This window comes from Sporosarcina sp. P13, assembly GCF_002743055.1.
Classification (GTDB): Bacteria; Bacillota; Bacilli; order Bacillales_A; family Planococcaceae; genus Sporosarcina.
Genome location: NZ_PDYM01000015.1, coordinates 1 through 57,671 on the forward strand (window position 1 = coordinate 1; position 57,671 = coordinate 57,671).

The following is a 57,671-nucleotide window of genomic DNA, read 5'->3' on the forward strand; positions in this document are numbered from 1 at the left end:
GACCAAGAGATCATTGACCACATCGAACAGGAGAAAGAAAACTTTCCTATTCAAGTAATGTGCGAAGTGCTTAATGTGCCAAGAAGTACGTATTACCAGTCATTCCGTAAAGTAAAATCTTCGTATGCCATCGAAAACGAAGCGATTTTAGCACGCATAAAAATCATTCATGTGGAAAGTAAAGGTCGCTATGGCGCACCGAAGATCCATCATCTCTTAACGCAAGAAGGTTTTACTGCAAGCTTAAATCGTGTTCAGCGAATCATGAAAGAGGCAGAAATTCGTTCGACGATTGTAAAAAAGTACCGCCCTACTTCCACCACTGGACAAGTTGAAGAACGTGAAAATCTGTTAGAACAGGATTTCGAAACAACGACAATCAATGAAAAATGGGTTGCAGATATTACGTATATTAACACGCTACGAGACGGCTGGTGTTACCTAGCTTCCGTTCTTGATTTACACACGAAGAAAATTATAGGCTATTCATTTTCAACATCAATGACAACAGAACTCGTTCTACAAGCTTTATCGAACGCGGTCGATGTTCAACAACCAGATGATGAGTTGATTTTGCATACCGATTTAGGCAGCCAATACACAAGTGAAGATTTTGAAAAAGCATTGGCAGACGCAAAAATCAAACAGTCTTTCAGCCGTAAAGGATGCCCGTATGACAATGCCTGCATCGAGTCTTTTCACGCGACTTTGAAGAAAGAAGAAGTGTATCAAACTACTTATATTGACTTTGAAACTGCGCGATTAGCCCTCTTTAGCTACATTGAATCGTGGTACAACCGGAGACGGATTCACGGGGCTATTGACTATTTAACGCCCCAACAACTAGAAGATTCGTGCCGTAAAGAAGCAGCTTGAATGGAAGAGTAAATTTGGATTCCCAATTTACTCTTCAAACACATTTTTTAGGACGACATCCATGGGTTGTATTTCCTGTATCCAGCGAAAGCTGTCAAGTGCGGTCTTTCACTTGACTGGCTTCGCTGGATACAGGACGCTCCGTGAATGGATGCCGTTCTGAAACGGACTTAACTTTTTTGTGTCCAGGTTATTGACGTAGATCCACCTTTACTATATATTTCTTCACAAAAGTATGTAAGAGACAAAATCACTTGAAGGTTATATTAGTGTATTTTAGTAATTTCATCAAGACTTTTTCTAGGTGAAGCAGCTACTTTTAAGGTTTCAGGTAAGTAACCAACCGCAATCATCATAATCGGAATTTCTTTTTGTTCAATTCCCATATTCTTTTTGAGTCGATCAGCAACTCTATAATCTAAAGCTAAATTAAGCGCACAGCTTCCTATTCCAAGTGAATGAAGAGCGTAGATTATAGACATTGCAAACATACCTCCATCGATAAAAGCTTGATTTCTCTCACCAGCTCCAAAGAAATCTTCAGCATCGGTTGTGATTAACAATATTTTACTCGCTTTATCACCAAATCCCGCATTCCCATTTTGAAATGATAATGCCTGTTTTTGCTTATCCTTATTATCAAAAATATGCACAATTGATGATTGACGATTGCATACTGAAGGTGTTTTTTGTGCAATTTTTATAGCTTCCTTAATTAACTTAACAGGCACTTCCTCAGATGAAAAGTCCCTAATACTATGCCTACTATTCGCAAAATTATTAAAGTCAATCGAGCTATTTTTTAGAATTTCAGACTTCTTTACATCTAAAACTCCACCTTCATTCGAGATAGATTTAGGGCCTAAAGAAATTCTTAATTTTTCCAATCTCTCATTCAAATCATTTAAACTATTATTATTTCTTAAATTAAATTCGTAATACAGATTTAAAGTATTTAATGTAATTTGCGATGTTTTATCCCATTTATATTTTTCTACATACTGCTCTAGGGAATCAATTAAATATAAAATTGCTTGTTCACCAAAACCAACTCTTGGATTTGGTAACGCTAATCCTTTTTCGATTTTATGATAGTAGAAAATTAATTCTGATCTATGTGTAGCCTTATTTCTTTTATTATCTTTTGTTGCAGAAAACTCGTTGAAAAACTTGTAATCATATAGGTAATTCCTCAGTAGTCGAATATTCGTTTTAAATATTTGAATTCTCATGTGCAAAGATTTAGGTGTAATCCATTTAGCTATTCTTTTCATATTCTCCTCCACAATACATCACTTAGTTAATTTTGTTTTAATAGTTATTAGCAACTGTTTTTCAAAGGGATTCATAGAAATAAACCACATTAAGAGTAAAGTAATTATAGAATATATTAATCCGCTCGTAATTATCATTAATAAGCTTGCATTAATATTTATAATATTAATCAATACAAAGGGAATACACACTGAAAAGATGATTTTAAATATTCCTATCCATAATACTTTGACGTTAATATTCAGTTTCAAATAGTAATACGCATTCATTATAATTATATTTCCTATTACTAGAGATCCCGCTGTAACTAATGCTACTCCAACTCCCCCATACTTATCCGCTATGAATATACTAGTTACTATGTTAATAAGAGAAATAACTAAATATAAAACCGATCTAAAAGCATGCATGTTTTTCGCCTGTAAAATTGATATACCCACATTCTGAGACAGTATAACGGCTAATGGTGTCATTATAATTAGGACAATATAATATCCATCTAAATAATCAATTCCAACCCATAATGTAAGAAATTGTTTTCCAATCAAAAGAAATCCACCTAATATAAAAAACAATATATGCGCCTGAATCCTGCCAACCTTTATAAATAAATCAGAAAACTCTTTAGAGGTAGCACCTTTCATTTCCATAATTGATACCTTAGGTAAAAATAACCCACTAATTGCCGTTGAAATAGACATATATATCATAATGAATTGCATAGCAATAGCATATATTGCAACTTGATTTGCGCCCGTGACTGATCCTAAGATGATTTGATCTGTACTCCAATAAATCTTATCTATAATTGCATTTAAAAAAATAAAACTCGAGTAAATTAAAACTTCTTTTAATAATCGTTTGTTAAAGTATCTGAATTGCACTCTTACTTTCAATCTTCTAAAACAATAAACTACATTAATTAAAAGAAATATGATGTTAATTAATGAACTTATTATTACCATCATTACAGAGCCATACCCCATAAATAACAGTGGAATGGTAATTAGCGGAATAATTACCGTTCTAACAATTCCAGCCACTTTCATAAAAACAAACTTTTCATGTGCTTGGATTAATGCTCCAAACACGCTCAATGGAAAAGAAATGGAGAAATTAGCAATAAGTATAATAGATATCTGTTTAGCCAGTAATAGTTCATTAGCCTTTAAACTGTCACTAAATAATAAGTCTATTTGAAAGTACATTACAACGCCAATAATTCCAACAACTGCTCCTAAAATAGTAAATAAGATTAAAAACATACCAGTTAATCTAGACTCTTCCTGTTGATCATTACCAGCTCTAGTTCGAGCCACATAGCGAACAATTGCATTTCCTAATCCCATATCTAAAATCGTTAAATACCCTACAAATGCTGCCATTAAAGAGTACACGCCATACTCTGCCTGACCAAGTGTTCTAATCATTATGGGAGTATAAACTAACGAAATTACAACAGAAAGTATCAAAGCAAGGTAAGATAGAAGTGCACCCATCTTAATTTGACTCATTAACAACACAACCTTAGTATTATATACACTACTTAACACTGATACTTTGTCAACTATTCAAAAATCTGGATATTCCATTATTATATTATAGTGTTGACTAATTCTCATGGAACTAATCTATAATTTGAATTAAGTTAGGATTCATTTGCTTTTATTATTTCATTTAAAAAGGTTGAGTTTTATGTATTAATTATCTTTTTAAATTACTTTTTCTAACTAATATCTTATTAATTATGTTAGTAACTTTTCAAATGAAAGACTGTTTAAGTAACAATAATGATTTATTTCTTTCTTCCACCAATATCTCTCTTATCTCACTAAAATCTAAACTCATTATCTCTGATGGCTTTTCCCTTATTAATTCGAGTTGTCTACTTTCCAAGTTAAACGTTCGCAAAAGCGTTTCAATTCTTGAATACATTGATGGACCAATTTCTTTTCTCTTAAATACAATAAAAGGGGTTTCTAATACAATCGAAAAGACAACACCATGGAAGGAATCGGTAAGAAAAATTGAAGCAGAATTAATATAATCAATGAAATTACTAGGGTTGGCTTTATACTGATCAATATCTTTATAATTTTCAAGATGAATAATCTCGAAATTATATTTTTTGGATATACTATTTATTAAATCAGTGGTTTTAGATGACATTTCACCTAAAAAATAAGTCAGTATAAATTCCTTGGCTGGTTTATTTTTATTGGGTTCTGCAATAGAAAGCCATCTTTCTCTTGTCAATAGCATTGTAGGATCTAGTACTAAATGTGCTTTTCTCCCTGTCAATTCTTGTACGATTTCAGCTCCAACCTGTTCTCTAACAAGAATACTTTTCATTCCATTTAAGCCGTTTTTAACTCTTGGTATATAGTTACTTGGTATTTTATTTATTCCAAAACTGGCAGCATAAGAAAGCCGTTTTTCTTTTGGAGCAAATGTTAAATATTCGATTGCCGGAAGAATTTTCTCATGGGATTGATAATTTGGATTCCAAACCTGATCACTACCAACAACAAAATAGTCATATTTACTTTCTAAACCTTCAGGAATATCATCACTTGATATTATTTCTGTTGTTTCTTTAATGTATTTTTGTGTAAAATCTTTAAACTCAGGAATACGACTTTGTACGGCAAAGTTTCTTTTCTTTGCAGAAACTTTATTTGAAACCTTCATCTTTAATTCCTTTAGATTTATATTTTTCAAACGACAAATCCTCTTAATATTTCTAATCATCTTATTCTCATTCGTAATAAGAGGTGCTTCATGATGAAGAATTGTTTCTACGTCGTAGCCTTGCTGTTTTATTATTTCTTGTAACGCAAAATTTTGTAATCTATTACCGTAATTAAAATATCCATTCAGAGTTATTATAGCTACCTTCTTCAATATTAAAAGCCCCTAACTGATATAATTTCATAAAGCCTATCTTTTAAATACGAAATTCTCATTAAATTATCGCTCGTTCCTTATAGACTTTATTCCCCCATCTTGAGTTGAATAAAAAATAACCACATCGATTACACACAAGCCAACCTCAATCAACTATTAATTAGCGTTCCAAATGAACTAAACAATATTTTCCAAACATGAATATGTTTTAATTGCGTGATAAACAAGGACCTTAAATTCTTTAAATACTACCATCTATTGAATTCTTCTATCCTTGTCAAATGGTTTAGCAAAGAAAGATGTATTTTTCAAAATCATTATACACAAGATTGCAATCACAATTACAAAATGTTGCAACTTAATATGGAGCATCTGCGGGCATAATACTACGCCAGAAGGTTGCTCACTACACCTATTCTGTTGTTTTCACATTTTCATTTTTTCTATTCAAAGCAAAAACAGGAAATTAAAACAATCAGAAATCATTATGTAACACTAGTGAATTGAAATAGATAAATTAATTTTATATCAGTGCGATAATTAGACTAAAACGCATTTGACTATAAGTTAATCTTGATAGATTTAAATTTGGTAAAAACAAGAATAAAATATAAAATATAAAAGAAATTTGCATTATAAATAAAAGCATCTACAGAACTAATTAGTATAAAGATTAATATAAAAAAAATCCCTCTTTTTTACTTTTTAAAAATGACCACATGATAAATAAAACATACGTCAGAAAGCCAATAATACCAAAATTAATTAACATTAAAACAAATGCATTGCTATAGTTCGCTAAGTTATAAGCTTTGAAGTAATTTGAAAGTTGGCCAAAACCCACCCCTATAATTTGATTAAAGGTTGGAATTAGTTCGAAGTATTCTAAATACCCTGCGACTCTAATCTGGCTTCGATCCTGTATATTCACTGTTTTATCTATATTAAATTGCATAAGCCATTCTAAATCAAAATATTTAATAGCTATAACGTAAAACAAAAATAATATAATAATAGTTAATATTAATAACTTTACCTTTCTATTTAAAACCGTATAAAGTATTAGTATTATTCCTCCACCTACTATACCAAGGGTAGATGTTGATAATATTAAAACACTATAAAAAAATAATACCAAAAGATATTTTTGATAATTTAATAATAATCCTATAACCGGAAGTAAGTATATTGCTAAATATGAAGGCTCAGAAAAGAATGAATTAGGTCTCATATAAGATTTTGACCAACTATTTTCTTCAATTAAACTTTTAAATAATACACCATTATGCGGTATTCCACCTACTGCGACAATTGACAACTGATAAAAAAGAAAGGCAGATATTATTAGCGAAATAAATGTAATAACTTTCAAAAATGTTTTCAATTCAAAGAAATGAATATGTTGCATAATAAGAAAGCAAACCAACATGGCAATTGTAATACTCCAAATAATTGATTCTGTACCTAATCGTTCTGATAATGAAAAAAATGCTATTATAGACAAAGCTGAATGTATAGACAACATAATTAATAGTGGTACAAAAAAAACTATTTTTTTACTAACAATTATGCATAAAACTGCTCCAAGAAACAAAATCATTATACCTAAAGATATAGGTCCGATGAATTTATACGGTGATAGTATTGGGAAAAGACATACAGTAATAGCTGAAATATAGCTGGTAATTTTATTTATATTACTCAATTTATTATTTATTTGAAATCATTCCTTTTATACGTGTAGAGAGAATATAAGATCCATATGAGGTAAACATTAGAGTATCTAATTAAAATAACTTTTAATTTATTTTTCTTCGTGCCAAAAACTTTATTATTGTATTTAAATACCTTTTGGGAATGCTTATTTTCTTTTATTTCTTGTAATCTCTTTACTTTTATAGAAGTTTTTTCATTTGAACGCACTATATTAGTAACAGCACTAAAAATATTGGACTCAAAGTATCGATATAATAAATCTTCTAGTTCATTATCGTAATATATTTCTTTAAATGAATCTTCAATTTTAGTAGATAGTAAGGATATTTGTTTGAAACGGTTTATGTCAAATTTTCTTGTCGCAGAACCTAATCTCTCTTCCACTTTATATAAATACTCAGGAATTATACCCACGTTTTTCTTGGTTTTAATAAGGGAGTATATTGTAAATAAAAAATCTTCTCCATAATGCAAATCCGTCTCAAATTTTATATTGTACCTTTTTAGTAAGCTTAATTTAAAAAGTATTCCCGATGCGGTTCTAGCCCTTTTTCCTTCAATCATATGTTTTAAGCATATTTCAGATCGTTCAATGTGTGTTTTTTTAGACATATCTTTTTGTCTATCGTTACTTAAAAAACAGAAAACCAAATCATTTTTTTCACTTTCTGCTATGGAATACATTTCCTCTAGCGTTGTATTATTTATATAATCGTCACCATCTACAAAAGTAATATACTCACCAGTTGCTATTTCAATACCTCTATTCCTTGCTGAACTAACACCAGAATTTTCTTGATTAATAGCAATAATTCTATAATCCTCTTTTTGATATTTATTTATTATCTTCGCTGAATTATCAGAGGAACCATCATTGACAATAATAATTTCGATTTCTTTAAGGTTTTGATTTATTACTGATTTGATGCAACGTTCAATATATTGTTCTAGATTGTAAACTGGTATCACTACACTTACTTTGATATTATCATTCATTAAATTTATCCCCCCCCACTTTCCTTAGTAAATCATTTGCTATGGAAACTGGCGAAAGTTCGTCTAATACTTCATTCTTAACCTCTGAAAATTTTCTGCTTTTAATTTCATTAATTGCTTTGATAATATCTTCTCTATTGTTTTCACAGAAAACAAACCGTTTATACTTTTCAAAAAAACTTTTAATTTTTTTTGATTCTCCATCTAATATAAATAATATAGGCTTTTTTGTACCTGAGTAATAATAAACTTTAGCAGGTATTTGAGTTCCATTTGTATTACATAAGTGGATGAATACATCTGTTTTCTTTTCAAGTTCATTGAGTTCCTTAATTGAAATCCTACCACTAATATCTATATCTGTTTTTTTAGTGAGTGGTTTATCTGAATTACCACGTATCGTCAATTTTGTTTTTGATTTAATTGCAGCATTATACAATGGTTTTAAATTTCTTACTTTAGAGTTATAGTCTCCAAAATAGCCAAAAATCATATCATTTCCATTCACGTTACGTGGTAAAGTATCATCTAAGGTGAAATATGGTATAAGGATATAGTCAATTTTATCTTGATACTTTGGAAAGAGTTCTTTTTGTTTGTCAGCAGTAAAAGGGGATACATAAATAACTTTATCTGCTGCGCTTATTAATCTTTCCTCTTCATTGTAAAATCTTTTGTTAAACAACTTGCTGTTTCTAGTTATATCAATGTACATGGGATCTCCCCATATTTGAATCCATTTTCCGTACAAAACTTTTTTCTTTTCGATAAGTAATTTAGCAAAAAGATGTGAATGTTTAGGGTCAGAGGAAGAAATTATTAAATCATAATATTCATCACTAGAAAAACTATCCACATTTTTAATCCATGATTTCTGAGGTCCATATAAAGAAAAGCTATTATATGCCTTCCTTAAAACTTTTTTCAAATTATTAAACACTACTCTTTTTGAACCTATTCTCTTACTACTTAATGCATTAAATGATGAGCTAATATTTAATTCCTCAACTTCTAGTGTATTAGGTAATTCAAATCCGTTATCTGATGCAATATGCCCATCGGGTAATTTTGATGTAATAACTTTCACACTGTTTCCAGCCTCTATTAAACCTTTAATATATGCAATATTCATCATAGTTACTGAAGTATTTGACTTAATTGCTTGCCCAGCTATAAATAGAATTTTCATTTTCCATCCCTACTTGTAGATTAATATTTTATGTAAATATATTTTGATGTGCATAACCTTTATTTCACTACTTGATTAGAATATTTAATTTTCTTCTTTTCAAACAACCCATATATCGTAGGAATCAATAAAAATTTACTTAAAACAAACTTTTTAATGTCGAAAGATAATATGCAAATTATAAAACAAACTAATTGTAAGAAGATAAAACCTGATAGGAATTTTATATTTATAAAAGATAAAATTAAAAATAAATATGAAAATGAGTCCATCAAAAGTGGAACAAATAATTGCGCTACAGGCTTATGGTTAAATAAATAAAACATATTCTTTTCAAAAAAACTAGATCTAATTACTTGCCCTAAACCAAATCCTCGTTTGGTAAATATCAAAGATTTTAGTTTTTCTATTTTCTTACTTGGTTTATCATAGTGATCAATCATCTTTTTAGGAGTCTCATAAATCTTATAACCTTTGCTTTTTAATCTGATATATAATTCAGGCTCTTCGAACGAATATATATATTCTTTATATCCTCCCATTTCTCTGAAAACTTTACTTTTAATCAGTAAAGAACCACCAAAATGAGAAGTGATTTTTAAATCTGTTATATTATATTTATTCTCTATAGATTTTATTATATTATTATTTGAATCTAATATTATATCATCTCGTATTCCTATTATACCGGCACACTCTTCTTCTCTGAGTAACTTGAATTCCTCTAAAATAAAATCTTTGTAAAGCTTCATATCACCATCTAAGAACAATAAATATTTCCCCATGGCGATATTACTTCCAACATTTCTTCCAAGTGCTGCGCTGTATATAGTCGATTGTGTTATATTTACTACTCTTAGTTCCTTTATATCTAAATCTATTGCTCTTTGGATAGTTAAGTCCGTTGAATTTGAGTCTACTAATATAATCTCAAATGAAAAATCCAGTTCTTTAAAAACATTTTTAATTGATTTTAAACAACGTTCTATATTTTTTTCTTCATTCTTTGTAATAACAATTACAGAAAATAACAACTCTTCCGAAGGTGAGTTTTTAACCATCAAACATATCTCCTAAATCATAATTTTTATCACAGTTTAAAACAAGTATTACCTTAATGATGTCGGAATGTTTTTTCATACTACACTTCCCAAAAATGAAATATCAAAACAGGTAATAAATATTTATTATTTATATAACGTACAATATTAACTATCCAAGCTCCTCATATATTACAGATTTTATTAGTCAAATTAAGAGCATCTAATCTCCTTAGAGCAATACTAATCTGTAATCATGTAAAAATACTACTTAATGGTATTTATATATGAAGTTTTAAATAAATACTTATCTTGAAGTAATTAACAGTTTTCTTGGCTCTAATGTTTTTATTTCAAAAAAGCTACTTGATTTATAATATTTAAAATAAAATTTATTAATAATACTATAAATGACATCTTTCTAGTGTCTATATATGAATTTTCTTTATTAAGCAACAACCAAGGTGTTTTGTTATTTTAAATTTTCCCTATACCATTCAAGTGCTTCAAAAATACCCTGTTCAAAATTCCATTTTGGATTATAGTGCAGCATTTCTCTTGCTTTAGTAATATCTGCATTGCTATGTTTAATATCACCTAATCTATCCGGGCCAAAAATAGGTTGTATCTCTTTACCCAACGCCTTGCATAATTGTCCATATATATCAATTAAAAACTCTCTTCCACCGAATGCTATATTATAAGCTTTTCCAGCTGCCTCCGTTGAAGCTTTGCATGCCTTTAAGTTAGCCTCAATCACATTTTCGATATATGTAAAATCACGACTTTGCTTTCCATCTCCATTGATTGTTGGTTGTTCATTATCAAGTAATTGTTTAATAAACTTTGGAATAACTGCAGCATAAGCACCATCAGGATTCTGCCTTCTTCCGAATACATTAAAATAACGTAATCCATATGTATCTAAACCATATAGCTCACTATATAGTCTTCCATACTCTTCGTTAACTTTCTTAGTCAAAGAATAAGGTGATAATACGTTGCCCTCTCTACCTTCTTTCTTAGGAAGATTAGGCTCATCACCATAGACGGAGGAACTCGAAGCATAAACAAATTTCTGAACATTATTTTGTCTAGCAGCTTCCATCATATTAAGGGTACCCTTAATATTTACTTCTTCATAGAATAAAGGCATTTCAATACTTCTTGGGACACTTCCCCATGCCGCTTGATTTAGAACATAATCAATACCCTTACAAGCTTTCATACAAGTTTCAATATCACGGATATCACCTTCAATAAATTCGTAACTAGGATTATCTAAAAACTCTTCTACATTTTCCTTCTTGCCAGTGGAGAAGTTATCTAATCCTCTAACTTGATAGCCTAATTTAAGTATCGCTTCCACTAAGTTCGAACCGATGAATCCCGCTGATCCTGTCACCAGGAATTTACTTCCTTCTGGGAACTTTATATTTTCGTAGCGCATTCTTATAGCCTCCAGTAATTAAATCCGATTTTTTCCGCTTCTTCTCTGTTATATAAACCTTTTAAGTCAGCTAGCACGAATTCTTCAGTAATATTAGTTAAACTTGAATCAATTAAATTATTTAAATCACTTTCTTCATTTGTAATTCCAGAGTTTTTATACATCTTTTTTACATCTTCTAATTCGAAAGCTTTAAATTCATCATGCGTGACTGCGAAAATCACTGCATCCATATTTTTAATCTCTTCAGGTTTGCAAAGCTGAATATTATACATTGCAATTAAATCCTCTTCATCGGCTACCGGATCTATAACTTTCACTTCGATACCATACTCTTCAAGTTCTCTTATTACATCAATCACTTTTGTATTTCTAACATCCGGACAGTTCTCTTTAAAGGTAATACCAAAAACAGCTACTTTTGCACCGTTAACTTGCTTATTAGCTTTAATCATCTTTTTAACTATATTCTCAGCAACATATTTTCCCATATTGTCATTAATCTTTCTTCCTGAAAGAATGATTTGAGAATGATAACCCATTTGCTCAGCTTTGTATGTTAAGTAATAAGGATCTACACCTATACAATGTCCTCCCACTAATCCTGGAGAGAAGTTAAGGAAATTCCATTTTGTACCTGCAGCCTCGAGCACAGCTTGTGTATCTATTTCTAGTTTATTAAAAATAATAGAAAGTTCATTCATAAATGCAATGTTAATATCTCTTTGAGAGTTTTCAATGACTTTTGCAGCCTCAGCCACTTTGATACTTGCAGCTTTATATACCCCTGCATCCACTACAAGTTCATATACTTTTGCAATGATATCTAAAACTTCTTCATCTTGGCCTGCTACTACTTTAATAATATTTTCTAGCGTATGTACCTTGTCACCTGGATTTATTCTTTCAGGTGAATAACCTACCTTGAAATCAAGCCCACACTTTAAACCAGACTCTTTTTCCAAGATTGGAATACATACTTCTTCTGTTACACCAGGATATACAGTAGATTCAAAAACTACTATTGAGCCTTTTGTTAAGTTTCTTCCTAGTGTAGTACTTGCAGATTTCAATGGCGTTAGATCTGGTGTGCGATCTTCTTTGACGGGTGTTGGTACAGCGACGATATGAAACTTTGCATTTTTAAGGCTTGTCTCTTCAGAAGTAAAATCTACAGTAGTGTTTTGGATCACGATATCGCCGACTTCTTTTGTTGGATCTATACCATTTTTATAAAGTTCAATTTTGTCTTTACTAATATCAAATCCAATCACATGTACTTTCTTTGCAAAAGCAACTGCAATTGGCATTCCTACATATCCCAAACCTACTAATGAAATCTTTTCTTCTTTATTCTTAATCTTCTCATATAGGTTCATTGATAACTCTCCTCATTCGCTCTGGTTACTCTACTGATTTCATTAAGGTATGTATTTATAACTAACTCCCTATCGAATTCTTTCTCCACTTTCAATCTACCTTTGTAACCCATTTCTTTCTTTTGGGGATAAGACAAAATTAAAAACTTGTCAATTGCATCTACTAAGCTGGCAACATTACTAACTTCAAACCCAAAACCAGTTATCCCATCCTCGAAGGTCTCGACACATCCTGGTATATTAGATGCCAAAATAGGTCTTCCTGATGATGCAGACTCCAATAGCACATTAGCCAACCCTTCATGATGCGATGGAAGAATTGTAGCATGAGAATTCTTAATAAATGAATGTACATCACTCTGTTGTCCATAATATTTAACAATATTTTCTCTTTCAAGTTCCTGGATTTCTTGACTATAATCTTCTTCCATGGAGCCAATCAAATCGAATTGAACATTTGGGTGTTTACTTTTCACTATTACCGCTGCTTTGAATAACTCTTCTATACCTTTTGCTTTCATAATGCGCCCAATAAAAAGAAGTCGTATCTTCTGTTCTTTTTCTGGATATTCCTCAAACTTATGTAGGTTCAGATTAACTCCTGATCCCGGAATCAATCTAGTTTCACCCTTAATAATACTTTTTTTTCGAAAGAATATTTGATTAGTATCATTTTGAAACATAATACAAGATGACTTTTTCAGTCCTATTCTATAGAGTTGCAATGTTATCTTTTGCATTAGCCCCTTATTTTCAACTGATGTGCCTAGTCCTGTTATATTTGTAATGTAAGGTGTTTTTGTTATTGTACATGCCATACCTCCATATACATTAGGTTTAATTGTATAGGTTAGAACAACATCTGGTTTAATTTTTTTGATTATTTTTCTATAAAATAAAAATAATTTAAAATCGGATATTGGATTTGTTCCTCTTCTATTTAGCTGAGTATCTATAAACCTGCACCCTATGTCTTCCAATTTAGACACGTATTCATCATTAGGTAATGATATATATACTTCATTATTTTGTTGAATTAACTTTTCTAACAATTCTTTTCTAAAATTATATAAACCCATTCCAAAATTAGCTAATACCAATATCTTCATGACTTATAATCTCCTAACTGGAGTACCAACATATCTGCCTGGTTCATTTATATTTTTAATTACAACAGAACCTGCTCCAACTATACTTCTACTTGAAATGTTAATGTTATTACTAACCACACTTCCAATCCCTAACCAAGACTCCTGTCCAACCTTCACCGTTCCCGCAAGACGTGCACCTGGTGACATATGAACATAATCCCCAATAGAATTATCATGATCTACCGTAGAACCGGTATTGATAATGCATGCCTGACCTATCTGAGTACAACAGTTTATAACGACTCCGGCCATAACTACAGTACCGCTCTCTATACTCACTTCTGACCCTATAACAGCATTCGGATGAATCAATATTGGTATTGTAGCTCCAGCAGATTTGAGCTTTTCATAAATCCTTTTTCTAATTGCATTATCACCAATACCAACAAATATTTCGTATTCATCTATATAGTTCAACATGTCTTTTGAACTTCCAATGACGTCTAATCCCATGACATTTTTAATCGTTTTATTATCATCTAAGAATTCAATGCTACTCCACTTATTCATTTCTAGAGCAATGTCAGCAACTACTTTTCCATGTCCACTAGCTCCGATAATAAGAAGTTTATTTTTCATAATTTATTTCTTCCTTTTCAGCACCTGTGAATGGCTCCATCGTTGCAGCCGTTTCCGAACTAATATCTTCTCTAACAATTACTTTCTTAATTGTCATGAAGATGATTTTCCAATCCCCAATGAAACTTATATTATCTACATATGTAACGTCTAGATTAAATTTATCTTCCCAACTAATCGCATTTCTACCACTTACCTGTGCTAAGCCAGATAAGCCTGGTCTTACTTCATGACGTCGTTTTTGATGATCGTTGTATAATGGAAGGTATTGGACTAATAACGGCCTTGGCCCAATAACAGACATATCACCTTTTAATATATTAAATAGCTCGGGTAGTTCATCTAAAGATGTAGAACGTAACAGCCTACCGAACTTCGTTAACCTCACACTATCAGGAAGCAGATTACCTGAATCATCTTTTTCATCTGTCATCGTTCTGAATTTATACATCATAAATACTTCTTCATTTAGACCTGGTCTTTCTTGTTTAAATAACACAGGGCTACCTAATTTTGTTCTGACTAGGATTGCAACCACAAGAAGTATTGGACTTAGTAGTACGATTGCGATTAGTGAAAGTATAAAATCCATCGGTCGCTTTACAAACCTGCTATACATATTCCCTTTGCTGCTCATACCCACAGTCCTTTAATGGTTTTTACAACTCTCTGCAATTCTTCTTCAGTCATCTTCGTATCCGACGGCAAACAAACCCCATCCTCAAACAACCTCTCAGATACCCCTTCACCAACAAAATCATACTTCTCAAAGAAAGGCTGTAAATGCATTGGCTTCCACACAGGTCTAGATTCAATATTTTCAGCTTCTAAAGCTTCAAATATATCAATAGGTCGTATCTTACCAGTTAAGGTCATTGAACTTAACCAACAGTTAGGTTCATCCCACTCATTAATCGGCATGAATTGAATACCTTCTAACTCGCCTAGTTCTTTTTTATAAAAGTCGTAAATCTCTCTTTTCTTTTCAACTCGCTGATCTAGTACTTTAAGCTGTCCTCTACCAATCCCGGCAGAAACATTACTCATTCGATAATTGAAACCTAGCTCACTATGCTGATAATGTCTTGCTTGATCCCTAGACTGGGTTGCCCAAAATCTAGACTTCTCTATTTTCTCTGTATTGTTAGAAACAAGCATCCCGCCACCTGAAGTAGTGATAATCTTATTTCCGTTAAAAGAAAAGATACCATAGTCGCCAAATGTACCCGTATGTTTGCCTTTATAATATGTACCAAGCGATTCTGCAGCATCTTCTATAACTGCTACACCATGTTTATTACAGATTTCCATAATCTTATCCATATCAGCAGAAAGGCCATATAAATGCACGACAATAACAGCTTTCACTTCTGGATACTTCTCAAAAGCTACTTCCAATGCTTTCGGACACATATTCCACGTTTCATAATCACTATCTATAAAAACAGGTGTAGCATTTTGATAGATGATTGGATTTGCAGTAGCTGAGAATGTTAGCGTTGGACAGAAGACGATATCCCCTTCTCCTACTTCTGCAGCTTTAAGAGCTAAATGGATTGCTGCAGTTCCTGAAGATAAAGCTGCGGCATCTGTAGAACCCACTTTTCGAGCTAATTCTTCTTCAAACTTATTGACGTTCTCACCGAGTGGAGCAATCCAATTCGTATCAAACGCTTCTTTTACGTATTGCATTTCATAGCCTTCATCACTCATATGTGGTGATGATAAAAATATCTTGTCATATGTAATTGTTGATTTCATCTTTCAGACTTCCTCTCGTTGCTACATTGTTATTTAGTGACTAGTACTTAATTAGAGTTAGATTTTCTAATTAACTACTAACTCCCTAAATAAGAGTTAGGGTGTTTATTGATATAGCAACTATAAATAGGAAAGAGGCATGTTGCCTCTTCCTTACATAGCGTCCGCTTCTAACTTCGGCGCCTCCACAAACTTCCGATTCGCCAACCCAACAAGCGTCGCCTTCAGCTCATCATCAGCCATAGCCGGCAGTTTCTCCAACACATAACTTTGCTCCGTCTCTGAAATCGGAGTAGCTTTCCCAATATAAATCTTCGGAAACACATGTTCACTTTGTCGTTCATTTTCATTTAGTAATTCTTCATATAACTTCTCCCCTGGACGAATGCCAGAGTAATGGATTCCAATATCCTCTTCTTCATAGCCTGATAGCTTGATCAAGTTTTTCGCTAAGTCTACTATTTTAACAGGTTCACCCATATCAAGGACGAATACTTCGCCACCTTGCGCGAGTGTTCCTGCTTGAATGACTAATCGTGACGCTTCTGGAATGGTCATGAAGTATCTTGTCATTTTTGGATCCGTGATCGTAATCGGACCGCCTTTTGCGATTTGCTTTTTGAATAAAGGTACGACACTACCTCGTGAGCCTAGAACATTACCAAATCGAACGGCAGCGAATTTTGTTTCGCTGTCTTTTGCTAAATTTTGCACAATCATCTCAGCGAAGCGCTTTGTTGCACCCATGACGTTCGGCGGATTGACTGCTTTGTCCGTTGATACGAGAACGAAGTGCGAGACGCCAAAGAATCTAGCGGCTTCTGCTACATTTTTTGTACCGAATATATTATTTTTTACGGCTTCCATCGGGTTGCCTTCCATAAGGGGTACATGTTTATGTGCCGCTGCATGATAGATCACATCAGGTTTTAATTCACCAATCAAATCAAAAATTCGATTGCGATCTTGAACGTCTGCGATAATTGGACATATTTCTGTGTCAGTTGAAACCTTTTGACGCAGTTCCATGTCTATAGTATAGATAGAATTTTCTCCATGTCCGAGTAAGATGAGTTTTTTCGGACGGAAATCAAACACTTGTCGACAAATTTCGGAACCAATGGAACCGCCAGCTCCCGTAATGAGGATCGTTTTACCTGTCAGCTTATCTGCAATGGCCTGTAGATCGAGCTGTACTTCATCACGTCCGAGCAAATCTTCAATTTTGACATCACGCATATCTTGAACGGATACTTTTCCTGTCATCAAGTCTTCGATGCGTGGAATGGTTTGTGTTTTGATACCTGTTTCGATACAACGTTTCATCAAACCTGCCATCGGTTGCTTACCCATCGAAGGCATCGCGATGACTATTTTATCAATGGCGTGATCTTCCACCAATTGCGGAATGTTTTCTGTCCCTCTATACACACGCATACCGAACATTTCAAGACCTTCTTTCATCTTGTCGTCGTCTACGAATAGGACAGGTTGCATGCCGTACTCAGGATTATTTTGGACTTGTCTTGCGATCATAGTACCTGCTTGTCCAGCCCCTATAATCATCGTCCGAACGGTTTTCATGTTTTTATCTTTTACTACAACATCTCTTACTAATCGCCACGATAAGCGCGATCCGCCGATAAGCATAACATGTAACATCCACGTCAATACAAGCGCTCGTATATGGACGTCTTGAGAAATAGCAAACTGTACGCCTGCTACGATAAGAATGGTGAAGGTTACAGCTTTCACGATAGATTTCAACTCACCGATAGAGGCATACGACCAAGCTTTTCGATAGAGTCCGTAGTACCATGCGAAGAAATGGTGTGCGATCTGGATAGTCACCGCACTGAGCAGTACCACTTCATCGGAAATGGTACTCGTCTTTGGATGAAGTATAAAGTAGCCGATATAAATAGACAATAAAACGATAATTGAATCAGTAGCAATCAGCATAGTCATTCGCTTACGTATTGTCAAAAAGACTCCTCCTTTCATACTGTAGTTCTATAATCATGTAAGTTATTACTAGCTAGTAACTAATTAGAATTATAACTGCTTAGCCAATCAATTTCCACCATTTTCTAGAAACAGGAACTTCCGGCTCATAGATTGCAAGCAATTGATTCATGATAATTCTCTCATTATTGGATAGCAACATATCTACCGTTTCCATATCCACTTTTCTCCCTAGAACGTCTAAACCTTTCGTGAATAAAAATGGACGGTTCTCTGTATTATGTGCATCTGAACCATAGGCGTGAATTAAGTTTGCTTCTATAAGTTGAATAGATAATTTTTGTACACTTTTGCCGAAATGCCCCGCAAGACTTCCTGCTGTCACTTGTGCGAGTGCCCCATGGCGAACAAGTCGTTCAAGACGTTCCGGTTTTTCCGCTATCCCTTTATTGCGTTCAGGATGTGCAATGATTGGCACAATGCCCTCTTCCAGCAAAGAATTTATCATTTTAATCGTGTAGGCCGGGACGTGTTGGGAAGGCAACTCTAGCAGTAAATAGCGCGTGTCTGCAATTGTAAGAATATTTTTATGTAGTAAGTTGCTAACCAAGTGTTCATGAATTCGTACTTCTTGGCCAGTGGATAATGTTAGCCCAATTTGTGCGGCTTCCATAACATCGCTGATCATACGAACTTGACTCTCAACTTCACTTACAGGAACGTGATAGTGGGGACTATATGCATGAGGGGTGACAACAAGATGAGTAATTCCTTCCGCGGTTGCCTGTTCCACCATTCGCATAGTACCTTCCATCGTTTCGGGTCCATCGTCGACTCCAAACAATAGATGGCTATGTATATCGATCATGTGATTCCTCCTAAAGCTGTTAATGATTTAAGAAAAGTGAAAAGGCATTTCGCCTTTTCACTCTTCGTTTCCATAATACTGATAGTAGTAATGATCTTTGTGTAGTACGAAGTTATTAAAGACCGTTCCTAAAATATTTGCTTGTGAAGAGACTAGTGCTTCTTTAGCCTTTAACACACTATCTTTCTCTGTCTTTCCAGCATTCAGTACTAAAATCGTTCCTTCAGCTTTATTGGACAGAATTTGTGCATCTGTCACAGATAAAACGGGAGGTGCATCGAATATGAGTAGGTCATACTTTGCTTTAAGTTTTTCAAGTAATGTATCCATCGTTTTGGAACTTAGTAATTCTACAGGGTTCGGTGGGATCGGTCCACTGGTAATGAGATCCAACCCCTCAATGTCCGTCTGCTGGATGACATCGTCTAGTTCCCATTGACGAGTTAGTAGATTGGATAACCCCGTTGCATTCATTCTTGAAAATGTATAATGCGTAGTTGGCTTCCGCATATCCGCGTCAATCAACAAGACTTTCTTTCCTTGTTGGGCAAAGACGACTGCTGTATTGGCAGATGCTGTGGACTTCCCTTCCCCTGGTACTGCAGAAGTGAAAAGTATCGACTTGAGATCATGATCTGGCATAGAGAAATTTATATTCGTCCGGAGTGTGCGAAATTGCTCCGATACGACTGATTTCGGATTCGTATACGTAACTACTTTACGCGCAACGGATTGTTTTGGCTGCTTTTTTTTAGTAAACATGCGCTTTTTAAACATTTGCGTTTGCCCCTTTCTGTAGACTATTGATTGGAGCGTGCATTTCTTTATCAGAGATTGGACTGACGAGACCTAATACAGGCAAACCGAGTAGATCTTCAATATCCTGTTCTGTTTTAACGGTCGTATCTAAGTATTCAAGTAAAAATGCGATACCAACGCCAATCATTAAACCGACGACAGCTGCGATAGCTACGTTCAGTTCCTTATTCGGCTTCACCGGTTTCGGATTTTCTGCATAGACTGCGGGAGATAAAATATTCACGTTATCCACATTCATCAGCTTAACAATTTCTTTTTGGAACACCTCAGCTGTTGTGTTTGCAATATCTACTGCTTTATGAGGTTCTGCGTCTTGTACGGTGATGCTGACGACTTGCGAGTTCTGCTGACTACTCACTGTAATCTGGGAGTTTAACGCAGCCGGACTACTATCTAAATCTAAATTTTGAATAACAGGTTCTAAAATAGCAGGAGTTTTAATAATGACATTGTATGTATTGATGAGTTGCAAATTCGTTTGAATATCTTGCGCATTGAATGGTTGTTGCTCTACTTTTTCTTGATTGACTAGAATTTGCGTGGACGCTTGGTAGATAGGTGTTAAGAAGAAATAGCTGATCACTGCCGCAATGACGGCCGCCGCTACCGTAGTTCCTATGATTAATCCTAGACGTTTTTTCAATGTAGTAAATAATTCCTGTAAACTAATGGTTTCTTCCATAATGTAAAATTGCTCCTTTTCGGCAAACTTAATTGTAGTATAGCATAGAAAAGTAGCGAATCCTATCGAACACGCATATAAAACTACTGTTTATAGTAAATTATGGTATACTATTTTCATGAAAAAACTACTTGGCATGTTACTTGTTGTAGGAATTATCGCTAGTTTATTTATTTCTTCGAGTCAAACGTATGAAGAACAGTCACTGATTCCAACGTTGCAGGATGTATTACCAAACAAACCGTTCGAGGCTATATTATCTACGTTATCTATTTCCTATTGGGAGAGAACCATTTCTGTTGAAGAACGTGGGTATTATCATTTCATCGAGTTTTTACTTCGGAAAAGTGCACACTTTGTATTGTTCGGTTTACTTGCAGCTGGAATTTTCATCGCTCTTCCCTCGCGTATCCCAAGATTCTTTCTGGCGGCGTTTATTACGCTATTGCTAGCGTTCGCTGATGAATTGCATCAGTATTTCACCGGTGGACGAACAGCAACGATTCGCGATGTCGTACTCGATATGTCTGGCGCATTGACTTTTTTGTTAATTGTACAAGTGATTTCTTGGATCAGATCACGTAAAAAGAACGGCTATCCTAAAGGGTAATCCTTTGGAGTAGCCGTTCTTTTTATTTTTTGCCCATCGCTTGACTTAGAATACTATCACGTCGAGCTTTCTTTTTCGCTTCGTATTCATCACGAACGCTTTTCGAATACGCTTTATCGTAGCCATTCGCTTGTAGGTCTTTCTCAAGCGAAGCGACCACACCATAGAATACTGCATCTGTCTGCGCTTCTAGACTTTCTGCTGCAGACATATACTTATTATAGAAATAGGCATAATTAACGCTTTCACCATTTGCCTTTTTCGTAGCGTACTCATTTTTCGCACGCCCAATTAACGCGTTAATCTTACCATCTACTTGTCCTTGTAGATTGTTCACAGTCGGTTCGTATTTACGTTTAATCGCTGCCACAGTTGCTTTGTTTACAGGTTTTTCTGATCCTACATTTCCTGTTGTAGGCTTATTCGCAGAAGTTGTTGCTTTGTTTTCTGTAGTCGGTGATTGGTTTTTTTCAGATGTATCGCTTCCAGTAGCACCAGATGTTTTGTTATCGCCTTTGTCAGTTGAAGAGGAATCGCCCGTCTTCTGCTGATCACTTGGCTTTTTACTATCATCTGTAGCGTTTGATTTTTCCGCCTGATCCTTGCTAGTCGCTTCATCTTCAATCACAAGTTTGGTTCCATTGGGTAAAACTATATCATATGGATTTTCCATAATCTCATCAATTTCTTCATCCGCCACTTCGTATTCTTTAAACTGAAAAATGTATAAGAGATAACCCCCGCCTACAACGATCACTGCCAGTATTGCTAGTAAGAATATTTTTAACTTTTTCTTCATAATACTCTCCTTTATTCGTTAATCCTATTTTAAGTTTAACAGACTCTCGTATTATTGAATAGTAATAGTTGGTAGTTTATATGTCAATCATATAGTAAGAGCCTTCTCGACTTACTAGGAGAGCTAAGGTAACGGTTAAATTAACAGGGATGGTCTACTTATACCGTTACGCTACGTTTCAGGCGGACGCGTTCCGGAGGGCGGGCGGTGAACCACACCCCTCGCTTCGCTCGCTGGGTGTTTCACCTGTCCCGCTGATCCTCCCGGAGTCGCCGCCTTACACTTCGCTTCACTGATGTTTTCATCTTAAGCTAGTAAGCAAAAGTTCAGATTTATATTCCAGCTTTTCATTTGAATTTTATAAATGCCAAAGAACAAACGCTAAATCACTTAAAAATTACGATGAAGTACCAAATTACTTACAGTCTAATTTTAGGATCGAAGCGAAAGATAGGTCGACTCCCAGAGGATCAGCGTGAGTCCAAGACCTTAGACTGAACGTAGAGAAAGCGTAGCATTAAGAACACATCTTCGCTTTAAATCCCGAACTATCTATCAAGTATTCCTTCAGCATTTTCTTCTACTTAATTTAATCTACAGTTTAAAAAGGGTTGGGACAAAACCAAAAAATGCATGAAGGATCATTCTTCTCCTTCATGCATTTTTCTTTTTGACTACGTATTTATAAAAGTAACTTTTGAGATACAGGAGTGTACCGGAGCGGAAAAAGGCCGACTCCTGCGGGATCTAGCGCGAATGTTGAGACCCCACAGGAGCGCAGCGACGAGGAGGCTCAAGCGCGCCCCGCGGAAAGCGTGCCTTTTGGAGCGCAGGGAAACGGACTAATTTCTATTTATGTCCCAGCCTCTTATAGTGTATTACTATGCAATTCGAAGCTTTAGAACTTGAATTCGTATGTGCTGTTGAATGGTTCTGATTTAATCGCGCCATCTACTACAAGTTTAATAGTCTTGCCGTCCAAAAGACTTAACGGTGTAGTGCTTGGCAAACCTGCTTTTGCTAACACTTTGCTGAACACTGTCTCAAAATCAAGCGTATTATCGATATCTTTCGCTTCTGCTTTAATTTCTTGTCCACCAATCATGATGGAGACCGTTGCGTTATTCACAACTGCATTTGCTTTTAACGTATCAAATACCGGCTTCATGACATCACCGAATTCAGCAATTGTGCTTGTCGGAGTTTTCACTGTCACGTTGAATGTTTTGTCACGCAATGCGATATAGATTGCATCCGTAGATTGATTCACATCGGAAAGTTCAGCTTGGATAGCGGTTTTCAATAGTTCATCACCTGCTGTATCTTTCGGTGTGGAATCATCTTTCAGCGCAACTTCCGTACGAACGACGAATGTTGCCATTTGTCCTCTTGTAACTAATCCGTTCGGTGCGAATGTCGTAGGTGTTGTACCTGTCGTAATGTTAAGATCCAATAATGCTGCTACATAGCCCGCATATGCATCCGCTGGTTTTACGTCTTTGAAACGGTCAGCCGCTAAAGGACTTTGATCTAAAGCGAATCCAAGTGTAAGAATTTTCGCCATTTGTGAACGTCTTAAGTTACTATTCGGCTTAAATGACTTTACGCCATTTTCTGTGTACCCTTGAATGTATCCACCTTGAGCCAATGCTGCGATCGGTCCGTAATTTGCATCCGTCGGTTTTACATCTACGAATCCTGGATTTTTAACGTTTACCGTATCCAATTCTAGTACGTGAGCAAGGATTTTCGCAGCCTGCGCTCTTGTTACAGATGCATTTGGACGATATGTACCGTCGTTATAGCCCTTGACTACTCCACGATTTGCTAATTCCAATACCGGTGAATAGTAGTGTACGCCAGGTTTTACGTCAGTAAACGTAACCGCCGCACTCGTCTCAGTAGGGACTGCTGCAACGAATGCTCCTGCCGCCACAGTCGTAGCCAATGTAGCCTTAAACAGTTTGTGTGATGCTTTTGCAGTTTTTTTCATTTGCTCTTCCTCCAATTTTTTCGTGTGATCCTTTGAAAATGGTCTTAAACTACAAGTATAATGCATTTCTATTAATGGACAAGCGAATTTTTACAAATCTTCTTTCGGCAACGAGTTTTCCCCATCTTTCACTATAGGAAAATACTTCGAACAGCTGATTGACCGTCCAGCTGAACATTTATACTAAGCTTCGCAACAATGAGCACTTTTTACTTAGTAAAGCGCATGATCTTACCGGAAGCACTTGTAATGGTAAATTCATTTGCAGAGAGTTGATTCACACGACCCGTACGTGTAGTGCCAAGCAACGACACAGTCATCTGATCTCCCGAAATGGAATAGACTCCCTTTTCAACTTGACCATCTAATGTCACTACGCTTGTTAAATTTTTGTTGAACGTCGCTTGAAATATAATACCTAGGTACTCTCCATTCCACGTACCTACAACACCTGACTCCTCGCCAGGCTGCTCGCTCGGACTTTCGATTGTAAACTTCATTTCTATACCGTCAGTTAACATTTTCCCATTGATCGATTGTATAGACTTTTCTATATGAAGAGTATAGTCATTGCCCGCAGTATAACCCCTTGCCGGCGAAGGAACTACTAGTACGCGTGGATCACTTGCTAATCTTTTAGCCTGTACCGCTTGCTTATTCCCTTTATCATCCAGTATATAGACCGTATCCGTACTAATCGTATTACTATCTACTGAATGACTAAACGTAATCTTCCATTCCTTAGTAGAGGATACTGGATTCTCTTTCGGTGTCCACTGAATCGCTGCCGAGCTAGTTACGGGAATCGTAAACGCTATGACGACTGTAGTAAGTATACAGAGCAGTGCTTTTTGTAGTAATTTCATCATCTTCTCCTACCTTCCATAGATAACCTTCTATTAAACTAACAGAAAAACTGCAGGCAAATTCCACTATCATTGGAATCTGCCCACAGTTTACTCGTACGTATACAAATCATTTTCTAATGTTAAGGATACTTATTAATCTTAGTAGTTAAGAGTAAGTTTACCCGTTACATTAGCACTTGCTGGTACAGAGTCGTCTGCTAGAACTGTGTCAACCACTATAGTTCCAGAAGCGTTAAGGTTTTTTAAGACCTGTACTGTTAGAGGTGTTGCTGGGTTTAAACCTGGGATTAAGTCCGCAGCTGCAAGCTCAGTTACACCTTTGTTTAATTTCACTGTTTTAGTTTTTGCTGGCGTACCAGTGTACGTCAATTGAAGTGTAGCCGCTTTACTTGATGTAACTGTTATTTTTCCAGCTGTTGCTGTAGGTGCATAACCCGTTAAATCTAGTGTAGCATTTGCATCAGAAACAGCAGTGAAAGCTACTGGCGTTCCATCCATTTCGATTGTTGCTGCAGTGATTGCAGGTTTTTCGACGCTATTCCCATCTTATTCGCCTACATATTTCTGTATAGCGTTTTATAATGGGCCTACACCGCACAAGCGACTTTGATCGCATACGGCGTGCCATCAGCGGTATCACGTTATTCAAGTGATTAAACTAGAATATATTTATAGACTAGCTAATCCGTTACAGAGCTTAGATTTGGGGAAATAAGCTTGTTAGAATAACTACCACAGACTAGGTTCCTTCGCTCCCATCAGTTTTATCCTTCTCACATGTTACCATGCAAGTCCTAACGGCTGATGATCCACACTACTATGAACCTGCTGCCATCCAGTCGGCCTCATAGGTGCTGAAACACCTCTTCCGACAAGACTTCAAACGTTCCGTTATGTCCATCCCTTGTTTTGACAACCTTAGGTCTCCACTATTCAGGTGTGAGAAAGACCAGTTTAACAGTCAATTCTACTAATCTCCTACCAGCATTTAAGATGGTAGGATGCATGCCGAACCCCTAGCTTCATTTCGCGACACACACTACCTCACCCTGCCTACATGGATTCGTCTACCTGACCATAGTTGCCTTTTAAGGAGCCCCGCCTCTACTTAGAGTACGACTTCACCTGACTTAGCCCCTTTTACGTATTCAGCGTAGCACTGGACCCAGGAGGATTAGGCTCTTGCTAGTTGACTGTTGAGCAAGAATCGGAGTTTCACCGAATAATCGGAACATAACAGTTAAAAATAGATCCCCATAGAAGAACGCTCGTAAAAGCAAACTCTATGAGGACTATTCCCACTAATTTCGCTAGTGTACTAGCTTATATAGTAACGTTTCGTTTAGTTTTGTTGAGGAGTAACTGTTGCTTTCAGTTCTTTCGTTGCGTTTCCTACTTTTACTTTAATAGTAACTTTTGCTTCCTTAGTAGGATCTACTAATGTAGCTTTTGCATTCAAAGTACCGTTACCTTCAATTTTCACTTCTCCAACCTTTTCAGGTACGATTGTGAATGTTGCAGTTGTTGTTTCTTTTGCAACTACAGCTTTATTACCGTATTGATCTGTTGTAGCAAAATTAACTACTGCAGCCGGTGTACCTGCTGTTAAGCTATTTGAAGCTACTGTTGCACCTGATTGTAGTGTAGCTTCAGTAATTCCTTTCACTCCATCATGGTTTGCTTTTACTGCAGATGTTGTGAAGAAGAAGTCTTGAACAACTTTAGCTTCTGGAGAAACAATGAACTTTTGCTCAAGAACTTCACCAGTCGCGTTAATCGTTACTTTTAATGTGAATTCTGTGTCGATTGCTGCATTGTTTGCAGTGTTTAGACTTGCTGCCGCAATTGTCACTGGTGACGTTGCTGCAACTGGAGTAGTAAGTTTACCACCAGAAATAGTAGCTGTATATTCACTTGCTTCAAGTGCTACTTTACCATTGTTTAGTAAACCGTTAACTGTAAAGTTTTTCGCTTGACCTGCTTCAACTTTACCGATAGTAGCTACTTCATAGCCAGTATACTCAGTACCATCAGTTACTCTTACTGGAACTTCAACTGCAGAATCAATCGTACCGTTTTCAGTAGCAAGCTTGATTTTCAAAGTTGCTGTACCTTTTTTACTAGCAGTTACGACATTACCAGCAACAGTTAGTACATTAGTTGTTCCTTCTAGAGTAACCAATACTGGTGCAGTAGAATTTTCAATTACGCGACCATATTGATCTTCAATTACTAAGTGATCTTTAGCAGTAATTGTCACAACTGGTTTTTGAGTTGAGATAACCAATGGGTTTTTCAATCCACGAACGATTGTCGCTTTCGCTTCAGCTTTAACGTTTAAAGTTAAAGTAGCAACTTTAAAGTTAGAAGATTGGAATACTAGTGCTTGATTACCAGCAGCAAGTTGTGTTTTGTAATATACTTGACCATTTTTCACTTCAAGTGCAGACTCAGCAACAGTAGTACCGCCTACTTTAATACCTTTAGAAGCGTCAGCCAACAACTTTTTATCAGTGATTACGTTACCTTGCTTATCAGTAACTGTAATTGGGATTAGAATGTCTTCATTAGCTACTGCAATTTCAGGTTGAGATACTGTAATTACATCTGTAGCTGCAGTTTCAGCAACTTTTACAGTGTACTTAACAGATTGACCGTTAGTAGTCGAAATTAATAGAATGTCAGTATCGCCAGCTTTTTTAATTGCTGTAATATCAATTACTAAGCGATCCTTGCCATCAATTTTCACGCTTGAAACGGCTTTCGCAACAGTTAAGTTAGTTTCATTTGTGTTAGTAACTACTAGTCCTGCCGCTTTAGTAGCGTCAGTGATTTCTTTTCCATACTGATCTTTCAAGTCTAAAACGATATATGCATCCGCTGCTTTTGATTGATCATTTAACGTTAGTGCTTCACCTTTTGCGTTGTAAACACCAGCTACTTCGATTGAAGATACTGTTGAAGTTGCAGAAAGTTTAAGAGTTTTAGTCACTGAAATTCCAGTTTCTGTATCAATTAATACTACTGGTACTAGATCATTGATTTTTTTACCTTCTACAGCTGATCCTGAGATTTCAACAATACCTTTAGAATTGTTTGGAACGATCTTTGTATCATTAGTAGTTAATGTACGAGTTTTCGTAATATCTGTACCATACTGATCTTTTACAACATAACCTACTGTTGCTTTTGTACCAGCTGGGAATACGCCATTCGCTACGTCCTTATCAACTACAGCTACTTCATCTAAGATTTCAATTGCTGAAACTTTTTGAGCTTCAACTTTCACTGTGTTAGATAGTGCTGCTTCAGTTAAGCCTGAAATGTTTACAGTGTAGTCAGCAGGTTGGAAGTTTGAAGCACCTACTAGTTGAACTGATTTCTTATCAGCAGCCCATTTAACTGTAGCATTTTGCTTGAACGTACCACGTAGCAATTCAACTTTAGCTTTTGAAGTATCTTCAACCGCTTTGTTAAATGTTACTTCGATTGTTTTAGCATTGATTGCTTTTGCTGATGAAACAGATACTTCAATTGCATATCCGTCTTTGTTCAACTCGCCGTTTTCAGCTTCGAACTTTTCTTGAGTTATTGCAATTTTTTCTAGGTCTGCAGATGTTTTACCTACTGAATCTTTAGCGTAGTAAACTAATCCAGCTTGTACAATCACTGTATCTTCATTCGTTAGAAGAGCTGTTTTGTCAGCTTGTGACAGTGCTGCATAGTCCGCAGGTGAGATGTAAGCGTCTTTCGTATAGAAACCGTCTTTTGCTGCGTTGTCTTCTGCCGCAAATGCCGCTACTGGTGCAAGAGCTGAAACCGCCATTGCTGAAGCGATTGATAATTTTAAACCTTTTTTCATTAAGTTTCCCTCCAAATTTTACTGTAGTTTATTGCCTCTGTTTTAGGAATTTACTCAATTCCTACAACGCCGAATTCCTCATCGTCGGATCCATAACCTTTTTCCGTTAATTGACCATGTTCTTTCTCAAAAACATCTAACGATTTTGCAAGCGTTGCTAGTTGTTTGTTGGATTTTCCAAACGCCTCTTTGGCAAAATAGACTTTGTTATCCGCATGATAGACAACGTCTGGTGCTGCTAGAAGTGCGCGTTTCTTATCCAATGAAAGAGCATCGTATTGAACAGTTGAAGTAAATGAATCTTTCGTATAAAAACCATTCGGAGCCGCTTTCGTTTCATTAGCCTTTGCCATCGCTGGTGTCAGCGCTATTACAGCAAGAGCTGAGGCAACAGTGAGTTTTACAAACTTATTCACTATTGTAACCCCCTCACATTACTGGATTGATGATCCATTATATATTTCACATCATTCATTTACACCATACAGTTGCTTATCGTTCAGATCTTTTGATTTCTTTAGTTACTGTTTTAGCGTCTTCGCCAGTACCATATGAAGCTTCAACTTTGTCGAAATCTCCGAATTGTACTTTTGCGCCGTCGTTAGCGAATTTGAACTCGCCATCAGCTACAGTTAACGTTTCTTTTGCAGTACCTGAGTTACCAGTGAAAGTTAATACTACTTCTTTAACTTCAGCGTCAGCTACTGTTCCAGCTACGTTGTAGTCAAAGTCTAATAGCATTGGAGACAATGCGCTGCCTGCTGATGTAGCTGTAGTAATTACGATATCGATATTATAGTTTACTCCCATTGCTTTGTGGAGCAATGATGCGAACTGTCCACGAGTAGTCGTGTTTTTCGGGTTGAAGTTTGGTGCAGCTGGGTTTGTGATGTCGAAGTAGTCTAATACGTCGATTGCTGGACGCGCTTCAGCTTTCGCTTTTTCTAAGTCCGTTACATCTTTGTCGAATTCTTGTGCAGCTACATAGCTTACTAGATCAATGCCTTTAACTGTGTCGAAAGCACGAACGAGTACAACAGCCATGTTTTCACGAGTGATGTTGCTAGTAGGATCAAGTTTACCAGCGTTACCGTTGAATACGCCGTTGTCTTTTACTACTGCAGCCATTTGTAGAAGCTCGTCGTTAGACTTAGAAGTTAAGTCTGTGAAACGTGGATTTGTTTTATAATCAGTTGGTACTGTACGTCCTTCTTTGATCAACCATTTACCCATCAACTTTACTACGTCAGAACGTGTAAGCGTGTTGTTTGGTTTGAATGATCCGTCTGGATACCCACTGATAACTCCTGCGTCAGAAAGTGCGTCGATTGCAGGTTCGTGTGTGTTACCTTTTGTGTCTGAGAAATCAGCAGCGCTTGCTACTGGTGCTACTGCTGAAGCTACTAGTGCAGCTGATGCAGCACCTACTAAAAACTTGCGGTATTTTGTTGGTTGGTTAGCCATTGAATAATTTCCTCCTCTGATATATCTGTTATTTTGCCAGTAACTACCTATGTATGAAAGTAGTAGGCATTACACATTAAAGTATAGATAAGAAGATGCTGAAAGTCAATTAAATATCGGCATTCTTACTAGTGTTATAGAGTAGTTTTCCTATTAGTTGGATGATATTCTATAGTATAGATAGATTACAGCAAAACAAATTTTTTCCACATGAATACCCCATACCGTTATTTAGTCATATTCTGTCGACAAACAAAAAGGCTTGAACAGATGGGAACTGTTCAAGCCTTTTTGTTAGCGGTCAACCAACCGTAACGCTTTGCACATGTGTGCTATATTTTAAGAGGAAATCATCCTTACACTTCCGTATTCTATCACCTATTCTAGTAGATTACAAGACTAGGGAACTAGATTTTTGTAGTCTCCAATTAAACCATATGACTTATCCGGGACAACTTTCTATTATAGGATAGAAACTTCAGCGATTAGACTTCTACTTCTTTTTATACACTTCTATTAGAAACTTTGGTAGATTCATTTGTCTCTTAATTCTACTAGGTTCTAGTAAGAGTCTATAAAGCCATTCAGCACCCATCTTTTGGAAAGCAACTGGCGCTCTTTTGATGTTGCCGGCTAATACATCGAATGAGCCACCTACCCCTTGGAATAACATGGGGTGGAGATGCTCACGATGTTGTTCGATCCATTGCTCTTGTTTAGGTGAACCCATGGCAACGAATAGAATGTCCGGTTGTGCTTCGTTGATCGTATCGAGTACCACTTGGACGTCTTTTTCGTAGCCATGCTGAACACCTGCAATTTGGATGTCCGGATGCAATGTTTGTAATTTAGCAGCCGCTGCTTCGGCTACGCCTGGTTTTGCACCGTAGAGGAAAATACGTTTACCTCTTACAGCCGCTTCTTGAACGATGCGATCCATCATGTCGATACCTGTCACTCGAGAGCGGATTTGTCCTTTTTTCAGCTTAGAAGCGAGAATTACGCCGATGCCATCCGGGATTTGGAATTCCGCCCGGTTGAGCAATGCTTTAAGTTCAGCGTCTTCTTTCGCTTTCATCAGCTTTTCAGGATTGATCGCGACAACGAGTGATTTTTTTCCTTCATCTATACGGGCAAATACTTTTGGAATGAGTTCGTCGTAGTTTTCCGTGTTAACGGAAACGCCTAGTATTTCTTCTTTCATGTCAGTAACTGTCCTTCTTTTTTGCCATCGCCTAGTTTGAAGAAGCGATATTCCGTTTGCTCCCATCTATCTGCATTGAGGGCATTTTTCGTATCGAGCATTATCGGTCTTGGCTGTTTCGTTTGTAAGCTCGCTGGATCGATTTGCTTGAATTCATCATGGTCGGTAGTTAATAGAAGGAGATCGGCATTTCCAATTGCTTCTTCAAGTGTCGCAGTTTGTGTCGGATGCTGTAGTTCTTTAATATGCGGATCGAATGATGTCACTTCTAATCCTAGCTCTTGCAACGACTCGATGACTTTTGTCGCTGGGCTTTCGCGCATATCATCAACGTTACCTTTAAATGCTAATCCAAGAACCGCCACTTTACCGTTTTCAACACCGTATTGTTGTAGTAACTTTTGCGCTCGCTTAGCTGTGTACATCGGCATGCCATCGTTTGTTAGGCGTGCTTTTTTGATGATTTCGGATTTATCTGGCGCTAATTCGACTAGGAACCAAGGATCGACTGCGATACAGTGACCGCCTACGCCTGGACCTGGTGTATGAATATTAACGCGTGGGTGGAAGTTCGCAAATTTGATAGCTTCCCAAATGTCCACGTCGATTGTTTCTGCAATTTTCGCTAGTTCATTGGCAAATGCGATGTTGACATCACGGTAGGTGTTTTCCATTACTTTAACGAGTTCTGCTGTTGTCGCGTCTGTTAAATGGATAGTTCCTTGAACGAATGCTTGGTATAGCTCTTTCGTCATTTCCGCTGATTTCGCGTTGATGCCACCTACGATCCGGTCGTTGTTGACGAGTTCTTCAAAGATTTTACCTGGAATAACTCGTTCCGGTGAGTGTGAGACGAAAAGTTCTTCACCGATGATCAGACCAGTTTTACGCAATTCTGGCAACATGATGTTTTCCACTGTCTTCGGTGGCACAGTAGATTCAAGAATAACGAGTGCACCTTTTTTAACGAACGGTACAATCGACGCTGTAGCTTGTCGGATGAATTCCAAGTTCGCTGTGTTGTCTGGATTGATCGGTGACGGTACGGCGATGATGTACGTGTCCGCTTCTATTGGTGTAGTCGATGCAGTGAAATGCCCTTCGTCTACAGCTTGCTCTAGACGTTGCTGGAGACCGTTTTCTTCTATATGTAATTGCTTGTTGTTGATGAGTTGTACAGCACGTTCGTTTTTATCGACACCGTGGACTTGTAAACCACTGTTCGCGAACATGACGGCTGTTGGGAGACCAATGTAACCTAGGCCTACTACGCATAATTTCTTTTCCATGGGTGTATTACCTTCGCTTTCTCATTTCGTCTTGTTGTTGACATTTATATAGTATAGCAAGTTATTGAACGGGCTTCCAATTTAATTGGCTGTCTTTTGAACAGTGTACGGTGTGTACGTCCCTTGAATAACGTTACGGCCGTTCGCACCTTGAATTCCCGGATGGACAATTAGCATATATTCCCCGCCTAGTTGCATCGGGCTCGCAGGTTGGATCGTCATCGTTTTATCGTTCCCTTGTTTTTTGTTCGTACGTATAGAGACGCTACCGAACTTGATAAGTTCCATTTTATTGAACTTATCGATTGGACCGAAGTTCATTGCTTGGGTAAATTCAATGCTGAATGTTTTGTGCCGCGGTACGTCAGTCGGTCCTTTGATGAATTTATAGTTTTTCGCTACTAAATCTGCCATGACGAGGCGTTTGTGCATAGCTATCTGTTCAGTACCCGGCTTCATATAGATTGTCGGTTGGACACCTTTATGCTGGACAGGTGTTCCTTTAGGTCCGGTGTAGTGACCGGTTGTCAGTTTAAGCGCACCACCATTCGCTAGTTCAAATAGTGACTGAACGCTACCTTTCCCTTTCGTAGTCTCCCCTACTACAATTGCCGCGTTCTGATCTTTCAGGCTAACAGCAACAATTTCAGAAGCAGATGCCGAGTAACGATTGACGAGTACGTATGTAGCAGCTGGGAATGTATTTTTTGCCGGGATTGCTTTAGCGGATTCAGTTCCCATGCGCGTTTGTAAGTTATAAGCAACTTTTGCTTTCGGGAAAAAGCCAAGTAGTTGTTCAGCACTTTCAACGTAGCCGCCACCATTAAAACGTAAGTCTATCATGAGCTTCTCAGCACCTCGTCTTTTTAAGCTTGCCCAGTGCGTGTTGACGTCATCTAGCAGGTGTGCTGAAAAGGTTTTGATTTTCATATAGCCTATGTTTCCATACAACATATGTGATTGAACATTGTTTATATTGTTAGGCGTAGCTAGTGTCGCAACTTGTGTTGTGGATCCAGCGCTTGCGTATTGGTTTAAGTAATCATTATATTCCGTCGGTGTTAAGTAGACGGAGTATTCATCGAGTTGATTAATAATTTCATTAAGCGTTTTGGCTTGTCGAATATTGGACGGCTGATTCCCGTAGTAATAGTTTTCAACAATCTCTTTTACTTCGTCCAATGTAGCGGCTAGAGATGTAGGTGCTAGGCAGAGCCACACGATAACGGTCGTTGCGGCAATTAGAGTTTGTTTCATAGCGCTTCCTCCTTTAGCAATTGGTGACGTCTTTCAACGATTTATGTTCCAACGTCTTCGTTTACGTTCAGTGTCGGCTAATAACAACTATTGTATACCACCTTGGATGATTCGCTTTCCGATTACCATTGCTAATTTTTGTATGTAGTATTTTACTATACCCTAAACCGCTATGATTAAGCGGTTTGATACCCTTTATTTTTGTGAATACAGGCCGACCCAGTAGATGACGCCGTTTTTATCGGTGGCAGTCCCAGCTCCCATATGTGTGAAAACAGGATTTAGAATATTTTTATACTCTCCAGACTGCGCCAACCAAGCATTTACAATTTCTTGCGCATCGTCAAATCCCGCTCCGATGTTCTCGCCATATTCTTTGTATTTATAGTCGAACGTTTTCAGCAAGCCTTCAGTAGTACCGTACGTTGGAGAGGTATGTGATATTTTTCCGTTCTTTGCCATGTCTTCCGCTTTGGCACGGGCGATTCTGTTAAGCGCAGGATCTGCTTTTAGTAGGCTTATATTAGCGGCTTTGCGTTTCACATTGGTAGTGATGAGCGTTTGCGCTGCTAGTGATGGCTCGGGTGTTGGCGGATTTACTGGTTTTTGATCTACATAGGCTTTTTTATTTTTATCGTAGACGATCCGACCCTCTTTGCGTTTGTTGTCGAATTCAATGGCACGATATAAAAATGCGGCCATTTGCGCGCGGGTGACTGGACTATTCGGATTAAAGTTTGAATCTGGACGAGTAGTTGTGATGTTAAGTTCTGCAATAGTGATTATGTATGCGTACGAGCCATTTGATTTTGCAACGTCTGCAAAACGGATCGTGTCATTGTTGTCTGTGATGATGTTGTAACCAAGGACTAAGAGCTTAGCCATTTGACCGCGGGTGAGCGGCTCATTCGGATTAAACTTTGATTGATTGATAAATAGACCTTTTTCAGTTAGTGCACGAATGTATTCATAGGCTCCGTTTTCTTTCGTGACGTCGGTGAAGTTCATCCGATAGGCGTTGCTTGACTTGGCGCCAATAGCAAGCGCTATCATTTTAGCGGCTTGTGCACGCGTGACCGGTTGATTGAGACCGTATGTATTGTCGCTATAGCCGTTAATGATTTTATTTGCAGCCATGTATGTGATCGCTTCGTGGGCGTAGTGATTGGCTGGGACGTCTTTGAATGTTTTTGCTTGTACCGCTTGAGCTGGTGCAAAGGTTGTCGTTGCTGCAATCGCGATTGCTGTGGTGCTGATGAATAGTTTTTTTGCATGTGTTAGTTTCATAGGTTCAGCCTCCTTTTGTTATGAGTATACTGGATTGTCGATTGACTTTGTTGGGTTTTTGGGGATTTATTTGATTTTTTGGGTTTTTGGGGTGTTTTTTGATGGTTTTTTGTGGGGGGTGGTGGGTTGGTTGGGGCTATGAGCGTGGGGGTGGGTTCTATGAGCGCGGGAGTGGGTTCTATGAGCGCGGGAGTGGGTTCTATGAGCGCGGGAGTGGGGCTATGAGCGCGGGAGTGGGGCTATGAGCTCGGGAGTGGGTTCTATGAGCGCGGGAGTGGGGGCTATGAGCGCGACAACGCTTTCTATGAGCGCGGGAGTGGGGCTATGAGCGCGGGGGTGGGGGCTATGAGCGCGGCAACGCTTTCTATGAGCGCGGCAACGCTTTCTATGAGCGCGGCAACGCTTTCTATGAGCGCGGCAGCACTTTCTATGAGCGCGGCAGCACTTTCTATGAGCGCGGCAACGCTTTCTATGAGCGCGGCAGCACTTTCTATGAGCGCGACAACGCTTTCTATGAGCGCGGCAGCACTTTCTATGAGCGCGGCAACGCTTTCTATGAGCGCCCGAAATTTAATTGGACGTGAAAAGAAGCGTATGAGAGGTTCATGCGCTTTTTTCATTCGTGGGGATTTTAGAATGTGAGGTTGGTTGGGTTGCTGAGGAGTTTCGGGGAAAGATGGTAGATGGCGTATCTTTTTTTGCCGGATATTCGAGTGAAGGGATTGGCTAGAAGACGCTTTGCGATGTGGCGGGAGTGGATGTTGGTGAATTGACGAAATTGTTGATTAGTGAGTTGGGTGCCTTCGATGCAATACCATTCTTGCAAAGTAATTAGATGGGCATCGAGATCTTGGTGGCCACATGCTTGGCAGTTCCATTTTTTTAATTGCCAGCGCATGCTTAGGTGGTTGCATGTCGGGCAGGCTACGCCGGTATTTAGTTCTTGCGTGGTGAGTTTGTATTTTTCCGTCAGCGGAAAGGGTTCGTATTCGCGATGTGCGTTTTTAAGTTCATTGGCTAGTCGGCGGATTTGTTCGGATGTTAGGATGTCTGATTGCATTTCTAAGGCGCGTAGTTTGTTTGGGATTTCGTAGGTGAATGCGATTCGGCTGGATGCCATGTTTTCAATGGTGAGTTCATTTTGATAGGCGAAGACGACAAATTCGGTGAGTGGGATATCGATATTTCGTTGTTGGAGCCAGTTTGTGAAAAAGTGTTTTTTGCGTTCCATTTCTGCGAGCGGACTTTTGAGGACGGTTCGTTCCCCGTTTGCAGCTTCGCGGATGAATTGTGTGGGGTTTTCTTTAATGTGTAGTTTGCCCGCGATGTTTTTGATTTCGAATAGAATGATGATGCTTGGCGTGATAAGAATGGAATCGATTTGGAAGTAGGCGTGATCTTGTTTAAGAAATAGGTCGTGGAGGATGGCGTATGGATAAGGCGGAATGAATTCTCGAAGTTGATAGTCGAATTCTCTTTCGCCTCCAAATCCGGCTTTTCCGTTGTAGTAGTCTAATCGGATTTTTTCATATTTCTCGTGGTTGATTGGTAGACGTTTTAAGAGGGCGTGTTGGCCAATGATTAGTTTTGGCATTTCACGCGTTTTATAGATCATGTTCTCCCCTCCTTTGAGTGTGGTAGTTTGTTTTATTATAGCAAGGAAGTCGAGCTTTGGGAAATCATGGATAAAATTTAATTTTGGGTGGATTTTCGGGGGTTAAATTGAATTTTGAGGTGGTTTTTGGGGGAAGAATTCATTTTTGCGGGGTGATGGGGTGCGTTTTGGAATGTTTTTTGATTAAAATGAGTCTTTTGTTCTAGTGGGGGAGTTTGGTGAGATGTAGGCTATGAGCGCGACAGCACTTTCTATGAGCGCGACAACACCTTCTATGAGCGCGAACACACTTTCTATGAGCGCGACAGCACTTTCTATGAGCGCGGCTACGCTTTCTATGAGCGCGGCTACGCTTTCTATGAGCGCGAACACACTTTCTATGAGCGCGTGAACACTTTCTATGAGCGCGCGAACACTTTCTATGAGCGCGGCAGCACTTTCTATGAGCGCGGCTACGCTTTCTATGAGCGCGAAAACACTTTCTATGAGCGCGGCAGCACTTTCTATGAGCGCGGCTACGCTTTCTATGAGCGCGGCTACGCTTTCTATGAGCGCGACAACACTTTCTATGAGCGCGGCTACGCTTTCTATGAGCGCGACAACGCTTTCTATGAGCGCGACAACACTTTCTATGAGCGCGACAACGCTTTCTATGAGCGCGGCTACGCTTTCTATGAGCGCGGCTACGCTTTCTATGAGCGCGGCAGCACTTTCTATGAGCGCAGCTACACACTTCAAACCAAAAAAACTGCCACAAGGGCAGTTTTTTTAGTGTTTGATCATATAGTGTACATATTCTTTCCAGTGGGTGCCTTTCCATTTATCCCAGCTTGGTACGTGGAGTGGGAGTGGGTGGAAGATGCGTTGGTTGATCAGGTAACTGTCTAGATTATCGCTGTGTAACGCTAATGCACCTGGTTCGATTCCGCTTGTTACGATGGAGCGGTCGAGTACGGTGAATGTTGTGTCGACTGTGCGTAGGTTTGCTCGGCCGTTGGTGTCGAGTGTCCAGATTTGTGCACGGTCATTGTGTTTGTTGAGTAGCCAGTTGGTTTTGATGCTGACTGCTTGGTTCGCTTCATTTGTTTGAATGAACGTGTTGATGTTGGTGCCGAATGGTAAATCTAGTTGTCCATCTGACGGCGCGATGCGTACTTCATAGTAGACTAACGGATCGGTCTTTTGTGTGTTGCCTAGTGATTTGTATGCTTTTAGCCATTTTTCGTCTGTTGCCGGTACTTTGGAGACGGAAACGACAACGCCGTTCAGTGTAGAGATTTCTGTTGGGTAGTCCGGTTTAATGCGATCACGGACTTCAGCTAACTTTCGCTCTTTAGCTGTCTGCATCTGAACGGGTGCACCTGGTGGCGGTGTGCCGTCGTTTAGTGTGCCGTCCGGATTGGTGATGGCTCCGTCAGTTTGTGTTGTTGTGCCGTCTGGGTTCGAAATGGTACCGTCTGGATTGGTAACACTGCCGTCCGGATTAAGCGTACCTTCCGTGTTAGTCGTTCCAGGATCAGTTGTACTATCTGGATTGACTATGCCAGGGCTTGTTGTTTTACCTGGCTTCGGATTGATTGGCTTTGTTACTGTGCCATCTGGTTTTGTTATTGAACCATCTGGGTTGTCCATCGAGCCGTCTGGATTACCTGAAGTCCCGTCAAAATTTTCTTCACCTGGCTCCAATTTGACTGGGGGTATTATCCCTTTATTGCTATCGACTTCATGATTTAAGTCGTCGAATTGATTGTCATCTATAAAAACGTCATTCGGTGGTGTGCCGTCAGCGGAAACAGCTACTACTTTTTGGTCTTTTAATCTACCGACTGCATCTGGAGTTTCATTTGGCAAAGTAGGCACAAATGGTGTACGGATCGAGTCGTGCTGAATCGTTACGAAGCTGCCTGTTTCGATTGCCGGCCATTCGTGATCGAGTACATATGTGACAATCGTTTGTTCGGTACTATAAATATCGATAGACGGTGCAGATGGGTCGCGATTGATTTTCACAACATAGCCACCGACTGGGCTCGTCAGTGCAGATTCTATAGAAAGTTCCGCAATTTTCGAATCAAGCGTTGTGATTTGGTGCTGTACTTGAGCCAGGTCACGTTTTGCGTCCGCAATAGCTTGTGCATACGTGCCTTCCCCTACTACGTCAACATCGACCTGTAAATTGACGCGAACTTTATTTTCATCTTTGGAATCATAGTAGTCGCTTTTACCTTTTGAACCGCCACTTTTGGACTGCTCGTACTCTAAATCTCTAATCGTTTGGCTAATTGAAGAAGCTTGGTTTTGCAAGGCAATCAATTCGGCATCTAGCTGATTACGCTGCGAATCGATGTGATCGACTTTCAATGATGCAAGTTCCGTACCGAAATCAACGGACTCACCTTCTTGAACGAGCCATGAGTCAATTTTCTGACCTTTATTTAAATAGATGGTATGCAAGTCTTTTGGTGCGATAAAGCCTTCTTTGTCGAGTTCTTTTTTATAGTCATCCACAGCTAGACGTTCATAATCGCTGACGTAGATGGACTTTGGAATTTCGCTTTTATGTGAGAACACTAAATTCATGTTCAATGCAAGAAAGGCTGTAATAAGGACCGCCACAATGATGTTTTGTGATTTCATCATTTATAGTCCCCCTATCATTAATAGATTAAGCAATTTTTCAACCGGAACGAAGCCGATTGCCGCCGTGATCAATGCGAAGACCACTTGCAGGGCGATCAATAGCCAAATCGTGTTTTTCGGAACTTGATTACTCGCTTGACCGAAGTCATATTCATCAGCTTCTATTTTATAGAAACTGATAAATCGATATTGAACGGCCACAATTAGCGCGGAGAAAATCGTTAATTGGTTAACGAATAAGATAATGTACCAGTTTTCAAGAAACGTCATCGCTAGCGGTCCAAATGAAAGAATTGACACGGTCGCTACTTTGCCCGCAATTGCGAACACTAGGAAATTGATAAGCTTTTCAAATAAAAGTAACCCTACCACGACGAGTTGCAGTTTTAATAGTGGTTTGAAAGGGATGTTCGTGATCATGCGTAAAATCCATGCTACGCCCCAGAAGTGGAACGATATATAGAGAACCGACCAGAGTACCGATCCGAGTAACGCTGTGTAACGACCGATAGCGTAATCGTCGAGTGTTCCGTTTGCTAGAATATATGTCATCGTGTCCGTGTTCATCCCCCACATGCCCCGACCGATGAATAGGATGATGCCTAAGATGAATACGCCAAGCACACGGCGTTTAAATTGTGTCACCGTTCCTTGCCCTAATTCGCCAGCAAGTCGGTCTGGATATACTAATGAGCGCCAATAACCGTAAGTAGAATACATATGTACTTCTCCTTTATCTCCAACTTGTTCGTTCGAATGTTATCAATTTCTGTCTCTCTTACTTTATCAAAAAATGACGATTTTGCAATGAATGACTCGTCTCGGGAGTGAATTTGGCATAAGTTGTGAGTTTTCCATCGGAGAAGTTGGTTAATTACATTTGGTGAGTAGTCTAAGGTTTCCGTTAAATACCCTAGTTCTATAGGTTTATTTAGTTATCAGAATGTTTTAAATTCGTAGGAGCGGGTTATACTTAGAAGAGTAGCAGGAAGAGTTGAACGACCGTAAAATACATAAAGGAGTTGATGGACGATGAATTTGGACAAGACGATTGAGTTTACGTGGCAGGATTTTGCACTGGGTCTCGGTGGATCAGGAATTTTCGTCGTGGCGCTCCATTTTCTAACGTTATGAACCTAGCATATAAACACTTTTCATCCACATAAAAACACCTCGGTTTTGACGCATCTAGATGCGCTTCCAACTGAGGTGTTTTTTAAAGAATATTTGTCAAATCAGTCGCAATCCTTCCATCAACTCCTTAAACAAGAGTCGGTTTTTCGTTTCTAGCGCATAGTCTACCATTCGTTCCCAATTATCTCTCTCCAATTGCTCCACTAATCCGTCTGTTTCCCGCATATTCTCTTCCTGTAGATGGCCTTCCAATCCCATCGCTCCTTCGAGTATAGTCGACAAATGCAAATGTAAATCGGAAACTAGCAACAATTGATAAAGTGGGATCTTGATGAACCTATTTCCACGTTGAAAGACGAATACCTCTCCCAAGTTTTCAATTTGTAGGCTTTTAGTATTGATAACTATTTCCTTACCTTCTGCTGGAATGAACTGAAACACTTCGTCATTTTTGATGACTGAGAAGTATTGGTAGGCGAATACAAGACGTAAGTTGTATTCTTCCTTTTTCGTAAAAAATGGCTTGATTCGCTGTATGAGTAACATGACTTCTCCCTCCCTTTACGCAATGCACCTTGGCGTACATCTTGCATCCCCTTCCGCCATAGGCTTCTTATGACTAAGCGAAGCATGCCTCACTTAAATCATTTGAATATTCCGACTACTATTAATATATCACAATTAGGAGGGTTTTGTGAATGATATGAGCCTAGATACATGTAATATGTCAAGAGAATTTTCAGATTGTCCGCATAATTGCTAGTGTTGTTGATTTTATGCGGTATGTACAAGCTTTACTTACCTAAATAAAATGTGATCCGATAGAAAGTTGGTTATGTCACAGACGATGTACAAAGTATTCGGTATCACTTCGGATCACGTGGATCATTGTGAATCTGTCGTTAGTTTAGCATAAATGATTTTTGCAACGGAAAAAAAGTGATTTCATCTTGTTGTAGTCTGGCCATGACTTTTCCACCCATATCAACACATGACTTGCTGTAAGAAAAGATGATTTGATTGTTCGCATAATGAATAATGACTTTCTTGAACATCATTTCACAGCAAACTACGTCATATAAGTAGAAGATTTTACGATATTCGTCATGAATCATTTTTTCTGCGCACTGTTCGAGCGTTTGTATAAACGTCAGGTTTCTAAACAGCACGGACTGCCGATTGTGTAAATGGTCGTGCAATTGAAATATATGTAACATCAATTGCATACTTTCTATCGCCTCCACCTCCCTCTGTTGCATACTGACTCACTACTCTCGCAATTGTCTATAAAAAGCTAGTTTCTTGTCGAACCGTGACAACTGCATAAAAATCAATTATGTAACTACATCAGAATCTTCTTTTGCCTTCCTCAGCAGTGGTAATGAACTGTAAATCACGGTATAATGGAAAGAATGCTTATGAAGGAGTTGATTCGATGCAAATGACGATCGAACGAATAGCTAATTTGCACGAACGTGAAATAGAAGAGTTCATGAACCATATTAAACATACATTTCAACCGTCGATTCAACAGCAAGCGGACATTGTGCGTAAGGCAGCTTCACTCGTTCGAATGAATGCGATTGGTGCTTACCGCTATACAGAAAGTGAACAATCTATAATGGCTAATATTTCGGGAACGGAGTCCGAGTTCGCGCGACTGTCTTTCCAATCGATGGAACCGTACTGCACATGCTTGAACGATCGTTGGTGTGCACATCAAATTGCAGTCGTATTCCATTTGTATTCACAATTTCATTCGCTGTCTGATTGGTTGCATAATTGGCGACAAGCAGGCACGGTACAGACGCAGCTGTCAATTTCGGAGCGTACGCCGGAAGCCTGGATTACGGCACTATCCGTGTTAGTCCAACCGCTTTCCGAATTGGATCATAAAGATGGGCCGACTGGATTTTTGCATTACGCTTCTAAAATTGAACAGCAAAAGACGCGGCTTTCTCCATTTGAATGGGAATGGAAGCCGCTATTTTCGCTGTATTATCAGCTGACGTTATTACGGGCGGCTTGGCCCTTTTTGCGGAGTGAGTTAGCTTCAAATGATTCCTATCATTACGGCAAGTGGCAGCTGACAATATGGCTCAACGAACAGTTATCTGCATTAAAAGCAGGCATTAAACAATTAAGTTCAAAGTCCAAGTTATTTGAAACGGATGCGTTCCATACAAAGTTAAAGGATTTGATTCATTCATTCGCAGTGGAAGAAGAAGGATTATTTTCGAAGCGTTTTGAAGCGTTCCGATTGGTTTATACTGAATTATATGTAGAGGAAGCAGAACTGACACAAGAGCTTGAACGCTTACAACAAGACACTGCTAACGACGCGCCGTTATTCCGTGCGTTTTTATATTTGACGTCAGGACGTTTCGATGAGCTGGATCACGAACTAGATTCACTTGATCCGACTGCCGTGCCGCAGTGGTTGTCTTTTGCGATGTATGCGAAAGAGGATGAAGATTTCGATATCGTACAATCCATCATGCTACAGTTGCTTCCTCATCTAGCCGACTATTATCAACAGCTTGCTTCACGTAATCGCTCGGCTTTTGCAGAAGATATCGATGAATTGCTTGCGTTATCTGATGTATCTGAAGAGCAGCGCGATCAGCTATTTCAATCATATGGTGCGGAAGCGAGCCGTGCGTACGGCAAGTTTCTTTTTGAACGCAGTCGTTATGAAGAATGGGCTGCGCTTATGCACTTGACGCGCGGTTCTGTCGATATGATTGACGGTTCGCTTTTAAAGACGGCGTTAGCAGAAGATGCGCAAGCTGTATTCCCGCTCATGCACGCCGAAGCATTGAAATTGGTGAAAGAGAAAAATCGCGACAGTTACCGACGGGCAGTTCGCTTATGGAAACAGATGAAAACCGCCGCCAAACGCGATGGTCGCAATGAATTTTGGAACCGTTATGTCAATACAGTCCGCCAGCAATTCCCCCGCCTGCGTGCACTGATGGAAGAAATGGAGAAAGGAAACTTGCTGCTATGACCGATTCGAACATCTTGCAACTCGCCTTGAATGTAACGTTAAACGAAGGACAGGATGGGGCATTTCTCGTTTCTGCCGCTGTCGCAGGTGAAAAGAAAGCAATTGATGCTGATATGCTCGTGTCCTATCTATTTTATTCGGATGAACAGACGATGTATGGCATGCTTGTGCCTCAACGTGACAACTGGCTCGATGTCTCGATTGACGATCTATTGCGGTTATTTTCTTCTACTAATCACCCGTACGTTCACTATGCGGGCGCAACAGCAGAGGATCAAGAGATTTTAACAGGGATTCGTGAAGCAGCAAAGCTTTGGCAAGACCCTGCGTTATTCTCCTATATTCAGGCAACCGATCAAGGATTATCGTTCGATGTAGAAGAGACAGGTTTATCTGAGCGAGCTGGGCGTTATGTATCGCTAGCGGTTCGTGGGCAACTGGCTACTCTTGGTGTTTCGATGGCTGATTTCCCTACATTACTCCCCCACTTCAAGCAATATGGTTGGCCGCATAGTGAAACGACTAAGTTACCGTTTCGTGTGGCACTGCGCTTGACGGAACCTGAAATTGACGAGACCGATTGGCTGCTTGAGACCGTGCTAATTAGCGAGCGTGGTGCCCAGTGGTCGCCGGCTATTCGTAAAATTACAGATTCTATTGAAGATGCATTACCTGCGAAGCGAAAGCCGTTTGCACAAGACATTGCCAATCGACAAGCGGAGATGATTGGGATTTTCCGTTCCGTGGAGTTACCTAAAAATAATCAGTTCATCCATGAATCACTCAATGATGCACAAGTGCGTATTTTCATTCAGGAAGATCTGCCGCTTTGTCAGGCATTCGATTATCCGGTCATTTTACCGGCTTGGCTGAAGTCCGTAACGGAGACGAAGCTGAAAATCAAAACATCTGCCGGTATGCAATCGTATCGTTCGTCTGCAAGTCTCGATCAAGTACTTTCATTTGATTGGCAATTTTCACTCGCTGGAGAAAAGATTGATCGTGCACAATTCCAGCAAATGGTCGATGAAAATCGTGAATATATTCGTGCGGGCGATGAATGGTTCCACTTGGATCCTGCTTGGCTTAAGCGAATTCGCGAGTTGATGGAGCAAGTAGACGATGGCGAATGGACCGTGAAAGATTTGCTATTCCATGAAGTACCGGAGGAGATCGCCCCCATCCTCGATGAAGAGGAAGAAGACGATCCACTGATGGCGTTTTCGATGCAGCAGTCGTTACGTAAAGTGATGACGATGCTTCAAGAGAAGAAAGGTTTACCGACTGTTCCAGTACCCACTAGTTTGAACGCAGAGTTGCGACCGTATCAGCAAGAAGGTTTTGAGTGGCTTCATTTCATGCGGGATAATAATTTCGGGGCGTGTCTTGCGGATGATATGGGGCTCGGGAAGACGGTGCAGCTCATTACGTATTTATTGTATGTGCATAATTTACCGGAAACGGATACGCCTTCACTAATCATTTGTCCGACGAGTGTGATGGGTAACTGGCAGAAGGAGCTCGAGCGTTTTGCGCCTTCTTTACGAGTACATGTGCATTACGGAACGAATCGCGCACGTGAAGAGCAGTTTGAATCAATTATTACGAAACGTGAAGCGGATATTATCTTGACAACGTATGGCACTGCGACACAAGACGGTGAGATGCTTTCAAACTATACCTTCGCGAACGTGACGATTGATGAAGCACAAAATATTAAGAACTTGCAAACGAAGCAGTCACGTGCGATCCGTAAACTTCGTGGAATTCATCATATTGCGTTGACAGGAACACCTATTGAAAATCGTTTGTCTGAGCTTTGGGCAATTTTTGATTTCATTCACAAAGGGTATTTGGGCAGTTTCCGTAAGTTTAATGAAGAGTTTATCGTGCCGATTGAGCGTGATGACTTGGAAGCGGAGAAACGTAAATTGCGTTCTCGCATCCAACCATTCATGATGCGACGTACGAAGAATGATCCGGCATTGCGTTTAAATTTACCGGAAAAGCTAGAGCAAAATGAATATGTACCGCTAACGACCGAACAAGCAGCACTCTATGAAAGCTTTGTTTCTGAGACGAAGTTCAAGCTTGAGACGCTTACTGGTTTTGAACGAAAAGGCTTGATTTTGAAAATGTTAAGCCGTTTGAAACAGCTCTGTAATCATCCAGCACTGTTCTTGAAGGAGCCGCAAGCCCCTGCCACTGAGTTAACGAAGCGTTCGAATAAAACAGCGCGAATCGTTTCGATGGCAGCAGAGATTGCAGCGAATGGGGAGCAATGCTTGATTTTCACGCAGTATATCGGTATGGGGCAAATGCTGCGCCAGTGCTTGTCGGAGTTGCACGGAATTGATGTGCCGTTCTTGACGGGCAGCATGCCGAAGGGGCAGCGTGATGCGTTGGTGGAGGCTTTCCAAAATGGAGAGTTCCCGATTTTCATTCTGTCTTTAAAAGCTGGCGGTACGGGATTAAATTTGACGCAAGCGAATCATGTTTTGCACGCGGACCGTTGGTGGAATCCGGCTGTGGAGAACCAAGCAACGGACCGTGCGTATCGTATTGGGCAGACGAAGTTTGTGCATGTGCATAAGTTTGTAACCGTTGGAACGATTGAGGAAAAGATTGATAAAATGTTGGTAGAGAAAGCGGCACTATCGGCTGATTTGATTCATTCGAGTCAGTGGCTAACTGAATTGAATGATCGAGAGCTAGATGAGCTGTTGACGTTTAATTAACTACTAGGCTTGCATCTTACAAGGATGCAGGTCTTTTTTTACGTTCGTTTTGGATAGGTTGGCAGCAAAAAGGGATTGGTTTTTATCGTTTCAAGGTAATTCAGGCGTTCGTTCAAGTTGGCGATGATACGTACGAGTTGGCCAACTTGGCTTTCTAGTCGTTGAATGTCTTCCTGATGCGTCGTTTGGGCAGCTGAAGTATTAGGAAGTTTGAATGGGGGCTCGTTTCTTGGCATAGGCATTCCTCCTTTCAAGGATCGTTTTATGTATTCCGCCAGCTCTTTGGAAGTGGTCTCCAAATGGATGAGCGACGGATAAGTTGGCGTAATTTCAGTTCCTATGCTTTGCGCCACGAAGGTCCCCTCCCTCATGACACATTGTTAATTGGCGAATATGCTTGTAGTGTCGTTCTGTTTTTTGTGCTTGATTTGCTACTCTTGTCAGGAATTGATCAGTAGCGGTTGTGCTGTGGCGGGTTTGCCTGTGCTTCCTCCCCTTTCAGATTTCTTTTTTAGAAAATAGGAAGTGCTTGTTCTGTCGGCTTTACTTCTTCAAAACGTTCGGACCCTGTAGATGAAGGCGCTTTCACTTCAGAGTTGTTGAATCTTGATGGTTTCGAGGATAAGAAACGAATTTCATCGCACACCACTTCTGTGACATAGACTTTCGTTCGATCGTCGCGTTCGTAGTTACGTGTCTGAATACTGCCGCTAACTCCTACGAGCGATCCTTTGCCACAATGGCGAACCAAATTTTCAGCGGTTCTTCCCCAGACAGAGCATAAGACAAAATCGGTTGCTACTTCTCCATTGGCATTTTTGAAGCTACGGTTGATTGCGAGGACGAATGTGGTGTTAACACGTCCTGATGAATGCTCCTTGAGCGCAAGATCTTTGGTGATGCGTCCTACTAAAGCCACTTGATTCACAAGTTGTCCCTCCCTTCTTTGGATTGACACTATCGTATGACAGAAGTGGATTTCTCGCAAAGTGGCAAAATTGAATTTTGCTAGCGTTTTCGGGGTCGTTTTTCAATTTTCATTTGAAGCATTTTTTGGTTTTTCGCGATATGACAATGTTTTGGATGATTTGACAAGTGTGCATTTTTGAATTTTCAGGTGTTCTACATTTTTTATGCTATACTTGTGTAAATTGTACCGAGGTGATTGAATTGAAGACGTTTAAGATGCTTTCGGTGGAAGTGATGCAAGACGAGGGTGTTTTGCCATTTCCTCTATATGATGGGATTATTATTAATCAGGAAAACAGCCATAGACTTTGGGTATTAGAGCTTTTTATTGATGCAAAGTATAAGGATGTTATGGAGAATTGGAAGGCTGAAAAGACAGTTCTGACCGTTCGCGTAGTTATTTCGTATCCTGGTAACGAGCCTGCTTCATTCATAGTTTCTGTGGAAGATTGGCGACAAATCGGCGACCGAATCTCCGTCTTGATGAAGGGACGACTGAAGCGTGCGCGTTCTAAGTACGCAGAGCATTTGTTAGAAGAGCTGCTGGATGAAGGATTAGCCGGCGATGCCTTGCTTGAGCGTTTTGAGACCGGTATGTGGGATCGACCGAAGTTGAAGCGTGATTTTATTGCGGATGAGAAACCTAAGATGTGAGCTACCTCCTTGTTGTGGTGGCTTTTTTTATTGTTGGCTGAAGTTGGTTATGAGCGCGTGGGCGGGGTTTATGAGCGCGCGGACGAGGGCTATGAGCGCGGGTGGCAATTCTATGAGCGCGCGGACGGAAGCTATGAGCGCGGGTGACGGTTCTATGAGCGCGCGGGCGGGGGCTATGAGCGCGGGTGACGGTTCTATGAGCGCGCGGGCGGGGGCTATGAGCGCGGGTGACGGGGCTATGAGCGCGCGGACGAGGGCTATGAGCGCGGGTGACGGTTCTATGAGCGCGCGGACGAGGGCTATGAGCGCGGATGGCAATTCTATGAGCGCGCGGGCGGGGGCTATGAGCGCGGGTGACGGTTCTATGAGCGCGCGGGCGGAAGCTATGAGCGCGGGTGACGGTTCTATGAGCGCGTGGGCGGAAGCTATGAGCGCGGGTGACGGTTCTATGAGCGCGCGGACGAGAGCTATGAGCGCGGGAGGCACTTCTATGAGCGCGCGGGAGGAAGCTATGAGCGTGGGAGGCAATTCTATGAGCGCGCGGGCGGAAGCTATGAGCGCGGATGGCAATTCTATGAGCGCGCGGACGGAAGCTATAAGCGCGGGTGTCACTTCTATGACAAGAGAAACATTTTTCACAAGAAAATACACACATCAAAAAACGACCCTTGCGTGCAATGCAAGGGTCGTTTTTGACAGCTGGCTACTTATCGGACTTTACGATCTTCGTCGCGTAGAACACCGTCAGGAGCTGTTTCGTTGCCGTTCATTTCTCCTTGCATCGTATTGTCGTCGAGTGCACCACGATTATCTAAGCCATCGTCAAGGAGACCGTCGCGATTGTTGTCTATCCGATCACGATTGTTTTCCTCGATGATGCCTTCACGATCCATCACGCCGCCATTGTCACGCTTATTGTCATCTAAGCCGTCAAGATCCGGCCCTACACGTTCATTAGGCGTTAAATCTCTTTCCAGTTCTTGCATAGGCGTTTCGTTATTATCTGGAAGAGCGCCTTTGTCTGTATTACACGCGGTTAGAACGAGTGCGGATGCGAAGACTACGGGTAATGCTTTTCTGATCATAAAAAAATTCCCTCCTTTTTTGCAAGCTGTCAATCATACTGAACCGTACGATCTTTGTTAGCTTGTGCGAAAAGGAAGGAACTATTCATATCATTATTTTAACTGGTTCGCTTTTGCTTCTAATACGTTTTGAACGTATACAGCTTCTGCTTTACAGCCATATTCATAATACGTATTGAGCTTTTCTTGAAGAATTTCGATTTGGGCAATCTGCTCTTCTGTCGGTGGATCATTGAGGATACGAACAAGTACTTCCTCTACCCGTTGAGCCAAGTCTTTATGGAATTCTGAAGATGTTATGATTTCATCAGGAATATTATCGTACCAAAGCGCTTTAGTCGTAATGTATTCGCGCCAATTCGCATAAAATTGTTCTATATTGTATTGCTCTACAGACCAACCAATTTCGTTCATATATTGTTCAAACGATTGCGAAATAGAGCGAGTAATACTACTTTTAATATTCGGAGAAAGCTCCTTAAGCATGCTCTTTGTAACCTCCCACTGTATGCCGAATAGGGCATTGCAATGTCCTTTATATCGATTTTTTGACGTATTGCAAAATGATTTTACTGTTCTTGAACGGGGCCAAGCGCAAATGTGATTTCAGTTTCACAAGCGATTTCACCGGCAACTGTTGCGATTGCTTTTCCTTTACCGATGGATCCGCGCCAGCGAACGATGTCCACCTCTAGACGAAGCGTGTCGCCTGGTGTAACTTGGCGCTTGAAACGACAGTTGTCGATGCCAGCGAAAAATGCCAGACGACCTTTGTTTTCTTCTTGTTTCAATAAAGCGACTGCGCCAACTTGCGCCAATGCTTCGACGATGAGTACGCCTGGCATGACCGGATAACCCGGGAAGTGACCATTGAAAAATTCTTCATTAATCGTAACATTTTTGAGTCCAACTGCGCGTTTGCCTTCTTCTAATTCTTCGATACGATCGACTAATAAGAAAGGATAACGATGTGGAATAATTTCTTGGATTTGTTGTGCGTTTAGCATGGGAATTGGTCTCCTTCATTCGAGTATGTCTTTACTATAATTACTTACCATTCATAATATCAAATATATGCTGCCACGTTTCTTTTTGGAATACGTCACCTGCCGAGCCGTCACCAATGACGCTGAAACCAACGATTGCTCCTAGTACAGCGGCTATGGCTATGAGAACGAGCAAGATGAGCAGACGTAACCAAATAGGAATTAGGCGAACTTGCACCCATTTTACTTCACTGGCGGATTTTTCAATTTCCTCTTTGCGCCAACGTCTAGTTTTTTTGCCGACCGCAACAGGCTCTTGCTGTTCATCTTGACTTGTTGTATCTACTGTTTCAGTGGCTTCATTTGCTTCAGTTGCTTCTGGTGCTTCTGGTGCTTCTGGTGCTTCTGGTGCTTCTGGTGCTTCAGTTACCTCAGTCGCTTCAGTTACTTCAGTTACTTCAGTTACTTCAGTTACTTCAGCCCCCTCTTCCGGCGAATCAATTTCTTCTATTGTTTCGGTGGATTCAGCTTCTTGTTGTGAATTTGTCGCTGTAACTTCTACAAGTTCTGGTGATTCAGGCGTGTTTTCAAGGGGCGCTTCTTCTACCACCTCTGGAGGATTAGGCGCGTCCGAAACGGTAGCAGGTGTTTCTTCTACAGTCCCTGAGATAGGCTCTGATGCTTCCGTAGTGTTTGTAATTGGTTCGTTTGGTGTTGCTATAGGTTCTTTTTCAATTTTACGATTTTCATCTGTCATAGTCAGTACTCCTAGTGCACGCTTAGCGGATGCCGTTGATCAAGCCAAGCATTTGATCTGCTAGTGTAACGGAGCGTGCATTAAATTGGTAAGCCCGTTGCGTAGCGATTAAATCTGTCAATTCTTTTTCATATTGAACATTGGACGTTTCGAGTGCCTGGTTTTGCAAAGCGATTTCACTACGACCTGCACCTGTCATCTCCGTTAATAAATCATTGGCTGCAATTCCAAGTGCCGCCATATCTTCAGGTAGACCGAAGTTTGTGCTAGACAGCTGAACCATAGAGTCTGGCTTTTCTAGTACGGTGATACCTAACTCAAACTGTTGAGTTCCCCCCGGATGCGTAACTTCAAGTACGCCGTTCGGTTGGACGTGGTAACTTGTTGCATCGCCAGCAAAGATGATTGGACGGCCTGCGCTATCCGCTACAGGTAATCCTTCTTCATTAACTAGCATATTTTGACCGTTCGCTGTCGGGGAGATATAGAAATTTCCTTTTCGCGAATAAATAATTTCGTCGCCACCGTCAGTCGTCTGGATAAAATTAAAATGTTGTTTCGGTGCTGTCAATGCAAAGTCGAGTGGGCGATCTGTCAATTGGACAGCTCCGATCTTCCAATTCATTTGCAGACTGCCAATTCGTGAACCCGTACCTATGCGAATCCCGTCTTCTGAGTGACGAGGGGCTTGATCTGCTTTGTCATTGTTCATCTGCTGGTATAGCAGTTCTTGGAAATTTGCACTGGTCGCTTTATACCCATGGGTTGCGGAATTGGATAAATTATTGCCGATTAAATCTAGTCGATGCTGTAGTTGGTTCATCGTGTTCACAGCAGTTGTCATCGTACGAATCATCAAAGCTGACTCCTTTCGTGCTGTAAGCTATATGTATTCATCAATTGACACGCCCTACTTCATTGACCGCTTTTTCCATGCTACGATCGTAGGCTTGCAGAACTTTCTGGTTCGCTTCGAATGCTCGGTACGCTGTCAGCATATCGGTCATCGTACGCGCTGCGTCTACATTGGAATCTTCTAGGTACCCTTGTTTCATGGAGTAGCGACCACCCATCGGTAGCGCTTGTCCGTCTACTGTACTGAACAGCCCGTTATCCCGCTTGAGGAGTCTATTTGGTTCATCGGAGTACGCAATGCCCAGTGTGGCAGTTTGTTGATCTCCTGAAAAGACGACACCCTCTTGTGTAATTCGAATATCATCATTCGGAAGTTCGATTCGATTACCTGCTGTATCTAAAACAAATAGACCGGATGGATTCGTTAAAAAGCCTTCCGCATTAACGATGAAATTTCCGTTTCGCGTATAGTATGGATCGCCGTTTTCGCCTGCGAGTGTAAAGAATACAGTCCCTGCAATACCAGTCTCTTCATTGACGTCCATTGGTCCGTCAATTAATGCTACGTCTGTCTTCAATTCAGTTTCTCGTAATTGACCTTGAGAAAATTGCGGCAGTGTTTCCTGCATGTAGACACCTGTTGACAGTTCACCAACCGGAGTAAGTCCTCTGAAGTTCAATCCTTTTTCCGTTGGTATGCGCGTTGCATCTAAACGAGACATGAACATTTCAGTAAACGACCGAATAGAAGATTGCTCTGCCTTATAGCCAGGTGTGTTAGCGTTAGCTATATTATTTGAGAGCATCTCCGTCCGGCGTTGCTGTGCAATCATGCCCGATCCTACTGTGTAAAAACCACGAAACATTTCATTTCACTCCTTTTGATTCCGTACCCATATTCATTCTATTCTAGTAAAAATGAATGTCATTTCTTATTATACACTACTTTTCATTTGCATGTCAGCTCATCGTGTAGTGTATCGGTGTTGTCCCTTTCTTCTCCAATAAAATACTAGTTCCAATTGCTATACATGTTAATGGATTTTTTGCGATGAAAACAGGAGCATTCAATTCTTCTGAGAGCAACGTATCAATACCGGGAAGTAATGCACCGCCACCTATAAGAATAATTCCATGATCCATAATGTCCGTAACAAGTTCAGGTGGTGTTTTTTCGACTACTGTTTTAGCAGTATGCACAATTTTTCTAATCGGTGGATGTAGTGCTTTATTGATTTCCTCTGCAGTGATCATCAATGTTTTAGGAAAACCAGTCCCTAAATCGCGACCGTGAATCGCTATCGCACGAGGTTTTTCATCACTTGGAAGTACTAGTCCAATGTCCTTCTTCACTTGTTCCGCAGTTCGTTCCCCTACATACATATGATGATGTTTTTTTATATGCTGGATAATTTGTTCATCAAACGCTTTGCCTGCCGTATTGGTAGTCTCAAACGACACAATATCGCCCATTGATAGCACTGTGGCATCTGTTGTACCTGCTCCTATATCGATAATCATATGACCTGCTGGTTGAGAACTATCTATACCTGCACCAATCGCCGCAACTTTCGGTTCAATCTTTATACTAATCTGCTTACCGCCTGATAGTTCCACTACTTGGCGTATTACGTTCTGTTCAACACGCGTTGTATGGGCAGGGCAGCAAATTACGATTCGCGGCCTAGATAAAAGACTTTTCCCTAGTATTTGATTAAGAAAATGGCTAAGCATGGCACACGCCAGTTCAAAATCCGCTATAAAACCATATTGCATGGGATACAGTACTTTTATATTTTCTGAAGTTCGTCCAATCATTTCGTATGCTTGCTGTCCGAAAGCTATGTTTTTCTTCGTATTCTTATCAATGGCCACGACTGCAGGTTCATTAATGACGATCCCTCTACCCTTTACATATATCCGTATAGTAGCTGTTCCTAAATCTATTCCAATATCTTTCGAAAACATCACGACCGCCCCCCCATCCGTCCTATCAGGTTATACTCTCTAGCTGTTCATTCTATCATATTTCCACTTTAAACAGCATGATTCGACTGGCTTATTGTAAAGGTTGTCGGAACTTGTCGTTGTTTGTCATCACGATAGATTATGTTTTTATACATAACAAGAAAACCATCAGCTACAAGCAACTGAATTTGCTTGTAGCTGATGGTTATTTAAAAGCAATTGTAGCTACAATCGCTTTTTGCCAGCCCTTATAAAGTTCCTCGCGTGTCGCTTCCTCCATATCGGGTTGGAAAGGACGATCTAAGCGCCAGTGAGTCGAGATTTCTTCACAGTCTTTCCAGAACCCAACAGCAAGCCCAGCTAAATACGCTGCACCGAGTGCGGTTGTTTCATTAATTGTAGAACGCTCGACAGGCACGTTTAACAAGTCAGCCTGGAATTGCATAAGGAAGTCATTTGATACCACCCCGCCATCGACACGTAATGTTTTCAACGCGATTCCAGAGTCTGCTTCCATTGCATCAAGCACATCTTTCGTTTGATATGCAAGCGACTCAAGTGTTGCTCGTACGAAATGTTCTTTCGTTGTGCCACGGGTGAGTCCGAATACGGCCCCTTTGACATCACTGTCCCAGTAAGGGGTACCGAGCCCTACGAACGCTGGCACGACATAGACTCCTTCTGTTGACTTCACACGTTTCGCGTAGCTCTCACTGTCAGAAGAGTTGCGGAACATGCGTAGGCCGTCTCGTAGCCATTGTATGGCGGATCCAGCAACGAAAATGCTTCCTTCAAGCGCGTATTCGACTTTACCATTGATGCCCCAAGCAATTGTTGTGAGTAAGCCATTTTCTGAAGTGACAGCTTTTTCTCCTGTATTCATGAGCATAAAACAACCCGTACCATACGTGTTCTTCACCATGCCACTTTCAAAACAAGCTTGGCCAAACAATGCAGCTTGCTGGTCACCCGCAATGCCTGCAATCGGCGCTTCATAACCGAAGAAGTGGTTGGCATCGGTATGGGTATAAATTTCCGAAGACTGACACACTTTTGGCAGCATAGAAGCTGGAACGTCCAAAATAGACAACAATTCTTCATCCCACTTTAGCCCGTGGATATTGTACATCAACGTTCTAGAAGCATTGGAATAGTCCGTGACATGGGCTTTTCCTCCAGACAGCTTCCAAATAATCCATGTATCAATTGTGCCGAATAGTAAATCCCCGTTTTCAGCCTGTTCGCGTGCCCCGTCTACATGATCCAAAATCCACTTTACTTTTGTTCCTGAGAAGTACGAGTCGATAAGCAAGCCTGTTTTATTACGGAACAGCTCATTGTAACCGTTTTCTTTTAAGTTCTCGCAAATATCCGCTGTTTGGCGTGATTGCCAGACAATCGCAGAATACACAGGATCTCCCGTATGTTTATTCCAGACAACTGTCGTTTCCCGTTGGTTCGTAATACCAATGGCTTCTATTTGTGTAGCGGAAAGGTTTTTTTCCGAAATAACCGCAGCAATGACGGATAAAATGGAACTCCAAATTTCATCTGCATTATGCTCTACCCAACCTGACTTCGGAAAATACTGCGTAAATTCTTGTTGCGCAGTGTGGAAGATTTCACCTTTTGCATCAAATAAAATAGCCCGTGAACTAGTCGTTCCTTGATCGAGTGCCAAAATATACTTTTTTGTCATCATCCATTCCTCCAGTAGGGGTGTTGGTTACTATTATACACTTTCTTTCATATCCATAACGGAAAAAGACAGCGACACGAGCGCTGTCTTTTCAGTATTGCTAGTAGCTGTATAGTTATGAGATATAATCTGCATTTATTCTAGCTTTTCACATCTTCTTTTTGCGCAAGATTTTCATTTTTCCATTTCTGGCGGGTGGCTTCTCCTCCGCGCAAGTGGCGGATGGATTTATGATAAGCAAGAATTTCAGCGACTTGTTGTGAAAGGCCGGGATCTACATTCGGCAGTCGCTCGGTCAAATCTTTGTGGACCGTACTTTTAGAATAGCCGGTCGCATTGGCTAACGCGCGCACTGTCAGTTTTGTTTCGATTAACAGCTTTCCTAGACGTACGCAACGCCTTCTAATTTGCTCGTGCACGCCCTCTTCCTTTCTCTTTTTCACTCCTTTTGGTGTTTTATTGTATGCGGTTACTCGGGAACATATGAAAAAGCCATTCCGGGGGGCTGGAATGGCTTAGTGCGTACTATGTTAGAATGCTAAGTAATCATGTGGATTAACTGCTACGCCATCTTGACGTATTTCAAATTGCAAGTGGACACCAGCTTCTGGATTCCACTCATTTTGAGTCGTTGTCGCCAGCACTTGTCCTTGTTGCACTTGATCGCCTTCTTTCACGATTACACCGGTTAGCGAACCGTAAACAGTCGTCATACCGTCTGCGTGTTTCAGCTTGATCTCCGTGCCTTTAAATGAATCTACTATGACTTCTTCTACCGTTCCACTCATCGCCGCTACTACTTCAAACGGCTCTCCTTCGATGGAAAGCGATAGACCTTCACTTGTCACATAAGATTGCTTGAATACGAGCAAGGCCTTTTCACGGACCGACTCATCTGCTTCGGGATCATAAAATTCTTGTAAAATAGCGACTTGCTCTACTTGGTCTTCATGAATTGGATACTTCAGTGTTTCTTTAGATGCATTTGTTTCTACCGTGGCATTTTCTTTAGGCTGATCGATCTTCGCGACTTCTGACGGTGTTGCATCATTCGTTGTCAGTGCGGAGTATCCCCAAACCATGCCGATGAATAGGAGCGCGACGCTCGTATAAATGGCAGGCCAGAACCAGCCGTTTTTCATTTTCTTCTTCTCCTGAGAAGGGGCCTTTGGTTTTTCTTCTCTCATGTTCATCACCTCATTTGCATTCTGAGCAAGTTATGAGGATTTTAAACATTCCCCTTCAGGTAAATTTATTTTTTGTATTTTTGTACCTGTATAATAATGTGTTAAGATTTGTTCCGCACTCCAACCTTTCTGCGCAAATGCCTCGGCCCCATATTGACTCATACCCACACCATGGCCGTATCCTACAGTCGTTACATGGACAATTTGGTTGTTGACATCATAGGCGATATTGAAATCTGTTGAAGCTAAATGAAGCTTTTCCCGAATTTGTCGACCGCTCGTTTCATATTGACCTGAGACAATTTTTTGGACACGTCCTGTCTGATTTCTAACTAATTGAAGTTCACGAAATTGATTGGCATCCCAATTCAAGCCTAATTTTCGATTCCATTCTGTTAATTTTAATTGCTGCTGGCGTTCTACTGTCGGGGCTACGTCTTCTTCACCTGGGCTTTCTACACTTTGTAAGTACTCAACTGGATTTCCACTAAAGTTTTGAGCGGCTTCTGTTTTACCGTTAGATGTAGAGAAGAACATAGCGGAGATTATTTCTTCCCCATGAACGATGATTTCTCCTTTCGTCGCTTCCGCTGCGAGCCTGATCTTTTTCTCATTGCCCTTATACGATTTGCCCCAGCGTTCCTTACGTTCAGCTTCCGTGCGATAGACTTGGGCAGATACACCCTTCGCAATCGGCTTAGCCCCTTTATCTGTATTACGCGCTGCATACGTGCGTGCTGCAATCACTTGAGCCTTTAGTGCCTCCTCATGAAAGTCTGCTGGCATCTCTCCGGCAACCACACCGACTACATACTCTTCAAGCGGTAGCGGCTCGTCCACACCTATGACCGTAATCATAATATCGCAATAGTTCTCCTCTCGTTGGTCTACCAGTTTTACATCTGGTGCTTGTCTTGCAAGAATTGGAATAAAGAATAAAGAAAGAATGATGAATAAAAGGAGTAGTTTTTTGTACATACTGGACTATATGCGATTTATTTGAGTGGTATTCCTTGAGCGGGGATGAATCATCCGGTTTGGTGGTGGTGTCTCAATGAACTTGGGGGAATGCTCATAGGGCCTGGCT

55 protein-coding genes (1 of these 55 running past the window's edge) are annotated in these 57,671 nt (G+C 39.8%); 6 read left to right on the forward strand and 49 right to left on the reverse strand.

Annotation, left to right across the window (positions count from 1 at the left end; translation table 11 throughout):
• Positions 1–876, forward strand: an 876-nt coding sequence (locus CSV79_RS08680) for an IS3 family transposase (protein ID WP_099688654.1), incomplete at its 5' end; no start/stop codon positions are given.
• A 266-nt stretch (positions 877–1,142) separates the two neighbouring features.
• Here the strand turns inward: CSV79_RS08680 and CSV79_RS08685 are convergent.
• The 17 genes from CSV79_RS08685 to CSV79_RS08770 form a co-directional block, all read right to left on the reverse strand.
• Positions 1,143–2,150, reverse strand: coding sequence for a nitroreductase family protein (locus tag CSV79_RS08685; protein WP_199171896.1), 1,008 nt, complete (start codon positions 2,148–2,150; stop codon positions 1,143–1,145).
• An 18-nt stretch (positions 2,151–2,168) separates the two neighbouring features.
• Entirely contained in the window at positions 2,169–3,665 is a 1,497-nt protein-coding gene (locus CSV79_RS08690; protein ID WP_099688655.1) for an oligosaccharide flippase family protein, read from the reverse strand.
• A 247-nt stretch (positions 3,666–3,912) separates the two neighbouring features.
• Positions 3,913–5,055: a polysaccharide pyruvyl transferase family protein gene (locus tag CSV79_RS08695; RefSeq protein WP_158232500.1), complete on the reverse strand. Its 1,143-nt coding sequence runs from the start codon at positions 5,053–5,055 to the stop codon at positions 3,913–3,915.
• A 676-nt stretch (positions 5,056–5,731) separates the two neighbouring features.
• The gene (locus CSV79_RS08700; RefSeq protein WP_143560550.1) at positions 5,732–6,652 is read right to left on the reverse strand and encodes a hypothetical protein; all 921 of its coding nucleotides are present in this window, start codon (positions 6,650–6,652) and stop codon (positions 5,732–5,734) included.
• 119 nt (positions 6,653–6,771) lie between these two features.
• Positions 6,772–7,770 carry a glycosyltransferase family 2 protein gene (locus CSV79_RS08710; protein WP_099688659.1) on the reverse strand — a complete coding sequence of 333 codons (999 nt, stop codon included), beginning with the start codon at positions 7,768–7,770 and terminating at the stop codon, positions 6,772–6,774.
• On the reverse strand, positions 7,763–8,959 hold the full coding sequence (locus tag CSV79_RS08715) for a glycosyltransferase family protein (RefSeq protein ID WP_099688660.1): 1,197 nt from the start codon (positions 8,957–8,959) through the stop codon (positions 7,763–7,765). The genes CSV79_RS08710 and CSV79_RS08715 overlap by 8 nt, the downstream gene beginning before the upstream one ends.
• 59 nt (positions 8,960–9,018) lie before the next feature.
• Positions 9,019–10,020, reverse strand: coding sequence for a glycosyltransferase (locus CSV79_RS08720; protein WP_099688661.1), 1,002 nt, complete (start codon positions 10,018–10,020; stop codon positions 9,019–9,021).
• Between the two features lie 451 nt (positions 10,021–10,471).
• Positions 10,472–11,449, reverse strand: a complete 978-nt coding sequence (locus tag CSV79_RS08725) for an SDR family oxidoreductase (RefSeq protein ID WP_099688662.1) — start codon at positions 11,447–11,449, stop codon at positions 10,472–10,474.
• Between the two features lie 2 nt (positions 11,450–11,451).
• The gene (locus tag CSV79_RS08730) at positions 11,452–12,828 is read right to left on the reverse strand and encodes a nucleotide sugar dehydrogenase (protein WP_099688663.1); all 1,377 of its coding nucleotides are present in this window, start codon (positions 12,826–12,828) and stop codon (positions 11,452–11,454) included.
• Positions 12,825–13,937 carry a glycosyltransferase family 4 protein gene (locus CSV79_RS08735; RefSeq protein WP_099688664.1) on the reverse strand — a complete coding sequence of 371 codons (1,113 nt, stop codon included), beginning with the start codon at positions 13,935–13,937 and terminating at the stop codon, positions 12,825–12,827. The genes CSV79_RS08730 and CSV79_RS08735 overlap by 4 nt, the downstream gene beginning before the upstream one ends.
• A 3-nt stretch (positions 13,938–13,940) precedes the next feature.
• Entirely contained in the window at positions 13,941–14,558 is a 618-nt protein-coding gene (locus tag CSV79_RS08740; RefSeq protein ID WP_099688665.1) for an acetyltransferase, read from the reverse strand.
• Positions 14,548–15,195, reverse strand: coding sequence for a sugar transferase (locus tag CSV79_RS08745; RefSeq protein ID WP_099688666.1), 648 nt, complete (start codon positions 15,193–15,195; stop codon positions 14,548–14,550). The genes CSV79_RS08740 and CSV79_RS08745 overlap by 11 nt, the downstream gene beginning before the upstream one ends.
• On the reverse strand, positions 15,192–16,319 hold the full coding sequence (locus CSV79_RS08750; protein ID WP_099688667.1) for a DegT/DnrJ/EryC1/StrS family aminotransferase: 1,128 nt from the start codon (positions 16,317–16,319) through the stop codon (positions 15,192–15,194). The genes CSV79_RS08745 and CSV79_RS08750 overlap by 4 nt, the downstream gene beginning before the upstream one ends.
• 153 nt (positions 16,320–16,472) lie before the next feature.
• The gene (locus tag CSV79_RS08755; RefSeq protein ID WP_099688668.1) at positions 16,473–18,305 is read right to left on the reverse strand and encodes a polysaccharide biosynthesis protein; all 1,833 of its coding nucleotides are present in this window, start codon (positions 18,303–18,305) and stop codon (positions 16,473–16,475) included.
• 79 nt (positions 18,306–18,384) lie between these two features.
• On the reverse strand, positions 18,385–19,152 hold the full coding sequence (locus CSV79_RS08760; RefSeq protein ID WP_099688669.1) for a tyrosine-protein phosphatase: 768 nt from the start codon (positions 19,150–19,152) through the stop codon (positions 18,385–18,387).
• 57 nt (positions 19,153–19,209) lie between these two features.
• Positions 19,210–19,929 (reverse strand): CpsD/CapB family tyrosine-protein kinase, encoded by a 720-nt coding sequence (locus tag CSV79_RS08765; RefSeq protein ID WP_304442586.1) that lies wholly within the window; start codon positions 19,927–19,929, stop codon positions 19,210–19,212.
• Positions 19,922–20,653, reverse strand: a complete 732-nt coding sequence (locus tag CSV79_RS08770) for a YveK family protein (protein WP_099688670.1) — start codon at positions 20,651–20,653, stop codon at positions 19,922–19,924. Before CSV79_RS08770 ends, CSV79_RS08765 begins: the two co-directional genes overlap by 8 nt.
• A 118-nt stretch (positions 20,654–20,771) precedes the next feature.
• Between CSV79_RS08770 and CSV79_RS08775 the strand changes: the two genes are divergently transcribed.
• Positions 20,772–21,263 carry a VanZ family protein gene (locus CSV79_RS08775; protein WP_099688671.1) on the forward strand — a complete coding sequence of 164 codons (492 nt, stop codon included), beginning with the start codon at positions 20,772–20,774 and terminating at the stop codon, positions 21,261–21,263.
• Between the two features lie 22 nt (positions 21,264–21,285).
• Here the strand turns inward: CSV79_RS08775 and CSV79_RS08780 are convergent, their stop codons facing one another.
• The 18 genes from CSV79_RS08780 to CSV79_RS08870 form a co-directional block, all read right to left on the reverse strand.
• Entirely contained in the window at positions 21,286–22,062 is a 777-nt protein-coding gene (locus CSV79_RS08780; protein WP_099688672.1) for a hypothetical protein, read from the reverse strand.
• Positions 22,063–22,960: 898 nt separating this feature from the next.
• Positions 22,961–24,055: an S-layer homology domain-containing protein gene (locus CSV79_RS08790; RefSeq protein ID WP_158232501.1), complete on the reverse strand. Its 1,095-nt coding sequence runs from the start codon at positions 24,053–24,055 to the stop codon at positions 22,961–22,963.
• A gap of 209 nt (positions 24,056–24,264) precedes the next feature.
• Positions 24,265–24,924 (reverse strand): Ig-like domain-containing protein, encoded by a 660-nt coding sequence (locus CSV79_RS08795; RefSeq protein WP_143560551.1) that lies wholly within the window; start codon positions 24,922–24,924, stop codon positions 24,265–24,267.
• Positions 24,925–25,062: 138 nt separating this feature from the next.
• A complete protein-coding gene (locus CSV79_RS08800) occupies positions 25,063–25,422 on the reverse strand; it encodes a hypothetical protein (RefSeq protein ID WP_099688676.1) in 360 nt (119 codons plus the stop codon).
• An 844-nt stretch (positions 25,423–26,266) separates the two neighbouring features.
• Entirely contained in the window at positions 26,267–28,786 is a 2,520-nt protein-coding gene (locus CSV79_RS08805) for a hypothetical protein (RefSeq protein ID WP_099688677.1), read from the reverse strand.
• A gap of 50 nt (positions 28,787–28,836) precedes the next feature.
• Positions 28,837–29,202 (reverse strand): hypothetical protein, encoded by a 366-nt coding sequence (locus tag CSV79_RS08810; protein ID WP_099688678.1) that lies wholly within the window; start codon positions 29,200–29,202, stop codon positions 28,837–28,839.
• 76 nt (positions 29,203–29,278) lie between these two features.
• Positions 29,279–30,250 carry an S-layer homology domain-containing protein gene (locus CSV79_RS08815; RefSeq protein ID WP_099688679.1) on the reverse strand — a complete coding sequence of 324 codons (972 nt, stop codon included), beginning with the start codon at positions 30,248–30,250 and terminating at the stop codon, positions 29,279–29,281.
• 493 nt (positions 30,251–30,743) lie between these two features.
• Positions 30,744–31,454 (reverse strand): WecB/TagA/CpsF family glycosyltransferase, encoded by a 711-nt coding sequence (locus tag CSV79_RS08820; protein ID WP_099688680.1) that lies wholly within the window; start codon positions 31,452–31,454, stop codon positions 30,744–30,746.
• Positions 31,451–32,743 carry a nucleotide sugar dehydrogenase gene (locus CSV79_RS08825; RefSeq protein ID WP_099688681.1) on the reverse strand — a complete coding sequence of 431 codons (1,293 nt, stop codon included), beginning with the start codon at positions 32,741–32,743 and terminating at the stop codon, positions 31,451–31,453. Before CSV79_RS08825 ends, CSV79_RS08820 begins: the two co-directional genes overlap by 4 nt.
• Before the next feature lie 81 nt (positions 32,744–32,824).
• A complete protein-coding gene (locus tag CSV79_RS08830; RefSeq protein ID WP_099688682.1) occupies positions 32,825–34,000 on the reverse strand; it encodes a S41 family peptidase in 1,176 nt (391 codons plus the stop codon).
• 195 nt (positions 34,001–34,195) lie between these two features.
• Positions 34,196–35,287, reverse strand: a complete 1,092-nt coding sequence (locus CSV79_RS08835; protein WP_099688683.1) for a CAP and S-layer homology domain-containing protein — start codon at positions 35,285–35,287, stop codon at positions 34,196–34,198.
• Positions 35,288–35,589: 302 nt separating this feature from the next.
• Positions 35,590–35,907, reverse strand: coding sequence for a hypothetical protein (locus CSV79_RS16595; RefSeq protein ID WP_143560552.1), 318 nt, complete (start codon positions 35,905–35,907; stop codon positions 35,590–35,592).
• An 11-nt stretch (positions 35,908–35,918) separates the two neighbouring features.
• Positions 35,919–36,902 (reverse strand): nuclease-related domain-containing protein, encoded by a 984-nt coding sequence (locus CSV79_RS08845; protein WP_099688685.1) that lies wholly within the window; start codon positions 36,900–36,902, stop codon positions 35,919–35,921.
• 183 nt (positions 36,903–37,085) lie between these two features.
• The gene (locus tag CSV79_RS08850; protein ID WP_099688686.1) at positions 37,086–37,640 is read right to left on the reverse strand and encodes a methyl-accepting chemotaxis domain-containing protein; all 555 of its coding nucleotides are present in this window, start codon (positions 37,638–37,640) and stop codon (positions 37,086–37,088) included.
• 30 nt (positions 37,641–37,670) lie between these two features.
• Complete coding sequence (locus CSV79_RS08855; protein WP_099688687.1) at positions 37,671–39,542, reverse strand: hypothetical protein; 1,872 nt, start codon at positions 39,540–39,542, stop codon at positions 37,671–37,673.
• Positions 39,543–40,262: a hypothetical protein gene (locus CSV79_RS08860; protein ID WP_099688688.1), complete on the reverse strand. Its 720-nt coding sequence runs from the start codon at positions 40,260–40,262 to the stop codon at positions 39,543–39,545.
• 510 nt (positions 40,263–40,772) lie between these two features.
• Positions 40,773–41,222: a transcriptional regulator gene (locus tag CSV79_RS08865; protein WP_099688689.1), complete on the reverse strand. Its 450-nt coding sequence runs from the start codon at positions 41,220–41,222 to the stop codon at positions 40,773–40,775.
• 356 nt (positions 41,223–41,578) lie between these two features.
• The gene (locus CSV79_RS08870; RefSeq protein ID WP_099688690.1) at positions 41,579–41,902 is read right to left on the reverse strand and encodes a hypothetical protein; all 324 of its coding nucleotides are present in this window, start codon (positions 41,900–41,902) and stop codon (positions 41,579–41,581) included.
• A 209-nt stretch (positions 41,903–42,111) separates the two neighbouring features.
• Between CSV79_RS08870 and CSV79_RS08875 the strand changes: the two genes are divergently transcribed.
• Positions 42,112–43,686, forward strand: a complete 1,575-nt coding sequence (locus CSV79_RS08875) for a hypothetical protein (protein WP_099688691.1) — start codon at positions 42,112–42,114, stop codon at positions 43,684–43,686.
• On the forward strand, positions 43,683–46,424 hold the full coding sequence (locus tag CSV79_RS08880; RefSeq protein ID WP_099688692.1) for a DEAD/DEAH box helicase: 2,742 nt from the start codon (positions 43,683–43,685) through the stop codon (positions 46,422–46,424). Before CSV79_RS08875 ends, CSV79_RS08880 begins: the two co-directional genes overlap by 4 nt.
• A 38-nt stretch (positions 46,425–46,462) precedes the next feature.
• On the opposite strand, the gene CSV79_RS16600 is transcribed toward CSV79_RS08880, so the two are convergent.
• Together CSV79_RS16600 and CSV79_RS08890 are read right to left on the reverse strand one after the other, a co-directional pair.
• Positions 46,463–46,660 carry a hypothetical protein gene (locus CSV79_RS16600; RefSeq protein WP_143560553.1) on the reverse strand — a complete coding sequence of 66 codons (198 nt, stop codon included), beginning with the start codon at positions 46,658–46,660 and terminating at the stop codon, positions 46,463–46,465.
• Between the two features lie 275 nt (positions 46,661–46,935).
• Complete coding sequence (locus CSV79_RS08890) at positions 46,936–47,352, reverse strand: single-stranded DNA-binding protein (protein ID WP_099688694.1); 417 nt, start codon at positions 47,350–47,352, stop codon at positions 46,936–46,938.
• 242 nt (positions 47,353–47,594) lie between these two features.
• Between CSV79_RS08890 and CSV79_RS08895 the strand changes: the two genes are divergently transcribed.
• Positions 47,595–48,047, forward strand: coding sequence for a YwpF family protein (locus CSV79_RS08895; protein ID WP_099688695.1), 453 nt, complete (start codon positions 47,595–47,597; stop codon positions 48,045–48,047).
• A 27-nt stretch (positions 48,048–48,074) separates the two neighbouring features.
• Here the strand turns inward: CSV79_RS08895 and CSV79_RS08900 are convergent, their stop codons facing one another.
• From CSV79_RS08900 to spoIID, 12 genes are all read right to left on the reverse strand, one after another.
• The gene (locus CSV79_RS08900; protein WP_143560554.1) at positions 48,075–48,686 is read right to left on the reverse strand and encodes a ribosomal eL19 family protein; all 612 of its coding nucleotides are present in this window, start codon (positions 48,684–48,686) and stop codon (positions 48,075–48,077) included.
• Between the two features lie 68 nt (positions 48,687–48,754).
• Entirely contained in the window at positions 48,755–49,132 is a 378-nt protein-coding gene (locus CSV79_RS08905) for a hypothetical protein (protein WP_099688697.1), read from the reverse strand.
• Between the two features lie 93 nt (positions 49,133–49,225).
• The gene (locus CSV79_RS08910) at positions 49,226–49,618 is read right to left on the reverse strand and encodes a hypothetical protein (protein WP_099688698.1); all 393 of its coding nucleotides are present in this window, start codon (positions 49,616–49,618) and stop codon (positions 49,226–49,228) included.
• 83 nt (positions 49,619–49,701) lie between these two features.
• Positions 49,702–50,139 carry a 3-hydroxyacyl-ACP dehydratase FabZ gene (gene fabZ / locus CSV79_RS08915; RefSeq protein WP_099688699.1) on the reverse strand — a complete coding sequence of 146 codons (438 nt, stop codon included), beginning with the start codon at positions 50,137–50,139 and terminating at the stop codon, positions 49,702–49,704.
• 40 nt (positions 50,140–50,179) lie between these two features.
• Positions 50,180–50,875, reverse strand: coding sequence for a DNA-directed RNA polymerase subunit beta (locus CSV79_RS08920; RefSeq protein WP_099688700.1), 696 nt, complete (start codon positions 50,873–50,875; stop codon positions 50,180–50,182).
• 22 nt (positions 50,876–50,897) lie between these two features.
• Positions 50,898–51,731 (reverse strand): flagellar hook-basal body protein, encoded by an 834-nt coding sequence (locus CSV79_RS08925; protein WP_099688701.1) that lies wholly within the window; start codon positions 51,729–51,731, stop codon positions 50,898–50,900.
• A gap of 40 nt (positions 51,732–51,771) precedes the next feature.
• A complete protein-coding gene (locus tag CSV79_RS08930) occupies positions 51,772–52,596 on the reverse strand; it encodes a flagellar hook-basal body protein (RefSeq protein WP_099688702.1) in 825 nt (274 codons plus the stop codon).
• A gap of 94 nt (positions 52,597–52,690) precedes the next feature.
• Positions 52,691–53,698 carry a rod shape-determining protein gene (gene mreB, locus CSV79_RS08935; protein WP_099688703.1) on the reverse strand — a complete coding sequence of 336 codons (1,008 nt, stop codon included), beginning with the start codon at positions 53,696–53,698 and terminating at the stop codon, positions 52,691–52,693.
• 205 nt (positions 53,699–53,903) lie between these two features.
• The gene (gene glpK, locus CSV79_RS08940) at positions 53,904–55,400 is read right to left on the reverse strand and encodes a glycerol kinase GlpK (protein ID WP_199171897.1); all 1,497 of its coding nucleotides are present in this window, start codon (positions 55,398–55,400) and stop codon (positions 53,904–53,906) included.
• A 137-nt stretch (positions 55,401–55,537) separates the two neighbouring features.
• On the reverse strand, positions 55,538–55,816 hold the full coding sequence (locus CSV79_RS08945) for a sporulation transcriptional regulator SpoIIID (protein ID WP_099688705.1): 279 nt from the start codon (positions 55,814–55,816) through the stop codon (positions 55,538–55,540).
• 111 nt (positions 55,817–55,927) lie between these two features.
• Positions 55,928–56,584, reverse strand: coding sequence for a M23 family metallopeptidase (locus CSV79_RS08950; protein WP_233201408.1), 657 nt, complete (start codon positions 56,582–56,584; stop codon positions 55,928–55,930).
• A gap of 30 nt (positions 56,585–56,614) precedes the next feature.
• Complete coding sequence (gene spoIID / locus CSV79_RS08955) at positions 56,615–57,562, reverse strand: stage II sporulation protein D (RefSeq protein WP_099688707.1); 948 nt, start codon at positions 57,560–57,562, stop codon at positions 56,615–56,617.
• A gap of 45 nt (positions 57,563–57,607) precedes the next feature.
• Between spoIID and CSV79_RS08960 the strand changes: the two genes are divergently transcribed.
• Positions 57,608–57,671 carry the start of a hypothetical protein gene (locus CSV79_RS08960; RefSeq protein ID WP_143560555.1) on the forward strand. It continues 611 nt past the right edge of the window, so 64 of the gene's 675 nt are visible here — the first part of the coding sequence; the start codon lies at positions 57,608–57,610; the stop codon falls past the right edge of the window.

Bases quoted from the DNA above. Each gene is read 5' to 3' on its own strand.
- CSV79_RS08905 (WP_099688697.1), bottom strand. From the start codon at position 49,132: ATGATCAGAAAAGCATTACCCGTAGTCTTCGCATCCGCACTCGTTCTA.
- CSV79_RS08865 (WP_099688689.1), bottom strand. From the start codon at position 41,222: ATGTTACTCATACAGCGAATCAAGCCATTTTTTACGAAAAAGGAAGAA.
- fabZ (WP_099688699.1), bottom strand. From the start codon at position 50,139: ATGCTAAACGCACAACAAATCCAAGAAATTATTCCACATCGTTATCCT.
- CSV79_RS08910 (WP_099688698.1), bottom strand. From the start codon at position 49,618: ATGCTTAAGGAGCTTTCTCCGAATATTAAAAGTAGTATTACTCGCTCT.
- CSV79_RS08860 (WP_099688688.1), bottom strand. From the start codon at position 40,262: ATGTATTCTACTTACGGTTATTGGCGCTCATTAGTATATCCAGACCGA.
- CSV79_RS08920 (WP_099688700.1), bottom strand. From the start codon at position 50,875: ATGACAGATGAAAATCGTAAAATTGAAAAAGAACCTATAGCAACACCA.
- spoIID (WP_099688707.1), bottom strand. From the start codon at position 57,562: ATGTACAAAAAACTACTCCTTTTATTCATCATTCTTTCTTTATTCTTT.
- CSV79_RS08770 (WP_099688670.1), bottom strand. From the start codon at position 20,653: ATGGAAGAAACCATTAGTTTACAGGAATTATTTACTACATTGAAAAAA.
- CSV79_RS08880 (WP_099688692.1), top strand. From the start codon at position 43,683: ATGACCGATTCGAACATCTTGCAACTCGCCTTGAATGTAACGTTAAAC.
- CSV79_RS08760 (WP_099688669.1), bottom strand. From the start codon at position 19,152: ATGATCGATATACATAGCCATCTATTGTTTGGAGTCGACGATGGACCC.
- CSV79_RS08685 (WP_199171896.1), bottom strand. From the start codon at position 2,150: ATGAAAAGAATAGCTAAATGGATTACACCTAAATCTTTGCACATGAGA.
- CSV79_RS08780 (WP_099688672.1), bottom strand. From the start codon at position 22,062: ATGAAGAAAAAGTTAAAAATATTCTTACTAGCAATACTGGCAGTGATC.
- CSV79_RS08820 (WP_099688680.1), bottom strand. From the start codon at position 31,454: ATGAAAGAAGAAATACTAGGCGTTTCCGTTAACACGGAAAACTACGAC.
- CSV79_RS08745 (WP_099688666.1), bottom strand. From the start codon at position 15,195: ATGAGCAGCAAAGGGAATATGTATAGCAGGTTTGTAAAGCGACCGATG.
- CSV79_RS08710 (WP_099688659.1), bottom strand. From the start codon at position 7,770: ATGAATGATAATATCAAAGTAAGTGTAGTGATACCAGTTTACAATCTA.
- CSV79_RS08735 (WP_099688664.1), bottom strand. From the start codon at position 13,937: ATGAAGATATTGGTATTAGCTAATTTTGGAATGGGTTTATATAATTTT.
- CSV79_RS16600 (WP_143560553.1), bottom strand. From the start codon at position 46,660: ATGCCAAGAAACGAGCCCCCATTCAAACTTCCTAATACTTCAGCTGCC.
- CSV79_RS08725 (WP_099688662.1), bottom strand. From the start codon at position 11,449: ATGCGCTACGAAAATATAAAGTTCCCAGAAGGAAGTAAATTCCTGGTG.
- CSV79_RS08930 (WP_099688702.1), bottom strand. From the start codon at position 52,596: ATGTTTCGTGGTTTTTACACAGTAGGATCGGGCATGATTGCACAGCAA.
- CSV79_RS08740 (WP_099688665.1), bottom strand. From the start codon at position 14,558: ATGAAAAATAAACTTCTTATTATCGGAGCTAGTGGACATGGAAAAGTA.
- CSV79_RS08765 (WP_304442586.1), bottom strand. From the start codon at position 19,929: ATGTTTAAAAAGCGCATGTTTACTAAAAAAAAGCAGCCAAAACAATCC.
- CSV79_RS08845 (WP_099688685.1), bottom strand. From the start codon at position 36,902: ATGATCTATAAAACGCGTGAAATGCCAAAACTAATCATTGGCCAACAC.
- CSV79_RS08790 (WP_158232501.1), bottom strand. From the start codon at position 24,055: ATGAAAAAAACTGCAAAAGCATCACACAAACTGTTTAAGGCTACATTG.
- CSV79_RS16595 (WP_143560552.1), bottom strand. From the start codon at position 35,907: ATGAAAAAAGCGCATGAACCTCTCATACGCTTCTTTTCACGTCCAATT.
- CSV79_RS08775 (WP_099688671.1), top strand. From the start codon at position 20,772: ATGAAAAAACTACTTGGCATGTTACTTGTTGTAGGAATTATCGCTAGT.
- CSV79_RS08800 (WP_099688676.1), bottom strand. From the start codon at position 25,422: ATGGATGGAACGCCAGTAGCTTTCACTGCTGTTTCTGATGCAAATGCT.
- CSV79_RS08835 (WP_099688683.1), bottom strand. From the start codon at position 35,287: ATGAAACTAACACATGCAAAAAAACTATTCATCAGCACCACAGCAATC.
- CSV79_RS08870 (WP_099688690.1), bottom strand. From the start codon at position 41,902: ATGCAATTGATGTTACATATATTTCAATTGCACGACCATTTACACAAT.
- CSV79_RS08815 (WP_099688679.1), bottom strand. From the start codon at position 30,250: ATGGCTAACCAACCAACAAAATACCGCAAGTTTTTAGTAGGTGCTGCA.
- CSV79_RS08795 (WP_143560551.1), bottom strand. From the start codon at position 24,924: ATGATGAAATTACTACAAAAAGCACTGCTCTGTATACTTACTACAGTC.
- CSV79_RS08855 (WP_099688687.1), bottom strand. From the start codon at position 39,542: ATGATGAAATCACAAAACATCATTGTGGCGGTCCTTATTACAGCCTTT.
- CSV79_RS08750 (WP_099688667.1), bottom strand. From the start codon at position 16,319: ATGAAATCAACAATTACATATGACAAGATATTTTTATCATCACCACAT.
- CSV79_RS08730 (WP_099688663.1), bottom strand. From the start codon at position 12,828: ATGAACCTATATGAGAAGATTAAGAATAAAGAAGAAAAGATTTCATTA.
- CSV79_RS08950 (WP_233201408.1), bottom strand. From the start codon at position 56,584: ATGAGAGAAGAAAAACCAAAGGCCCCTTCTCAGGAGAAGAAGAAAATG.
- CSV79_RS08825 (WP_099688681.1), bottom strand. From the start codon at position 32,743: ATGGAAAAGAAATTATGCGTAGTAGGCCTAGGTTACATTGGTCTCCCA.
- CSV79_RS08715 (WP_099688660.1), bottom strand. From the start codon at position 8,959: ATGAAAATTCTATTTATAGCTGGGCAAGCAATTAAGTCAAATACTTCA.
- CSV79_RS08690 (WP_099688655.1), bottom strand. From the start codon at position 3,665: ATGAGTCAAATTAAGATGGGTGCACTTCTATCTTACCTTGCTTTGATA.
- mreB (WP_099688703.1), bottom strand. From the start codon at position 53,698: ATGTTTTCGAAAGATATTGGAATAGATTTAGGAACAGCTACTATACGG.
- CSV79_RS08805 (WP_099688677.1), bottom strand. From the start codon at position 28,786: ATGAAAAAAGGTTTAAAATTATCAATCGCTTCAGCAATGGCGGTTTCA.
- glpK (WP_199171897.1), bottom strand. From the start codon at position 55,400: ATGATGACAAAAAAGTATATTTTGGCACTCGATCAAGGAACGACTAGT.
- CSV79_RS08925 (WP_099688701.1), bottom strand. From the start codon at position 51,731: ATGATTCGTACGATGACAACTGCTGTGAACACGATGAACCAACTACAG.
- CSV79_RS08830 (WP_099688682.1), bottom strand. From the start codon at position 34,000: ATGAAACAAACTCTAATTGCCGCAACGACCGTTATCGTGTGGCTCTGC.
- CSV79_RS08875 (WP_099688691.1), top strand. From the start codon at position 42,112: ATGCAAATGACGATCGAACGAATAGCTAATTTGCACGAACGTGAAATA.
- CSV79_RS08720 (WP_099688661.1), bottom strand. From the start codon at position 10,020: ATGGTTAAAAACTCACCTTCGGAAGAGTTGTTATTTTCTGTAATTGTT.